At 61.8% G+C, this 57,671-nt stretch carries 43 protein-coding genes (1 of these 43 running past the window's edge); 17 read left to right on the top strand and 26 right to left on the bottom strand.

Translation table 11 applies throughout. From position 1 onward, the window contains the following. The first annotated feature begins 500 nt into the window (after positions 1-500). The gene (locus H043_RS29985; RefSeq protein ID WP_081730276.1) at positions 501-668 is read left to right on the top strand and encodes a metallothionein; all 168 of its coding nucleotides are present in this window, start codon (positions 501-503) and stop codon (positions 666-668) included. A 22-nt stretch (positions 669-690) separates the two neighbouring features. Here the strand turns inward: H043_RS29985 and H043_RS0123020 are convergent, their stop codons facing one another. Together H043_RS0123020 and H043_RS0123025 are read right to left on the bottom strand one after the other, a co-directional pair. Then, positions 691-963: a hypothetical protein gene (locus H043_RS0123020; RefSeq protein ID WP_027613848.1), complete on the bottom strand. Its 273-nt coding sequence runs from the start codon at positions 961-963 to the stop codon at positions 691-693. 40 nt (positions 964-1,003) lie between these two features. Beyond that, positions 1,004-1,231, bottom strand: coding sequence for a DUF6555 family protein (locus H043_RS0123025; protein ID WP_027613849.1), 228 nt, complete (start codon positions 1,229-1,231; stop codon positions 1,004-1,006). A 145-nt stretch (positions 1,232-1,376) separates the two neighbouring features. On the opposite strand from H043_RS0123025, the gene H043_RS0123030 reads away from it, so the two are divergent. From H043_RS0123030 to H043_RS0123045, 3 genes are all read left to right on the top strand, one after another. After that, a complete protein-coding gene (locus H043_RS0123030; protein WP_027613850.1) occupies positions 1,377-2,144 on the top strand; it encodes a helix-turn-helix domain-containing protein in 768 nt (255 codons plus the stop codon). Positions 2,145-2,805: 661 nt separating this feature from the next. After that, complete coding sequence (locus H043_RS29990; protein WP_007969534.1) at positions 2,806-2,979, top strand: DUF1427 family protein; 174 nt, start codon at positions 2,806-2,808, stop codon at positions 2,977-2,979. A gap of 28 nt (positions 2,980-3,007) precedes the next feature. Next, a complete protein-coding gene (locus tag H043_RS0123045; protein WP_027613851.1) occupies positions 3,008-3,964 on the top strand; it encodes a zinc-binding alcohol dehydrogenase family protein in 957 nt (318 codons plus the stop codon). A 127-nt stretch (positions 3,965-4,091) separates the two neighbouring features. Here the strand turns inward: H043_RS0123045 and H043_RS0123050 are convergent, their stop codons facing one another. Next, positions 4,092-5,114: a purine nucleoside permease gene (locus tag H043_RS0123050; protein ID WP_027613852.1), complete on the bottom strand. Its 1,023-nt coding sequence runs from the start codon at positions 5,112-5,114 to the stop codon at positions 4,092-4,094. Between the two features lie 15 nt (positions 5,115-5,129). Beyond that, a complete protein-coding gene (locus H043_RS0123055; RefSeq protein ID WP_027613853.1) occupies positions 5,130-6,089 on the bottom strand; it encodes a nucleoside-specific channel-forming protein Tsx in 960 nt (319 codons plus the stop codon). A 454-nt stretch (positions 6,090-6,543) separates the two neighbouring features. Between H043_RS0123055 and H043_RS0123060 the strand changes: the two genes are divergently transcribed. The 3 genes from H043_RS0123060 to mnmH all read left to right on the top strand — a co-directional run bounded on the left by H043_RS0123060 (position 6,544) and on the right by mnmH (position 19,767). Next, complete coding sequence (locus H043_RS0123060) at positions 6,544-17,064, top strand: autotransporter-associated beta strand repeat-containing protein (RefSeq protein ID WP_027613854.1); 10,521 nt, start codon at positions 6,544-6,546, stop codon at positions 17,062-17,064. A 565-nt stretch (positions 17,065-17,629) separates the two neighbouring features. After that, positions 17,630-18,664 (top strand): selenide, water dikinase SelD, encoded by a 1,035-nt coding sequence (gene selD, locus H043_RS0123070; RefSeq protein WP_027613856.1) that lies wholly within the window; start codon positions 17,630-17,632, stop codon positions 18,662-18,664. Next, positions 18,664-19,767, top strand: coding sequence for a tRNA 2-selenouridine(34) synthase MnmH (mnmH, locus tag H043_RS0123075; RefSeq protein WP_027613857.1), 1,104 nt, complete (start codon positions 18,664-18,666; stop codon positions 19,765-19,767). The genes selD and mnmH overlap by 1 nt, the downstream gene beginning before the upstream one ends. Before the next feature lie 136 nt (positions 19,768-19,903). Here mnmH and H043_RS0123080 read toward each other — a convergent pair whose 3' ends face one another. Next, positions 19,904-20,578 (bottom strand): hypothetical protein, encoded by a 675-nt coding sequence (locus tag H043_RS0123080; RefSeq protein WP_027613858.1) that lies wholly within the window; start codon positions 20,576-20,578, stop codon positions 19,904-19,906. Between the two features lie 296 nt (positions 20,579-20,874). Here H043_RS0123080 and H043_RS0123085 point away from each other — a divergent pair, with 296 nt between their 5' ends. After that, entirely contained in the window at positions 20,875-21,573 is a 699-nt protein-coding gene (locus tag H043_RS0123085) for a glutathione binding-like protein (protein WP_027613859.1), read from the top strand. A 242-nt stretch (positions 21,574-21,815) separates the two neighbouring features. Further along, positions 21,816-22,790 carry a porphobilinogen synthase gene (gene hemB, locus H043_RS0123090; protein WP_027613860.1) on the top strand — a complete coding sequence of 325 codons (975 nt, stop codon included), beginning with the start codon at positions 21,816-21,818 and terminating at the stop codon, positions 22,788-22,790. 124 nt (positions 22,791-22,914) lie between these two features. Here the strand turns inward: hemB and H043_RS0123095 are convergent, their stop codons facing one another. Both H043_RS0123095 and H043_RS0123100 read right to left on the bottom strand, forming a co-directional pair. Then, positions 22,915-24,450 carry an FAD-dependent oxidoreductase gene (locus tag H043_RS0123095; RefSeq protein ID WP_027613861.1) on the bottom strand — a complete coding sequence of 512 codons (1,536 nt, stop codon included), beginning with the start codon at positions 24,448-24,450 and terminating at the stop codon, positions 22,915-22,917. 209 nt (positions 24,451-24,659) lie between these two features. Next, entirely contained in the window at positions 24,660-26,864 is a 2,205-nt protein-coding gene (locus tag H043_RS0123100; RefSeq protein ID WP_027613862.1) for a TonB-dependent siderophore receptor, read from the bottom strand. Positions 26,865-27,187: 323 nt separating this feature from the next. Here H043_RS0123100 and H043_RS0123105 point away from each other — a divergent pair, with 323 nt between their 5' ends. Beyond that, positions 27,188-28,279, top strand: a complete 1,092-nt coding sequence (locus H043_RS0123105) for a DUF1615 domain-containing protein (RefSeq protein WP_027613863.1) — start codon at positions 27,188-27,190, stop codon at positions 28,277-28,279. Positions 28,280-28,286: 7 nt separating this feature from the next. Here the strand turns inward: H043_RS0123105 and H043_RS0123110 are convergent, their stop codons facing one another. From H043_RS0123110 to H043_RS0123160, 11 genes are all read right to left on the bottom strand, one after another. Next, positions 28,287-28,979, bottom strand: coding sequence for an anti-sigma factor (locus H043_RS0123110; protein ID WP_027613864.1), 693 nt, complete (start codon positions 28,977-28,979; stop codon positions 28,287-28,289). Continuing rightward, the gene (locus tag H043_RS0123115) at positions 28,976-29,509 is read right to left on the bottom strand and encodes a sigma-70 family RNA polymerase sigma factor (protein ID WP_027613865.1); all 534 of its coding nucleotides are present in this window, start codon (positions 29,507-29,509) and stop codon (positions 28,976-28,978) included. Before H043_RS0123115 ends, H043_RS0123110 begins: the two co-directional genes overlap by 4 nt. Before the next feature lie 179 nt (positions 29,510-29,688). Beyond that, positions 29,689-30,210, bottom strand: a complete 522-nt coding sequence (locus tag H043_RS0123120) for a DUF3455 domain-containing protein (protein WP_027613866.1) — start codon at positions 30,208-30,210, stop codon at positions 29,689-29,691. Positions 30,211-30,378: 168 nt separating this feature from the next. Then, on the bottom strand, positions 30,379-32,013 hold the full coding sequence (locus tag H043_RS0123125) for an ABC transporter ATP-binding protein (RefSeq protein ID WP_027613867.1): 1,635 nt from the start codon (positions 32,011-32,013) through the stop codon (positions 30,379-30,381). Between the two features lie 14 nt (positions 32,014-32,027). Beyond that, entirely contained in the window at positions 32,028-33,050 is a 1,023-nt protein-coding gene (locus H043_RS0123130; protein ID WP_027613868.1) for an ABC transporter permease, read from the bottom strand. Next, positions 33,050-34,114, bottom strand: coding sequence for a microcin C ABC transporter permease YejB (locus H043_RS0123135; RefSeq protein WP_027613869.1), 1,065 nt, complete (start codon positions 34,112-34,114; stop codon positions 33,050-33,052). Before H043_RS0123135 ends, H043_RS0123130 begins: the two co-directional genes overlap by 1 nt. Before the next feature lies 1 nt (position 34,115). Continuing rightward, positions 34,116-35,981, bottom strand: coding sequence for an extracellular solute-binding protein (locus H043_RS0123140; protein ID WP_027613870.1), 1,866 nt, complete (start codon positions 35,979-35,981; stop codon positions 34,116-34,118). Between the two features lie 149 nt (positions 35,982-36,130). Further along, complete coding sequence (locus H043_RS0123145; protein WP_027613871.1) at positions 36,131-38,842, bottom strand: TonB-dependent receptor; 2,712 nt, start codon at positions 38,840-38,842, stop codon at positions 36,131-36,133. A gap of 206 nt (positions 38,843-39,048) precedes the next feature. Continuing rightward, positions 39,049-39,450, bottom strand: coding sequence for a biopolymer transporter ExbD (locus H043_RS0123150; protein ID WP_003223575.1), 402 nt, complete (start codon positions 39,448-39,450; stop codon positions 39,049-39,051). Then, on the bottom strand, positions 39,450-40,157 hold the full coding sequence (locus H043_RS0123155; RefSeq protein WP_027613872.1) for a MotA/TolQ/ExbB proton channel family protein: 708 nt from the start codon (positions 40,155-40,157) through the stop codon (positions 39,450-39,452). The genes H043_RS0123150 and H043_RS0123155 overlap by 1 nt, the downstream gene beginning before the upstream one ends. Before the next feature lie 51 nt (positions 40,158-40,208). Further along, positions 40,209-41,033, bottom strand: a complete 825-nt coding sequence (locus H043_RS0123160) for an energy transducer TonB (RefSeq protein ID WP_027613873.1) — start codon at positions 41,031-41,033, stop codon at positions 40,209-40,211. Between the two features lie 1,093 nt (positions 41,034-42,126). Between H043_RS0123160 and H043_RS0123165 the strand changes: the two genes are divergently transcribed. Then, positions 42,127-42,750, top strand: coding sequence for a glutathione S-transferase N-terminal domain-containing protein (locus H043_RS0123165; protein ID WP_027613874.1), 624 nt, complete (start codon positions 42,127-42,129; stop codon positions 42,748-42,750). A gap of 155 nt (positions 42,751-42,905) precedes the next feature. Here the strand turns inward: H043_RS0123165 and H043_RS0123170 are convergent, their stop codons facing one another. After that, the gene (locus tag H043_RS0123170; protein WP_027613875.1) at positions 42,906-43,346 is read right to left on the bottom strand and encodes a CBS domain-containing protein; all 441 of its coding nucleotides are present in this window, start codon (positions 43,344-43,346) and stop codon (positions 42,906-42,908) included. A gap of 329 nt (positions 43,347-43,675) precedes the next feature. Here H043_RS0123170 and H043_RS0123175 point away from each other — a divergent pair, with 329 nt between their 5' ends. Next, positions 43,676-46,036: a DNA polymerase II gene (locus H043_RS0123175; protein WP_177325659.1), complete on the top strand. Its 2,361-nt coding sequence runs from the start codon at positions 43,676-43,678 to the stop codon at positions 46,034-46,036. Here the strand turns inward: H043_RS0123175 and H043_RS0123180 are convergent. From H043_RS0123180 to H043_RS0123190, 3 genes are all read right to left on the bottom strand, one after another. Further along, positions 46,001-46,471, bottom strand: a complete 471-nt coding sequence (locus tag H043_RS0123180) for a DUF1810 domain-containing protein (protein ID WP_027613877.1) — start codon at positions 46,469-46,471, stop codon at positions 46,001-46,003. The two genes, H043_RS0123175 and H043_RS0123180, sit on opposite strands and share 36 nt — an antisense overlap. A 28-nt stretch (positions 46,472-46,499) precedes the next feature. Further along, entirely contained in the window at positions 46,500-47,321 is an 822-nt protein-coding gene (locus tag H043_RS0123185; RefSeq protein WP_027613878.1) for an aldo/keto reductase, read from the bottom strand. A gap of 178 nt (positions 47,322-47,499) precedes the next feature. Continuing rightward, complete coding sequence (locus tag H043_RS0123190; RefSeq protein WP_027613879.1) at positions 47,500-48,648, bottom strand: aldose epimerase family protein; 1,149 nt, start codon at positions 48,646-48,648, stop codon at positions 47,500-47,502. A gap of 234 nt (positions 48,649-48,882) precedes the next feature. Between H043_RS0123190 and H043_RS0123195 the strand changes: the two genes are divergently transcribed. The 3 genes from H043_RS0123195 (at position 48,883) to H043_RS0123205 (ending at position 52,039) form a co-directional block, all read left to right on the top strand. Further along, positions 48,883-49,632, top strand: a complete 750-nt coding sequence (locus tag H043_RS0123195; RefSeq protein WP_027613880.1) for a hypothetical protein — start codon at positions 48,883-48,885, stop codon at positions 49,630-49,632. 176 nt (positions 49,633-49,808) lie between these two features. Further along, positions 49,809-51,023, top strand: a complete 1,215-nt coding sequence (locus H043_RS0123200) for an MFS transporter (protein WP_027613881.1) — start codon at positions 49,809-49,811, stop codon at positions 51,021-51,023. Positions 51,024-51,253: 230 nt separating this feature from the next. After that, the gene (locus tag H043_RS0123205) at positions 51,254-52,039 is read left to right on the top strand and encodes a sulfite exporter TauE/SafE family protein (RefSeq protein WP_027613882.1); all 786 of its coding nucleotides are present in this window, start codon (positions 51,254-51,256) and stop codon (positions 52,037-52,039) included. Positions 52,040-52,119: 80 nt separating this feature from the next. Here the strand turns inward: H043_RS0123205 and H043_RS0123210 are convergent, their stop codons facing one another. After that, on the bottom strand, positions 52,120-52,593 hold the full coding sequence (locus H043_RS0123210) for a GNAT family N-acetyltransferase (protein ID WP_027613883.1): 474 nt from the start codon (positions 52,591-52,593) through the stop codon (positions 52,120-52,122). A 209-nt stretch (positions 52,594-52,802) separates the two neighbouring features. Between H043_RS0123210 and H043_RS0123215 the strand changes: the two genes are divergently transcribed. Next, complete coding sequence (locus H043_RS0123215; protein ID WP_027613884.1) at positions 52,803-53,375, top strand: DUF4174 domain-containing protein; 573 nt, start codon at positions 52,803-52,805, stop codon at positions 53,373-53,375. Positions 53,376-53,512: 137 nt separating this feature from the next. Here the strand turns inward: H043_RS0123215 and ampC are convergent, their stop codons facing one another. After that, positions 53,513-54,679, bottom strand: a complete 1,167-nt coding sequence (gene ampC / locus H043_RS0123220; protein WP_027613885.1) for a class C beta-lactamase — start codon at positions 54,677-54,679, stop codon at positions 53,513-53,515. Positions 54,680-54,839: 160 nt separating this feature from the next. Here ampC and H043_RS0123225 point away from each other — a divergent pair, with 160 nt between their 5' ends. Further along, the gene (locus H043_RS0123225) at positions 54,840-55,712 is read left to right on the top strand and encodes a LysR family transcriptional regulator (protein ID WP_027613886.1); all 873 of its coding nucleotides are present in this window, start codon (positions 54,840-54,842) and stop codon (positions 55,710-55,712) included. Positions 55,713-55,845: 133 nt separating this feature from the next. On the opposite strand, the gene gudD is transcribed toward H043_RS0123225, so the two are convergent. Next, complete coding sequence (gudD, locus tag H043_RS0123230; protein WP_027613887.1) at positions 55,846-57,189, bottom strand: glucarate dehydratase; 1,344 nt, start codon at positions 57,187-57,189, stop codon at positions 55,846-55,848. A 36-nt stretch (positions 57,190-57,225) separates the two neighbouring features. Continuing rightward, a protein-coding gene (locus tag H043_RS0123235; protein WP_027613888.1) for an MFS transporter crosses the window boundary here: on the bottom strand, positions 57,226-57,671 show its 3' portion. 901 nt of this gene lie beyond the right edge of the window; 446 of the gene's 1,347 nt are visible here — the last part of the coding sequence; its start codon lies beyond the right edge, outside the window; the stop codon is at positions 57,226-57,228.

A 57,671-nucleotide genomic window follows, 5' to 3' on the forward strand; every position in this document is an offset into this window, starting at 1 on the left:
CTCCAACTGAATACACCCAATCCCATGTAGGAACTGCCGAAGGCTGTGATCTTTTGATCTGCTTTGGCTCTGGCTCTGGCTTTTGATGTGGCTTTTGATCTTCTGCCCCTTCGGCAGGCCGAGCGTAGGTGTTCATCAGGGGGTAGGCGCGCAGCGCCATGCGGCGAAGCCGCATCCATCGAGAGGAGGTGCAGCGAAGCAAACCGGAGGCGATGCCCCCGGATGGACACCGTAGCGAGGGAACACTGAGCCTAAGCGAAGTGCCGTACGCCGGGGCAAAGCCTTTTGGGTTACCTTTTCGGCGTTTGGAAAAGGTGACTCGCTGTAAGAGCGAAACCATAGGAGGCCGTTACCGCAGCAACGGATATACACCCAATCCCCCCAAAAAACCCAGATCAAAAGATCGTCCGAACGCGGCCCGAGCCTTCATCAGCTCCTACACTGGTATTTACGGCTTATCCCAAAAGCCCAGACAACCACCAAAAAAGGAGTCTGCCCCCATGCCCGATAGAAAATGCGACTGCCCCAACTGCAAATGCACCATCAAGGAAGGCGACCACGCCTACGCCGTGCACGGTAAACACTATTGCTGTGAAGCCTGCGCCCACCACCACAAGGGCGGTGAAGAGTGCTCAAGCAAAGGCTGCCATTGCGCCCACCCCAAATAACCGCGCGCAAAAAAAGTGGAGCCTAATCAGGCTCCACTTGCAGTTTCAGGCTTTCATCATCCAGCCGTTCGGTACGGCGAACCGTGCCTTGCAGCCGTCGACCGTCAACCCTGACTACCACGGTTTTCGCCTGGTCGAGGTCTTCCGGTAACGGCGCCGGTATGCGCAGGGCGAAGCTATAGGGATCGTCTTCGACAGCCTCAAGACCCACCTGACAGTCCACGCTTTTGGTGATACGTCCGAACAGGGTGTCCAGTCCGTAATCCAGATGCGCCGGGCTGAAGATGCTGGTCATTGTGTACGCCCCCAAAGAGTCCCCATCGCCTGACGAGAGTCTAGCTCGCCGGTCGCCATGTGACGTTTTCCACGCCGAATTTCTCCGCCATCGGTTTGCTGGTCTTTTGCACTTTTTCCCGGCCGAAACGCGGGATGCGACCCACACCGGCGTCGCAGCTTGCCCAGTGCCACGCTTCGGCGTTGTCCATTCTGTCCGAGCGGATAATGAACGACTTAGGCGTGCCGTGAAGGGTGTAATCGATGACAAACAGTTTTGCGTTGTTCATAAAGCCCGTAATCCTCCCTGTGGTATTAGAAGGATCGCGGCGCGTCGGGAAAATTCACTCGGATTGTCCGACGGTATCTATCGTTGTCGACGCTGTGACCGACTGGTTACCATGCGCCTTCCGCCAACCCCAATGAATGTTCGCCATGGCCCTCGCCGCACCCCCCGATCTCACGGATACCGATGTGCCGGTGCAACCGCTGGCGCGTACCTATCCGCGTGGTTTGTTCATCGAGCCGCACGAGCATGTCTGGGGGCAGTTGCTGTATGCAATGAGCGGGGTGATGTGGGTTGAAACCCCGCATGAGGCACTGGTGGTGCCGCCGCAGCGCGCGGTGTGGTTGCCACCCGGGGTGCCGCATGGAATTCGTGTGGTGTCGGACTTGCAGATGCGCAATATCTACCTGCGCCCGGTACTGGCGGCAACGCTGGATCCGACAGTGCAGGTGATTGAAGTCGGAGGGCTGTTGCGCGAGTTGATCGTCGGGCTGGTGGAGCAGGGCTATAGCGGTGAGCCGGCCTATTACGACGCGTTGGTCGGGCTGGCGTTGCTGGAGCTCAAGCGTGCCCGGCGCTCGCAATTGAAGATCCCGCTGCCGGACGATTCCGACCGGCGCCTGATGAATCTGTGCCAGGCGGTGATGGCGTCACCGTCGCTGGACATTCCGTTCGAACAGCACGCGGAAAACGCCGGGGCGAGTGTGCGCACGCTGGCGCGGCTGTTCAAGGACAGCCTGGGCATGGGCTTCGCCGAATGGCGGCGGCAGGTGCAACTGGCGACGGCGGTGGCCGAGTTGATTCAGGGCGTGCCGGTGAGCGCGATCGCTCGCGAGCTGGGGTATTCGCCGAGCAGTTTCAGTGACATGTTCCGGCGCGAACTGGGCGTGGCGCCTTCGCAATTTACGATCACCTGAACGCAATCCCTGTGGGAGCGGGCTTGCTCTCGAAAGCGGTTTGTCTGTGAAGCATAAAGTGACTGACCCGCCGCCTTCGCGAGCAAGCCCGCTCCCACATTTTTACCGTGTTGTACTCAGGATTGCGGGACGCCGTTTTCCCACGCCGACCAATTTTTCAGATTGTCCTGCACCAGCGGATTGCCGGCGCGGAAGAGGTTTTCCAGCGCCGGCTCCCCTGACACCGCAAAACACCTGTGGGAGCGGGCTTGCTCGCGAAAGCGGTGTGTCTGTGAAGCATAAGGTGACTGACCCGCCGCCTTCGCGAGCAAGCCTGCTCCCACATTTTTTACCGTGTTGTACTCAGGATCACGGGACACCGTTTTCCCACGCCGACCAGTGTTTCAGGATGTCTGCACCAGCGGACTGCCTGTGCGATAGAGGTTCTCCAGCTACGGCTCCCCTGACACCGCAAAACAACTGTGGGAGCGGGCTTGCTCGCGAAAACGGTGGGTCTGTGAAGCATAAAGTGACTGACCCGCCGCCTTCGCGAGCAAGCCCGCTTCCACAGGGGACGGCAGAGAACGCGGGAATTGGCCGAAATTCAGAAGTCCTTGGCCGACACCTCTGCCGATCCTTCCCTAGACTTTGCCCATTCCTTTCACGCGGCGGAGTTTCCTCCATGAACTACCTTATTTCGCTGGCCATCGGTCTCGGTGTCGGCCTGCTCTATGGCGCGCTGGATTTTCGTTCCCCGGCACCTCCGGCCATCGCGCTGGTGGGGCTGCTGGGCATGCTCGCGGGTGAGCAGCTGTGGCCGATGGGCCGGCAACTGGTCGCCGGTTGGCTGTCCTGAATTCCTTTTCCCTTTGATGGATGTCCTCATGAAAGCACTGCAATTCGATAAAACCGGCGATCTGTCTTCCCTGCATTTCGTCGACGTACCGACCCCGGTGCCCGGCGCTGATGAAGTGCTGGTCGAGATCAAGGCGGCCGGTCTGAACCCCAGCGATGTGAAGAACGTGCTCGGGCGTTTTCCGTACACCACGTTGCCACGGATTCCCGGGCGTGATTTTGCCGGTGTCGTGGTCGAAGGCCCGCAGGCGTTGCTCGGTCAGGAAGTCTGGGGCACCGGGCGTGAGCTGGGCTTTTTCGCCGATGGCTCGCACGCGCAGTTCGTCAAACTGCCGGCTAATGGCGTGGCGCACAAACCGTCGCACTTGAGTTTCGCCCAGGCGGCCAGCCTCGGCGTGCCGTACACCACGGCGTGGGATGCGCTGGAGCGTAGCTTGGTGACGGCTGAAACCCGTTTGCTGGTGATCGGTGGCGGCGCGGTGGCCACGGCGGCATTGGCGTTGGCCAAGGTGCGCGGTGCGCAGATACTGGCAGCGGCGCGGCGGCCGGAGCAGGTCAAGGAGTTGCAGGCGCAGGGCTTCCAGACGATTCAGCTGGATAAACCCGAAGACCTCGGCGCGCAGGTCAACGCGGTGTACCGCGGCGGCGCTGACGTGATCTTCGACACCACCGGCTTCTGGCTGCCGGCCTCGGTGGCGGCACTAGCAGCGTTCGGCCGCATCGCGATCATCGCCGCGCCGGTCGACGGCCACGTGCAATTGCCGGCGCTGGCGTTGTACCGCAAGGGCGGTTCGGTGGTCGGGATCAACTCGCTGTTGTACGGCGTGCAAGCCTGTGCGGCGATGCTCGAGCAGTTTGGGCGGTTCTTTGATGAGGATCTGTTGCCGTTGCCGCAGGGGTTGGTGCAGGTGCCATTGGCGGAGGGGGTGGAAAGCTACGCGCAGGTGAATCAGGGCAGTGGCGACAAGGTCATCCTGATTCCCTGATCTTCCAGACACCGTATAGCCTGTGGGAGCTGGCTTGCCAGCGATAGCGGTAGAACAGTCGATGGAGATGTTGACTGAACTGATGCCATCGCTGGCAAGCCAGCTCCCACAGGGTTATTTGTTGGGCTCAGGATTGCGGGACGCCGTTTTCCCACGCCGACCAGTTTTTCAGAATGTCCTGCACCAGCGGGTTGCCGGCACGATAGAGGTTTTCCAGCGCCGGCACGAACCCGCCCTGATCGGCGTATTTCAGCAGATTGTCCACTTCACTGCCGCCCGGTGCCGGCCGATCAAAGTCAGAGCCGGCACGCACCACGGCCAGACGCTGCACATCCACCAGACCTTCGCGACTGGCACGCAGCAGCGCTTCATAGGTGGAGTTGTCTTCCTGTTGTGTGGTGCAGTATTCACCCTTGTTATCGGTCAGCAGTTTGGTCCAGACCTCGGCGCGTTCGCTCAGGCGTGTACCCGAGAACCAGGTGTTGCCCGCCAACGTGTCGCAGCGCGTGACCACCGGCGGCTGGTTGGCCGGGGCCGACGGGTATTTCCGGCGCCACGCCGCCGACTCCTTGCTCTCGCTCAGTTCGACCTTGTGGCTCAGGGCGAAGGCTTTGGCCTGCAGTGTCGGGTTGAGTTCGAAGACTTCGGTCTTGTAGTCCAGCGGCGGTTTTTCATTCGGACCCTTGGTGTTGATGCCCAGGTAGCCGGTCGGCCAGCTCGCCGGCACATCGCGCGAATCCAGCTCCCATTGCGTACCGAATTCCACCAGGTAATGCGCCCACGCAGCGGTGCCGATGGTCCCGTGTTTCGGGCTGATCCCGGCGATCCCGGCGATCAGGAAGTAGCTTTTGCGCAGATCGAATTTCGGCGACAGGGCCAAGGCCAAGGTTGAAGCGGCGGCGTTGGTCTGGCCCATGCCGGTGGTCAGCAGGCACACCTGTTGCGTGTTGCAGCGGATGGTCGGGTACTCGGCGGACAGGCCCGGTACGCGGATTTCCTGCTTGAGATCGAGGCGCTCGATCCAGTTCTGCGCCTCGGGGGCGAACATGGTGATCAGCACGACTTTCGGCTGGATCGGCGCTTCAGCCGCCCAGGTGGTGGAAGAGAGCAGGGCCGCAGCGGCCATGGTCAGACGCGTCATTGCTTGCATGAGAATCTCCTGATTTCAGAACTGGTAGCCGATGCCGGCGTAGTAACCCCAACCGTTGGAGCGCGCGCGGAAATTGCCGTCGCCGAAGTTCAGCTCGCTGCCGTCCTCCCAGTTGCCGCCGTTGTGGAAGTAACGGCCGACCAGGGTGAAGCGCAGGTGGGTGAACGAGTACAGCAACACGTTGGTCGCCACCGTGGCATTGGCGGTGCGTGCCGGGTTGTCCTTGTGGATGTCCGAACCGAAGTCGAAGTTGGTGAAACCGATGTAGGTCAGCGACGCGCCGTTGCTGAATTTGTCGATGGGCACGATGTACTTGAGCTGCGCGCGGTAGCCGTCCCATGAATACTCATTGCTCGCGCCGTAGTTTTCCCACTGGTAGCGCCCGTACAGGTTGGCCGACAGGTTGACCCGCGAATGGGTGTCGATGTCGGTGCCGAAGCCGCTGTACAGGGTGTTGGCGCGGTTCTCTTTACGGCTGCCGTGATCGTAGATCCAGTCGAACGCCACGTACCATTCCTTGAACGGGCCGATGGCCAGGCTGCGGCCGGCGAGGTAGTCGATGGAGATGCGCGGCTCGTGTTCCATGAACACCGGTGAGCCGTGATCCCACACGCCTTTGTCGTGGCTGTTGCCGATGTTGAAGATCTTCGGAATGTCGACGTAGCCGTACAGCTCGAACGGACCCTTGCGCCCGAAGTACTCGTATTCCAGATAAATGTCGTCGGCCGGTTGCGGCCCGAAGCTGATGTCCTTGCTGCCGATCAGCGTCAGGTCCTGGTTGTACCAGTCCGACAGATACGCGCCTTTTTTCGGCGGGGCAGCTTCCGGGCTGAGGGCTTCGCCCTGAGCGGATTCGTCGGGCAGGGCCGGTTGCGCCAACGCGCTGTGGCTGAGAACTCCGGTAACGCCGGTCAGTAGCAGGGAAACAGCAAACGTGCGCGCAAACGGGGCGCGAAGAAGGGAAGCAGCGTGCATTCAAAGTCCTTTTTTTGCGGATCGAGGCCCGGGTTCTGCGGGTCTGTACGGTTTTGTTACGAAAAAGCCGTTATAGGCAGGTAGCAAACGTTTGCACAAGGCGTACCAGTTTCTTTTAAACGCTGAAATTCTCCTGTGGGAGCGGGCTTGCTCGCGAAGGCGTCGGGTCAGCTGACACATCCTTCATAGATACACCGCTTTCGCGAGCAAGCCCGCTCCCACAGGGTTAGTCAGGTGTCGCCAAACCCAGTGTTTACTGGCCGAAACCCGCGTTCTAGACGGTTCTAGTATTAAAGTATTAACACCATTTAATCAGTGCCCCATCGCGGGGCGTCTACTAGCTTGTCAGCCAAGACGCGGTTTTGTGATGACCGTCGCAGTCTTGATTCGCGTGTGGAATAAGCACGTTTCCCACGCCTTCAAGGAAGAATTTGGCCACGACAAGGAGTAGCCCGTGGAAGCAAGGTTTGGTGTCGCCCTCGTTTCGCGTTTTTCCCCTCTTTCCCTTGCTGTGCACCTGAGCGTTGCCGGGCTGTTGTTCGGTGGGGTCAGCGAGCAGGCGCTCGCGACCTGCTCGGCGGCAGGTTCGACGATTACCTGTTCGGGCGTCCCGACGCTGCCGCTGTTTCTCAATGACTACAGCAGTGCCACCAGCGGCCTGACGGTCAACGTCACCAACGGGGCGCAGATGAACGCCACCCTGGGCGGCAAGGTGCTCAACCTGACCGGGGCCAACATCAACCTGAACAACTCCGGCACCCTCGACCCGGCCTTGCTGGGCCTGGTGTCGATCCTCAGTGGCGGTGCGTTCATCGGTACCGGCGCGACCAGCACGGTGAGCATCGTCAACAACGCAACCGGGCTGATTCGCGGCACCGGCATGTTGCTCGGGCTCAACCTGACCAGCATCGACGGGCTGGGGATTGCCGTGAACAACTCGGTGTCGGGCACCACGACCATCACCAACGACGGCACCATCACCTCCACCGGGCTGTCGGTCGGCGGCATCACCCTGGCCGATACCCCGGTGGTCGGGGTGTATGGCGGTTCGCAAGTCAACATGACCAACAGTGCCAGCGGCACCATCAATGGCCGGATTGCGTTCGAAACGTCAGTGGCGGGCAACACCTTCACCAACGCCGGCAACATCACCGGCGGTGTGTCGATGGGGGCGGGCAGCACCAACACCTTCTACGCGATCACCGGTTCCAGCGTTAACGTCGGCGACGGTGTGCAAGTCTCCGTCGGCCTCGGTGGCCTGATCGGCATCAACCTGACCTTCGCCCCGACCGGAACGGTCGATGGCGGCGCGGCGGGTACCAACACGCTGATTCTGCAAAACCCGATCGGCCTTGGCGGCGGCACCACCGGGACGGGCACGGCGTCCAGCGCCACCTACGTCAACTTCAACAACCTGACCCTCAACAGCGGCACCTGGACTTTGCAGGGGCCGTTGGTCAGCGGTGCGACCACCCTCAATGGCGGTGTCGCGCAGTTCAATGACAACGCGGCGTTCGGCAGCGGCGTGCTGACGTCCAACGGCGGGATCCTCCAGGCCAGCAATGCCGGTTTGACGCTGGCCAACCAGATCAACCTGGGCGCGAGCGGCCTGACCCTGCAGGGCATCAACGGCATGACCCTCAACGGGGTGATTTCCGGCACGGGCGGCCTGACCAAGATCGGCAGCGGCCAGATCAACCTCAACGGCATCAACACCTACACCGGCAACACCGTGCTCAACGGCGGTGTGGTGCTGGTGGGCAACAACCAGGCGTTCAGCACTGGGGGCATCACCGTTGGCGGCTCTTCGAGCATCTCGGCGACGGCGCCGATTTCGCTGGCGAACGCGATCACGCTCAACAGCACCCTGACCGCGACCGGCGCCGGTGCGTTGACCCTGGGCGGGGTGATCAGCGGTGCCGCCAACCTGACCAAAACCGGCAGCGGCAGCCTGACCCTCAACGGCATCAACACCTACACCGGGATCACCAGCCTCAGCGCCGGGACCTTGCGTGTCGGCAACAACAACGCCCTGGGCACCGGTGTCCTCAACACCAGCAACGGCACCAGCCTCGACAGTACCGGCAACGTGACCTTGGCCAACAACGTCGGCATCACCGGTGCGTTGAACGTGCTCGGCAGCAATGCGCTGACCTTGGGCGGCATCGTCTCCGGCACTGGCGCGATCACCAAAAGCGGCAGCGCCAGCCTGACCCTGACTGGCAACAACACCAACAGCGGCACCACCGCACTCAATGGCGGCAGCTTGCTCGTTGGCAGCAACACCGCCCTCGGCACGGGCGCATTGAACGCGGCGGCCGGCACTACACTGGATGCGACCACGGCGGTGACGCTGGCCAACGCTGTGGCGCTGGCGGGCGGGCTGACCATCGGTGGCACTCAGGCGTTGGGCCTGAGTGGCGTCATCAGCGGCGCCGGCAACCTGATCAAGGGCGGCACCGCGAACCTGACCCTCAGCGGCAACAACACCTTCTCCGGTGGCACCGCGCTGAATAACGGGACGCTGATCATCGGCTCCAACACCGCACTGGGCACCGGCGCACTGACCACGGCGGCGGGCACCACCCTCGACGCCAGCACCACCGTGGCGCTGAGCAACGCGGTCGCCCTCGGCGGCAACCTGAACATCGCCGGCAATGCCAATCTAACCCTCGGCGGCATAGTCAGCGGCAGTGGCGGGCTGACCAAGAACGGCGCGGCCAACCTGATTCTCAACGGCGCCAACACCTTCAGTGGCGGAACCACGCTGAATGCCGGCACCCTGACCGTTGGCAACGCCGCCGCATTGGGCAGCGGCGACCTGACCGTCGCGAATGCCGCGACCCTCGACAGCAACACCTCGGTCATCCTCAACAACAACGTCGCCCTCAACGGCAACCTGGCCATCGGCGGCAGCAACGGCATGATCCTCGGCGGCGTGCTAAGCGGCGCCAGCCAGTTGATCAAGAACGGCACGGCCAACCTGACCCTCAACGGCGCCAACACCTTCACCGGTGGCACCGCGCTCAACGCCGGCAGCCTGACCGTCGGCAACGGCGCGGCACTCGGCACCGGCACGTTGACCGTGGGCGGTGCGGGCGCAACGCTTAACAGCAGCGCCAACGTGACGCTGAACAACGCGATTGCACTCAATTCCAACCTGACTGCCGGCGGCGCCAACCCGCTGACCCTCGGTGGCGTGATCAGCGGCGGCAGCAACCTGATCAAGACTGGCGCTTCGACCCTGACCCTCACCGGCGCCAATACCTACACCGGCTCTACGTCGCTGAACGCCGGGACACTGATCGTCGGCTCCAACACCGCGCTCGGCACCGGCGTGCTCAACGCTGGCAACAACACCACGCTGGACGCCAGCACCGCGACCAGCCTGGCGAACAACGTCAACCTCGGCGGCAACGTGACAATCGGCGGCAGCAACGCGCTGACCCTCGCAGGCGTGGTCTCCGGGGTCGGTGGTGTGACCAAAAGCGGCCCGGCCGACCTGATCCTCAACGGCGCCAACACCTACTTCGGCAACACCGCGCTGAACGTCGGCAAGCTGATTGTCGGCAGCAATACCGCGCTGGGCAGCGGTGCGCTCAACGCGGCAGCCGGCACCACGCTGGACACCAACACTGCCGTCACGCTGGGCAATCAGGTCAACCTGGCCGGTGCGATGAACATCGGTGGCAGCGCCGATCTTACCCTCACCGGAACCGTCGCCGGTGCCGGCAGCCTGGTGAAAAACGGCGCGGCCAATCTGAACCTCAACGGCACCAACACCTACGCCGGCGGCACCACGCTGAACGCCGGTACGGTGACCGCCGGCAACAGTTCGGCGCTCGGCACCGGTGCGTTGACGGTCGGTGGTGCGGCAACGCTCGACAGCAGTTCGCCGCTGGTCAGCCTGGCCAACGCGGTCGTGCTGAACGCGGCGCTGAGCGTCGGCGGCACCCAGGACCTGACCCTCGGCGGCGTGATCAGCGGTGCCGGCCAACTGGTCAAGAACGGCAGCGCCAACCTGACCGTCAACGGCACCAACACCTTCAGCGGCGGCAGCACGCTCAACGCGGGTACGCTGACACTGGGCTCGGCCGCTGCCTTGGGCAGTGGTGGCCTGACCGTCGGTGGCGCTTCGACGCTGGATACCAGCACCGGCATGAGCGTCGGCAACAACATCACCCTCAACGCCGGCCTGACCCTGGCCGGCAGCAACACCCTGAACCTGAGCGGCGTGATCGATGGCGCCGGCAGCCTGACCAAGGACGGCTTTGGTGATCTGACGCTCAGCGGCAACAACACCTTCACCGGTGCGCTGAACATCGCCTCCGGCAGCGTCACCACCGTGAGCAGCGGGGCGCTGGGCAACACCTCCGGCGCCAACATCAGCGCCGGTGCCAATCTCTATCTCAACAGCAACGCCAGCCTCAACGGCCTGAGCGGCAGCGGCAGCGTGCAGATCGGCGGCGGCAACACATTGACCGTGGGCGGTGTCAGCAGCACCAGCACCTTCGACGGCGACCTCGGCGGTAACGGCGGCTTGACCAAGGTCGGCACCGGGACGTTGAATCTCACCGGCATAAACGGCATCACCGGCAACACCAACGTCAACGGCGGTACGCTGAACCTTACCGGTTCGCTGGCCAGTTCCCAGCTCAACGTCAACAACGGTGCGACCCTCACGGGTACCGGTTCGGCGCTTGGCGTGATCACCATCAACAACGGCGGTCATCTGGCGTTGTCCTCGGGCAACACCTTGTCTGCCGGGTCACTGGTGCTGGCCGCCAACAGCAATGTCGACGCGAGCCTCGCCACGCCATCGACCACCTCGCTGATGAACATCGGCGGCAACCTGACCCTCGACGGCAACCTCAACGTCACCGATGCCGGCGGCTTCGGCGTGGGTGTCTATCGCCTGTTCAACTACACCGGCGCACTGACCGACAACGGCCTGACCGTGGCCGGTGTACCGGTGGGTTATGGCCTCGGCGACATCCTCGTGCAGAGCCTTGGCAATCAAGTGAACCTGGTGGTGTCGGCACCGAACACCAACCTGCGTTTCTGGGACGGCAGCCAGACCATCCCGAACGGTAATGTGGACGGCGGCACCGGTACATGGACTGCCGGCGGCACCAACTGGACCAATTCCAACGGCACGCTGAACCAGACCTGGGCCGGCGATTTTGCGGTGTTCCAGGGTACGGCCGGTACAGTGTCGGTCAACGGCACCCAACTGTTCACCGGGATGCAATTTCTCACCGATGGCTACAACGTGGTTAACGGCACGTCGGGGCTACTGACCGCCGTCAACGGCACCGGCGGCACCACGGCGATGCGGGTCGATCCGGGCGTGACCGCCACGGTCGGCGTGGACATCAACGGCAGCGGCATCCTCAACAAACTCGATGCCGGCACCCTGGTACTCAACGGTGCCAACAGCTACACCGGCGGCACGCAACTGGACGGCGGTACCCTGGTGGTCGGCAGCAACACCGCACTGGGCACCGGCGCATTGATTGCCAACGCTGGCACGCAACTGGACAGCAACACGGCCGTGACCCTGGGCAATGCCGCCACGCTTAACGGCAATCTGACCCTGCTGGGCAGTAATGCGCTGACTCTAAACGGTGTCATTTCCGGCACCGGCGGCTTGATCAAGAACGGTTCGGCCAGCCTGACCCTCGGCGGCAACAACGCTTTCCTCGGGCCGGTGGCGCTGAATGCGGGCGGCTTGATTCTGGCGTCGAACAGCGCGCTGGGCTCGGCCACTCTGAACGCGGCGAGCGGCACCACACTGGATGCCAGCGGCGCCTTTACGGCGGGTAACGCGATCAATCTGGCGGGCAACCTTGATGTCGTCGGCAGCAACGATCTGACACTGAGCGGCGCGATCAATGGCGCCGGCAGCCTGACCAAGAACGGCGCGGCCAACCTGATCCTGAGCGGGGCCAACAATTTCCTCGGCGGCGTCACCCTCAACGCCGGCACACTGACCGCCGGCAGCAACGGCGCACTCGGTCTGGGCAACCTGACCGTGGCCGGTGCCTCGGCGCTGGACAGCAACACCGCGGTGTCGCTGGGCAACAACGTGGTGCTCAACGCCAATCTGACCAATACCGGCAGCAGCGACGTCGCGCTCAGCGGCGTGGTCAGCGGCACCGGCGGTCTGATCAAGAACGGCGCGTCCAACCTGACCCTCAACGGCATTAACACTTACAGCGGCGGCACCACACTGAACGCCGGCACCGTGACCCTTGGCACCTCGGCGGGCCTGGGCTCCGGCGCGGTAACCGTGGCGGGTGCGTCGACCCTCGACACCACCGCGCCGCTGGTGCTGGCCAACAACGTCAACGTCAATGCCAACCTGAGCGTGGCTGGCAACAACAACCTGACGCTCGGTGGCGTGATCGCCGGCGCGGGCACCCTGACCAAGAATGGTCTGGCCGACCTGACGCTGTCCGGCAACAACACCTTCAGCGGCACCTTTGATGTGCAATCGGGCAGCCTCACGACACTGGGCAACTCGGCACTGGGCAGCAATGCCGGGGTCAACCTCGGCGCTGCGTCAACTCTCAATCTCGGCGGCTCCGGCAGCCTCGCCAGTCTGACCGGTAGCGGCACCGCACTGATCGGTGGCGGCAACATCCTGAGCATCGGCGGCAACAACGCCAGCAGCCTTTTCGCCGGTGTCCTCACCGGAACCGGCGAATTGAGCAAGCTCGGCACCGGAACGCTGACCCTGACCGGCCTCAACAGCCTGACCGGCAACACCACGGTCAACGCCGGCACCTTGAACGTCAGCGGCTCGCTGGACAGCGCCAGCGTACTGGTCAACAGCGGCGGCACCCTGACCGGCGGCGGCTCGCTCGGCGGTGCGGTGACCGTGGCCGACGGCGGTCATCTGGCCGGCGCCACCGGCAGCACCCTGTCGGTGAACTCGCTGGTGTTCAACGCCAACTCCAATTTCGATGTCGGACTGGGCACGCCGGTTTCCGGTGGCGGCAATGCGCTGGTGAATGTCGGCGGCAACCTGACCCTCGACGGCACCCTCAACGTCAGCGACATCGGCGGTTTCGGCAGTGGTGTGTACCGGTTGATCAACTATACCGGCGGCCTGACCGACAACGGCATGCTGATCGGCACGGTGCCGGGCAGCGTCACCCCGGGCGATCTGACTCTGCAAACCGCGCTGGCCAACCAGATCAATTTGCTGGTCACTGCACCGGGCGTCACCGTGCAGTTCTGGGACGGCAACCAACTCGTCGCCAACGGTTCGGTGGATGGCGGCAGCGGTACCTGGGGCGCCGGCACCACCAACTGGACCGACGTCAACGGCACCACCAATCAGGCCTGGACCAACAACTTCGCGGTGTTCCAGGGCACGGCGGGCACGGTCACCGTGAACGGCGCACAAACCATCACCGGCATGCAGTTCGTCACCGATGGCTACAGCCTGCAGGACGGCACCGCGGGTTCGCTGAATCTGGTCAACGGTTCGTTGGGTAACGCCACGGTTCGAGTCGATCCGAACGCCACCGCGACCGTTGGCGTGGCACTCAACGGCAGCGGCACCCTCGGCAAATACGACACCGGCACGCTGGTGCTCAACGCCGCCAACGGCTACACCGGCGGCACCGCGCTCAATGGCGGCAAGATCGTCGTGGGCAACAACGCAGCGCTCGGCAGCGGTGTGTTGACCGCTGCGGACGGCACCGCGCTGGACAGCAACGCGGCCGTCACGCTGGGCAACGATGTGGTGGTGAACGGTGGCCTGACTGTCGCTGGCAGTAACGCCTTGACCCTCGACGGCGTAGTCAGTGGGGCGGGCAACCTGATCAAGTCTGGCGCTTCGAGCCTGACCCTCAACGGCAGCAACACCTACAGCGGTGGTACTCAGCTCGCTGGCGGTACGCTGGTGCTGGGCAACAACAGCGCAATCAGCAGCGGTGCACTGAGCGTGACCGGCAACGGCAGCCTCGACAGCACCTCGGCGCTGCAACTGGCCAACGCGATCAATCTGGGGTCGCAACTGACCCTGGCCGGCAACCAGAACACCACGCTGCTCGGCACCATCACCGGCACCGGCAGTCTGGTGAAAAACGGCAGCGCTGACCTCGTGCTGAGTGGTGCCAATACCTACAGCGGCGGCACTACGCTGAACGCTGGCACTACCACTGGCGACACCAGCAGCCTGCAAGGCGCCATCGTCAACAACGCGGCGCTGACCTTCGCGCAGAACGCCGACGGCAGCTACACCGGTAACCTGACGGGCGCCGGCACGCTGAACAAAACCGGCACCGGCCAATTGCTCCTGACCGGCAACAACACCTTCACCGGTGACACTTCGGTGCAGGCCGGTAACCTGATCGTCAACGGCGTGCTCAACAGCGCCAACGTCAACGTCGCCAGTGGTGCGAAAGTCGGTGGCAGCGGACAACTGGGCGGCAACGTGCAACTGGCCAGCGGTGCGACGCTGACCGGTGGCGGCACGGCTACACCGTTGTCGGTCGGCTCGCTGGCGCTGTCCTCGGGCACCAACCTGGACTTCAGCCTCGGCTCGGCCGCCAGCTCCACCACGGTGGTCAACGTCGCCGGTAACCTGACCCTCGACGGCACGCTGAATATCAGCAACGCCGGCGGTTTCGGCACCGGGGTCTATCAACTGTTCCGCTACGGTGGCAGCCTGACCGACAATGGTCTGGTCTACGGCAGCCTGCCGGTGTCGGCGGCCAACCTGACCCTGCAAACCGCGATCGCCAATCAGATCAACCTGTTGGTACAAGGCACGCCGGGTGAGGTGCAGTTCTGGAACGGCGGCACTACCAACCCTGATGGCAGCATTGGTGGCGGTAGTGGCGTGTGGGGCCCGGGCACCAACTGGACCGATCCGAGCGGCACTCAGGCGCTGGCGTCCAATGGTCAATTCGCAGTGTTTGGTGGCCAGGCGGGTACCGTCACTGTGCAGGGCAATCAGAACTTCACCGGTCTGCAGTTCCTCACCGGCGGCTACAACCTGGTGCCGGGCGCTAGCGGTACGCTGACACCAGTCAACGGTGCCGACGGCAGTCTGGCGCCAGTGCGGGTCAATGCCGGGGCCAGTGCTGAAATCGACGTGCCGCTGATCGGCACCGGCGGTATCGAGAAACTCGATTCCGGCACCCTCATGCTGACTGGCGCCAATACCTACAGCGGTGGCACCACCGTCAGTGGCGGTACGCTGATCGGTAACACCACGAGTCTGCAAGGTAACATCACCGACAACGCCACGCTGGTGTTCCAGCAAAACACCGATGGCCAGTTCAATGGTGTGCTCAACGGCACCGGCGCGCTGTTCAAACGCGGCGTGAGTCGCCTGTTGATGGTCGGCAATCAACCGTTCAGCGGTACGGTTTCCGTCGATCAAGGCCTGCTGCAAGTCGGCAGTCGTGCGGCCCGGGCTTCGCTGGGCGCACTAGTCACGGTCGCCAACGGCGCAGGCCTGAGCGGTAACGGCAGCGTCGGTTCGGTGGTCAACCACGGTGTGGTGGCTTCCGGTGGCGCTGACGGCACCTTGAGCGTGGCCGGCAACCTGACCAACAGCAGCGATGGTGTACTGGCGCTGACCGTCAGCTCGCCAACCGCCACGCCACTGGCGGTGGGTGGTACGGCGGCATTGGGCGGCGGTCTGGTGGTCAACAGCCTGGCGCCGTTCACCGGCAATACCACTTACTCGCTGATCACCGCGGGCGGTGGTGTGACTGGCACCTTCAGTGCCGCCGATCTGCCGCAGTACGCGTTCCTCGACAGCTCGCTGGTCTACGGTGCCGATTCGGTGACCCTGGCCGTGAGCCGCAACGGCAACTCGTTCGCCGACGTCGCTGCCACGGGCAACCAGCGCGGCACCGCCACGGCACTGTCCAATAACGGTGCGGCCGGTGCGGCGTTGCAGAACCAGATCGTCAACCTCAGCGTGGCCGGTGCACGCAATGCGTTCGACAGCCTCTCCGGGGAAATCCACGCCAGCACCGCCAGCGCCATGCTGGAAGACTCGCGCTTCATCCGTGAGGCGGTCAATGACCGCATGCGCCAGCCGTCGTGCAGCGCTGCGGATGATCCACGCAAAACCCTGGCACCGAGCGACACGCAACTGAGCAGCAACGGCTGCCACGGAGAAATGGTCGGCTGGATCCGGGCCATTGGTGCCTGGGGCGACATGGGCGGCGACAGCAACACGGCGAAAGTCGATCGCAACCTCGGCGGTTTCATGCTCGGCACCGACAAGGCGCTGGATGACACCTGGCGTGCCGGGATGGCGGCCGGCTACACCCGCAGCAACCTCAACGCGCATGATCGCAACTCCGATGCCAAGGTCGACAGCTACCACCTCGCCGGGTATCTGAACTCGCAATTCGATGCACTGGCGGTGCGCCTCGGCGCGGCTTATAGCTGGCACAGCATCGAGACCAAACGCGATGTCAGCGTCGGTACTTACAACGATCGCCTGAAGGCCGATTACGACGCGCGCAGTGCGCAGGTGTTCGGTGAAGTGGGTTACGCGATCAACGCGGCAGGCGTTGCCATCGAACCGTTCGCCGGCCTGGCCTACGTCAACTACGACAGCGACACCGGTAAGGAGAAAGGTGGGGTGGGGCGCTTGAAGGCCGACGCCGATCAGGACATCACCTACTCGACCCTCGGTGTGCGTGTCGGCAAATTGGTGACCCTGGCCAACGGCAGCCAACTGACGCCACGCGCGGCCATCGGCTGGCGGCATGCCTACGGCGACACCAAACCTGACGCCGACCTGACCTTCATCGACGGCGGCGCCTCGTTCAGCACCCAGGGCGTACCCATCGCCAAGGACAGCGCATTGCTCGAAGCCGGCATCGACTTCCAGGTCACCCCGACCGGCAAGCTGGGCATCGGCTACTCAGGCCAGGTGTCGAGCGACAACAACGACAGCGCGTTCAACATCAGCTTCAGTCAAAGCTTCTGAATCATGGTCGAAGTACTTTAGCCGCCCGAAAGGGCGGTTTTTTTTCATCCGCTGGCTAGTTCTGGGATCGGAAGGCGAAGCAATTGTCTCTAAGGTGCCTTGGACTAAGGGCTATTCGAATTTGATCTTAAAAACTGTCATGTTTGACAGTGTCTGTTCCCTTGGTCAAAGCAGATTATCAATTCTCCTCAATTGGAGTGTGTGCAAATGAATAAGGACGAAATCAAGAGCGCGGTGTCTGCTATGCAACGAGGCGCTTCAGTGAAACTAATTACAACTTCGGCGCAAAGCGGGACTTTTAAACTTATAGGGCTTTCGACGAGGGACGATAATGATGTGGTCAGGGTGCAATGTACAGACGGGACTTATAGAGATATCTATCTGACCGATATCACCTCGGTTTCAGAGGCTTAGATCTCTCAACCAAGTCTCCATTTGTTTTTCTTTGTTTTACAGGCGCCCGATGAGATACATCGGGCGTTTTTCATTCCATGCCTTATATCCACGCCAGAAGCTGTGAGCTGCTCTGCTAGAATCCGCCCCATCAACTGCCAGAGACTCTCCCATGAGCGAGCCGATTCGCCTGACCCAATACAGCCACGGTGCCGGTTGTGGCTGCAAGATTTCCCCGCAGGTGCTGGAAGTGATTCTGGCCGGCAGCGGTGCGCAGAACCTTGACCCGAAACTGTGGGTCGGCAATGCCTCGCGTGATGATGCGGCGGTGTACGAGATCGACGCCGAGCGTGGTGTGGTGTCGACCACCGACTTCTTCATGCCGATTGTCGACGATCCGTTCGACTTCGGCCGGATCGCTGCGACCAATGCGATCAGCGACATCTATGCGATGGGTGGCGATCCGCTGATGGCGATTGCGATCCTCGGCTGGCCGGTGAATGTGCTGGCGCCGGAAGTGGCGCGGGAAGTGATTCGCGGCGGGCGCGCGGTGTGTGACGCGGCGGGTATTCCGCTGGCCGGCGGGCATTCGATCGATGCGCCGGAGCCGATCTTCGGCCTGGCCGTGACCGGTCTGGTGGAAAAACGCCACATGAAGCGCAACGACACCGCCACCGCCGGTTGCCTGCTGTACCTGACCAAGCCGTTGGGCATCGGCATCCTCACCACCGCCGAGAAAAAGGGCAAATTGCGCCCCGGCGACATTGGCGTGGCCCGCGACTGGATGTGCACCCTGAACAAACCCGGCAGCCGTTTCGGCAAACTGGCCGGCGTCACCGCGATGACCGACGTTACCGGTTTCGGCCTGCTCGGGCATCTGGTGGAAATGGCCGACGGCAGCCACCTGACCGCACGCATCGGCTACAACCACGTGCCGCGTCTGGACAGCGTCGAGTACTACCTCGAACAGGGCTGTGTGCCCGGTGGCACCTTGCGTAACTTTGACAGCTATTCGAGCAAGCTCGGCCGTCTGCAGGAGTTGCACAAGCGCGTGCTGTGCGACCCGCAGACCAGCGGCGGTCTGTTGATTGCAGTTACACCGGAAGGCAACGCCGAATTCCTCGCCGTGGCTGCCGAACTGGGCCTGAACCTGGCGCCGATCGGCGAGCTGGTCGAGCGACAGACCCACGCAGTCGAGGTGAACTGATGTCACGCGACTGCACCGATTACCGCGATATTTTCCTCAACGACCGGCCGATGATGGATGCCCGTGCGCCGATCGAGTTTGCCCACGGCGCGTTTCCGGGCGTGGTCAACCTGCCGCTGATGAACGATCGCGAGCGCGAGCAGGTGGGGACTTGCTACAAGCAGCATGGACAACAAGCCGCCATCGCCCTGGGTGAGCGGCTGGTGTCTGCCGAAGTGCGGGAGCAGCGCATTCAAGGCTGGGTCGAGTTTGCCCGGGCACACCCCGACGGCTATCTGTATTGCTTTCGCGGCGGCCTGCGTTCGCAGATCGTCCAGCAATGGATCAAGGAAGAGGGCGGGATCGATTACCCGCGTGTCGGCGGTGGCTATAAGGCGATGCGTACGTTCCTGCTGGAGACGATCGATCAGGCCGTGGCCGAGTGCGATATGGTGCTGCTGGGCGGCATGACCGGCACCGGCAAGACCGAACTGCTGGTGCAATTGCGCAACGGTCTGGATCTGGAAGGTCACGCGAATCATCGGGGCTCGAGTTTCGGCAAGCGCGCCACCGGCCAACCGACCAACATCGATTTTGAAAACCGTCTGGCCGTTGATGTGCTGAAAAAACGCGCCGGCGGGATCCAGCAGTTTGTGCTGGAAGACGAGAGCCGGGTAGTCGGCAGTTGTGCCTTGCCATTGCCGCTGTACCGAGGCATGCAAGTGGCGCCGATGGTCTGGCTCGAAGACAGCCTGGAGCAGCGGGTCGAGCGGATTCTGCAGGATTACGTGATCAACCTGCACGCTGAGTTTGTCGCGGTGCATGGCGAGCAGGGCTTTGCGCTGTATGCCGAGCGGCTGATTGCGAGTTTGAACAATATCCAGCGCCGGCTGGGGGGCGAACGCCATCAGCGGATGTTCCTGCAGATGGAAGAGGCCTTGGCGGAGCAGGCGCGCAGCGGTTCGGTCGAGCAGTTCCGTAACTGGATCAGCGTGTTGCTGCGCGAATATTACGACCCGATGTATGCGTTCCAGCGTGAGAAGAAGGGCGGGCGGATTGAATTTGCCGGGGAGCGCGGGGCGGTGCTGGAGTATCTGCGTGAGCGGCTGAATCAGCGGGTTTGAGGGTGCTCTTGCGGGCCTCTTCGCGAGCAAGCCCGCTCCCACATTGGGTCTCCACTGGGCAGAAATTTCTGCCTGACGCAGATCCCCTGTGGGAGCGGGCTTGCTCGCGAAAGGGCCGGTACAGGCAGCGCAAAACTCAAGTCGGACAGGTCGCCTTGCCGTTATCCAGCCCCTGCTTGTAGCTGTGGCTCTGCAAACTGGCCTTGCCGTTGTGCCAGGTCAGGGTCAGCACGTACAGCGAATCGAAATCGCCCGACGCCCAGTCATCGGTGATGGTCTGCTTCTCGCCGACGGCCTTGCCGGCAACCTTGTTGATCAGCTCCGGCAAATAGCCGTGCGACCAGGCAGTGTAGATCGTCGCGTTGTGGTACTTGTCCTCGATCAGCTCGCGCGCCAGATCACTGGTGTCGTTGGCGGAGAACTCGATGTTCACCGGCAGGCCGAGCTTGATCGCGGCGGGGCTGATGGTCATCAACGGACGGATGTAGCTGTAGGAGTTGTCCAGTTCGCCTTCCTCGACATTGCGTGTCGGGTTGGCGGCGAACACGTAATCGGCCTTGCCGAATTTTTCCGGCAGCAGGGTCGACAGCTCGATCGCCCGGTTCAGACCCTGACAGTTGAGCTGGCCGAGACCGCCCTCGGGTTTTTCCGCGTGGCGCAGGAAGATCAGCGTCTGCGTACCGTCCACCGGTTGCGCGCGAATCTGGCTCGATTCGAGCGACAAGGTCAGCGCACTGACTGCCAGCAGGGAGGGCAGGGCCACATAGGCGCGATGTTTGAAGCGTTTGGCGAAACTCATGAGGTTCGTCATTGAATATAGGATTCTTCAGCAAATTCGGTTGGGGCTGACCAACCCTTACACCGCGGGCTCCCAGCACCGGGTGTTGTCCATGTCGTGTGTCGCGCTTCCTTTACGAAAGGCATAGCTCAGAGTCCTCTGAGGCCGGTTTGGTTCATGCACATTACCCGCAGGATGTTACGGTTCATGTAGGAGCTGCCGCAGGCTGCGATCTTTTGATTTGGTTTGTTAAAGCTGAATCAAAAGATCGCAGCCTGCGGCAGCTCCTACATTATGATCAGTGCTTTCCTTGTGACTGGATGTTTCCCATGACCGATCTGTCCGCGTTCCCCATCACCCAGAAATGGCCGGCGCAGTACCCCGACTGGATTCAACTCTATTCCCTGCCGACCCCCAACGGCGTCAAGGTCTCGATCATGCTCGAAGAGATCGGCCTGCCCTACGAGGCGCACCGTGTGGGTTTCGACACGCAAGATCAGATGTCCCCGGAATTTTTGTCGCTGAACCCCAACAACAAGATCCCGGCGATCCTCGACCCCCACGGCCCGCAAGACCAGCCGCTGCCGCTGTTCGAATCCGGCGCAATCCTGATCTACCTCGCCGACAAGAGCGGCCAGTTGCTCGCCCAGGAAGGCGCGCTGCGTTACGAGACGATTCAGTGGCTGATGTTCCAGATGGGCGGTATCGGCCCGATGTTCGGCCAGCTCGGCTTCTTCAACAAATTCGCCGGCAAGGACTACGAGGACAAGCGTCCGCGTGACCGCTATGTCGAGGAGAGCAGACGCCTGCTCAGCGTGCTCGACAAACGTCTGGAAGGTCGCGACTGGATCATGGGCGAGCGCTACACCATCGCCGACATCGCCACGTTTCCGTGGGTGCGTAACCTGATCGGCTTCTATGAGGCGGGGGATCTGGTCGGAATCAATAATTTCCCGAACGTGACCCGGGTGCTGGAGCGCTTTCTGGCTCGCCCGGCTGTGGTGCGCGGGTTGACCATTCCTTCCTGACCTTCACCCGACCCTGTGGGAGCTGGCTTGCCAGCGATGAAGCCGGCACAGTCAATATCTATGTTGCCTGACCCACCGCTATCGCTGGCAAGCCAGCTCCCACAGGTAATCGGATTGTTCCGAGGATTATTGCACCCCCGGTAATGCTGTCTTGATTGATCCAGGTTTGTACCTGCGCCCACCGAAGGCATAAGCTTCGCCCCCTACGACTTTCGTCTCATCTGCCGTTTTCAGGAAGCGCCATGTCCAGCCAGTTCCCCGAAGCACGTCCCCGCCGTCTGCGCCGCAATGCGAGCCTGCGCAGCCTGTTCCAGGAAACCGAGTTCAGCCTGAATGATCTGGTGCTGCCGATTTTCGTCGAAGAAGAGATCGACGACTTCGTGCCGATCAAGAGCATGCCCGGGGTGATGCGCATTCCCGAGCGCAAGCTGGCCAGTGAAATCGAGCGTTATGCCCGTGCCGGGATCAAGTCGGTAATGACCTTTGGCGTGTCCCATCACCTGGACGCCAACGGCAGCGACACCTGGCGCGAAGAGGGACTGGTCTCGCGCATGTCGCGGATTGCCAAGGACGCCGTGCCGGAAATGATCGTGATGTCCGACACCTGCTTCTGCGAATACACCGATCACGGCCACTGCGGCGTGATGCACAACCACGAAGTCGACAACGACCAGACCCTGATCAACCTCGGCAAGCAAGCTGTGGCGGCGGCGCGTGCCGGTGCTGACGTGATCGCCCCGTCGGCGGCGATGGACGGCCAGGTGCGGGCGATTCGCCAGGCGCTGGACGCCGCCGGTTTCACCCAGATTCCGATCATGGCCTACTCGACCAAATTCGCCTCGGCGCTGTACGGCCCGTTCCGCGAAGCCGGTGGCAGCGCGCTGAAGGGCGACCGCAAAAGTTATCAGATGAACCCGATGAACCGCCGCGAAGCCCTGCGCGAATCGCTGCTCGACGAGCAGGAAGGCGCCGATGCGCTGATGGTCAAACCGGCCGGTGCGTACCTGGACATCATCCGCGACATTCGTGAAGCCTCGAACCTGCCGCTGTCGGCGTATCAGGTCAGCGGCGAGTACGCGATGATCAAGTTCGGCGCGCAGGCCGGTGCAATCGACGAGGATCGCGTGGTGCGCGAAAGCCTGGGCGCGATCAAGCGCGCGGGGGCGGATCTGATCTTCACCTACTTTGCGATGGATCTGGCGCTGGCCGGGATCTGACAGACACCGCAGAACTCCCTGTGGGAGCGGGCTTGCTCGCGAATGCGGTGTATCAGCAACGAATAGGTTGACTGACACGACGCCTTCGCGAGCAAGCCCGCTCCCACATTGGGACTGTGTAGGGTCACGGAAAGTTGAAGTAGGGCCGGATACCGTGATCCCGGAAGTACCGCTCGATCACCTTCGGATCCGCACTGTTATCGGCAATCGCCACATACGTATCCGGGCGCAACAGGTAAAAACCATTACGCCCCAACCCCGCCGTTTCAAACGCCGGCCGCCAGTCGAACACGTGCAGCGGCAGATGGTGTTCATTGCACCAGGCGATCATCTCGTCGCTGGTGTCGCCGTACACGTGCACCTGCCAGCAAGGCTGCCTTAGCGGTTCGTAGTTATCCCCCTCACCATCATGCGCCCACGGCAAGCGGTCGCCGCCGTGGACGTGGCCGGCCGTGCCTTGGCTCAGCGGCATGCCGCGATAGTTGAGGGTGACTTGCGAAACCGTGCGAAAGAGGAACTCGCGGCTGGCCTCGAACGTGGCCATTTTCGGGATCAGAAACGGTGCCAGACGCGTGCGCAGCAAATCGGCGATGCGCCCCTCGGCGGTGACGAAACTGAACACCTTGTCGGTGGTCGACACCAGCCGCCGGGCGAAGGCGATGCGCTCGGTTTCGTAAGTGTCGAGCAGCTTCGCCGTGGCGCTGCCGTTGAGCACGGCGGCGAGTTTCCAGGCCAGGTTGATCGCATCGCCGATGCCGGTGTTCATGCCCTGGCCGCCGGCGGGGCTGTGCACGTGCGCGGCGTCGCCGAGGAGAAACGCCCGACCGCTGCGAAAATGCTCGGCCACGCGGTGATGCACGCGGTAGGTGGAGAACCAGTTGACCTCGTCGATGTGCACTTTCAGGTGCTCGATGGCGCGGCTGCTGACGTCGGCAAATTGCAGGGTTTCGGCGCGGTCGGCACGTTCGTCACGCACGGTGCCGATCAGTCGGGCGCGGCCTTCGCCGGCCAGTGGAAACACCGCAAGGAAGTCCGCTTCATCCAGATCCAGGTGCAGCTCACCGTTCATCGCCGGGCCGCTGGCCTTGACGTCGGCGACGTAGAAAATCTGCTGATAGGTGCCGCCGGGAAAACCGGTGTCGAGGGTTTTGCGCACCACTGAGCGGGCGCCATCACATCCCGCCAGATAGCAGGCCTGGCAGATTTCCTGTTCGCCATCGGGCAGGCGCAAGTGCGCGGTGAGGCCGTCGCCGGTTTCTTCGAAACTCTCAAGCTCGGTGTTGCGCTCAACCGTCACGTCATAGTCTTCGAGGCGTTCGAGCAGCAGCCGTTCGTGCTGATCCTGGGGAAAGATTTCGATGAACGAGTAGGGCGTCAGGCCTTCGCCGATGCGCTGCAACGGCAACTGCGCGACCGGTTTGCCCTTGACCCAGAAATTCGCCGCCGCGACCTTGTGGCCGTTGCGCACCACGGTGTCGGCCAGGTCCAGCTGGCGATACAACTCCAGGGTGCGCGCCTGCACCGCCAGTGCTCGTGAGGTGGTGCCGGGCGCGGAGGTCTTGTCGATGATGCGCACGCGCACGCCCAGTTTGCTCAGCCACAGGGCCAGCACCAGACCGGTCGGGCCGGCACCGATGATCAGTACGTCGCTGCGGTTCATGGGCCTGTCCTCCGTTGGCTGTGGAGCAAGTATGGATCAGATGGAAAGGGTAGCCAGTGCCGGCCCCTTCGCGAGCAAGCCCGCTCCCACAGTCGAACGCATTCCAAGGTGGGAGCGGGCTTGCTCGCGAAAAGGCCTTTTCAGGCACCCAAAAACCAAAAAGGCCCCACAGCGGTAAAGCTGCGGGGCCTTTTCATTTTGGCAGAGGGTTAGAAATCGATGGTGCCCGACAACTTCGCCACCCGTGGCTCACCCTGGGTCAGATAGCCGCCTTGCGCCGATTCCCAATACTTCTTGTTCGCCAGGTTTTCGACGCCCAGGCGCAGGGTCACGTCTTTCTGCGAGACCTTGAACGCATAACGCGCACCCGCGTCAAAGCGGTTCCAGCTCGGCAGGCTGAGGTTGTTGGCAGCGTCGGCATATTGGCCACCGGTGCGCAGCATCCGCGCATTCAGCGCCACGCCTTGCAGGCCCGGCACGTCCCAGTCGGCGCCAGCGTTGAACTGGAAGCTCGGCACGCCGATCGCACGGTTGCCGTCGTTGGCGCCGTTCTGGGTGTTGCGCAGCTCGGTGTCCATCAGCGTCAGGCCGCTGATCAGGCGCAGGCCATTGATCGGCTCGCCGAACACGTTCATCTCTACCCCTTTGTTGATCTGCTCGCCTTCACGCACGTAGGTGCAGGTGGTGGCGCTGTTGATTTCGCAGTAACCGTCGCTCGGCTGTTCGATGCGATAGACGCCCAGGCTCGCGCCGTAAGTGCCCATGTCGACCTTGACCCCGGCCTCGGTCTGCTTGGAGCGGGCCGGCGCGTAGACTTCGTTGCCGTTGGTCACGCGCAAGCCGCCGGCGCTGGTAGGCGAGGTCGGGCCTTGTGCCAGGCCTTCGATGTGGTTGGCGTAGAACGACACGTGCTCCCACGGCTTGAACACGATGCCGTAGACCGGCGTGGTGATCGATTCGTCGTAGCTCGACTTGCGGCTGCCGCTGCCGTAACTGGCGTAGTTGTAGCCTTGCACCACCAGTTGCTGACGACGCAGGCCGGCGGTGATCAGCAGGCGGTCGTCGAAGAATCCGAGGGTGTCGGAGAGCGCGAGGCTGCGGTTGAAGGTCTTGCCGACGATGCCCGGATCGCTGACGTCGCCGCCGGCAAAATTGCCGACCGGCGACGGCGTTTCCACCGGGTGGTAGATGTTGTTGGCGTACTTGGTCAGGTCGAAATCATAGGCGCTGCGTTGTTCGGCCCACAGACCGCTGAGGCCGAAGTTGAGTTTGTGGCTGACCGCGCCGGTGTTGAACTTGCCGTTCAGGCCGGCCATCAGGCTGGTGTTGTCCTCATCGTGGGGGATGAACGAGCCGGTGGTGTAGGAGGCGCCGTTGTTGCCCACCAGGGTTGTCGAGTTGTAGCGGCCGACTTCGCGGGTGTGCTTGGCGCCGCCGGCGACGTACGCGGTCCAGTTGTCGTTCAGGTCGTATTCGGCGCGGAGCATGCCGAAGGTGTCTTCGATGTCTGTGTAGCCCCACTTCGGCGCGTAGTTGGTGTCGGCCGACGGCGCGTCCGGAATGTGCGTGGCGGTGCCGAGGTTGACCGAGTTGCGGCCGCCGTTGACGCGTTCTTTCTGATAGGCGAAGTCGCCGGAAATACGCAGCGCGTCACCACGATAGTCGAGGCCGATGCTGAACAGTTTCGAGCGCTGGTTTTCGTGATCGATGCCGGTGTCGCCTTCGCGCTGGGACAGGTTGATCCGCGCGCCGAAGCGGTTGTCTTCGCCGAATCGCTGGCCGATATCAAAGTGCTGACCGATGCGACCTTCGCTGTTGATATCGGTGGTGTAGCGGCGCAGCGGCTCGTCGCCGGCACGCTTGGGCTGCAGGTTGACGCCGCCACCGATGCCGGAACCGGTCGGGGTCACGCCGTTGATGAAAGCGTTGGGGCCTTTGAACACTTCCACGCGCTCCAGGGCGTCGGTGGAAATGATCTGCCGCGGCAGCACGCCGTACAGGCCGTTATAGGAAATGTCGTCGCCGTTGAGCGGCAAGCCGCGAATCATGAACACCTGCGCCTGGTTGGAGAAGCCCGAGGCCTGACGCACCGACGAATCATTGAGCAACACGTCGGCAACGTTTTCCGCTTGCTGGTCCTGAATCAGCTGTTCGGTGTACGACGCGGCGCTGAACGGCACGTCCATCATGTCCTGATTGCCGAGCACGCCGAGCTGACCGCCACGGGCGACCTGACCACCGGCGTAGACCGGGGGCAGGGCGTTGGACGTTGGCGCTTGGGCGTTGATGTTGACGTTGTCGAGCACCAGCTCCTTGCCGTTTTCATCGGCAGCGTGAGCGGTGACAGTCAGGGAGCACAGCAGGGCGAGAAGCGTCGGGCGAAACGGGACGGCGAGTCGAGCTGAAACGGGCATGTCGATACCTGGAGGCGTACGGCCGGTGAGAAAATTAGAACGGCGCGGGGAACTCCTTGCGCAAATACGACTCCAGGTGCAAATGATAGGAGTTCGCAGTAACGTTTTGCAATCAGTTTATCTTGGTGAATTTCCCGATCTGAAAGGAAACCTGTAGTGAGGGGATTTATCCCCGATGGCGCGCGGAGCGGGCCGCTTTGATATTGGAGGGCTGCTGCGCAGTTCATCGGGGATAAATCCCCTCACCACAAGGTCACAGTCCTAGCCTGCGTGACGCCTTTGATCGTATGGTGAACCTGCCTCAATGCACGCCAAGGAGCGCCATGCACACCCCTCGATTACTCATTACCCTCGCCGCGCTGCTGGCGCTCGCCGGTTGCGCCGGCCAGCGCAGCCAGGAGCCGGCACCGCGTGCGCCGGCTGAAGTGAAAGCCGAAATAGTGCGGCTGATGCCGGCGAAAGTGCCCGACCGTCAAGGCTGGGCCACCGACATCTACGCCGCGTTCGCCGCACAGAACATCAGCCCGACCACGCAAAACCTTTGTTCGGTGCTGGCCGTGGCCGAGCAGGAATCCACCTTCCAGGTAGACCCCACGGTGCCGGGCCTGGGCAAGATCGCCCGCGACGAAATCGACCGTCGTGCCGCCAAAGTGCATATTCCCAGTCTGTTGGTCAGTGGCGCTCTGCAAGTGCGCTCCACCAACGGCAAGACCTACAGCGAACGCCTGAACGCGGCACGCAGTGAAAAAGAACTCAGCGCCATTTTTGACGACTTCATCGGCAGAGTGCCGATGGGCCGCACCTTGTTCGGCGGCTTCAACCCGGTACACACCGCCGGACCGATGCAGGTCAGCATCGAATTCGCCGAGCAGCACGCCAAGGAGTATCCGTACCCGGTAGACGGCACGATCCGCCACGAAGTGTTCACCCGCCGTGGCGGCATGTACTTCGGCATCGCCCATTTACTTGGCTACCCGGTGAGTTACCGCGAGCCGCTGTACCGCTTCGCCGACTTCAATGCCGGTTGGTACGCCAGCCGCAATGCCGCGTTCCAGAACGCGGTCAGCCGAGCTTCGGGCATCCCGCTGGCGCTGGATGGCGACTTGATTCGCTACGACTCGATTATGCCTGGCAGCACCGAACTGGCGGTGCGCACCCTCGGCAAGTCGCTGGGCATGCGTAACCCGACCATTCGCGATCAACTGGAGAAGGGCAAAACCCTGGAGTTCGAAGAGACCAGACTCTATCAGCGGGTGTTCGAACTGGCGGAGCAAGCGGAGGGAAAAAAACTGCCGCGTGCAGTGTTGCCGGGGATCGTTTTGCAGAGCCCGAAAATCACCCGCAAGCTGACCACGGCGTGGTTCGCCAAACGCGTGGATGAGCGCTACAAGCGCTGCATGGCCAAGGCCGGTTGACGCCGGTTCAAAGCACTTTGACGGCTCGGCCAATGGCTTGAATCGGCCCGGTCGGTTTCCCGAGGGGGGAGCCATTGGCGCCTTCCAGCGTCAGCTCGAACAGTTGATTCGGTTGCAGCGGCGGCAATTTATCCAGCGGCACCGAGAGCGTCTGCCCCGGTTTGACCAGCCCCAGCGACACCGGCCCTTGCCAGCCGTCAGCTTTGGTCCAGAACTCCAGCGCCTTGTCCGCCGGCACTTCGACCACGCCCAGCGGGATTAACTGAATTTCCCGTGGATTACTGGCCTGAATCACCCAGCCTGGCGCCTTGTCCTGCGGCGCGACCAGCACCACCAGATAATTCGGTTTAGGCGGGGTCTGGGTCAGCAGAATTGAACCCAGGACCATCGTCGCAGCCAGTCCGGCAGCGCTCAGCCCGCGCCACAGCGGCAGCAGATTCCACCACGAGGTGGTGGACGTTTCAGGCGTCAGTCGCTCGACGCTGCGCTCGATTCGCGGCCACAGGAACGCCGACGGTTGCTGCGCTTCGGCATAGTCCGTCAGCTCCAGCAGCCGCCGTTCCCAGGCGTCCACCGCCGCGCGCAGAGCCGGTTCATGCGGCAGGCGTTTCTGCACCTCTATCCGCTGTTCAGCAGAGAGTGTGCCGAGCACGTATTCGCCGGCCAGTTCATCACGTTCCTGCGCCGATTCAGTGGTCATCCCATGCACTCCCGCAAAGCGTTGAGGCTGCGTTTGATCCAGGCTTTGACCGTGCCCAGCGGCGTGCCCAACCGTTGAGAAATCTGCGCGTGGCTGTAGCCGTCGACATAAGCGTGGAGGATGCAGCTTCGCCGCTGCGGGTCGAGTTGTTCCAGACAACGATGGATCCGCGCCGAATGGCCCTGCACATCGAAGGCGTCCTCGTCAGGCTCGGCATCGTGTTCTTCGTTGAACGGCGTCTCCCGGCTTTGATCACGCAGCTGGTTCAACGCCAGATGCCGGGTCACGCTGAACATCCAGCCGCGCGCTGAACCGCGCGCCGGATCAAATTGCGCTGCAGCGTTCCAGATCTTGATGAACGCCTCATGCACGATGTCTTCGGCCAGCGCCGTGTCACGCACCAGCCGTTTGGCCACGCCGAGCAGGCGCGCGCCTTCCTGCACGTACAAATCGCGCAGGGCCGACTGCTCGCCGCGGGCACAGGCAGCGAGACGGGCTTCGTAATCGAATTCAGATTCGGGTAAGGACATGTCGTGCAATCTAGCTCACATTCCGCAAACATCCAGACAACCCGGGGCCCGCTGTGGACTCCTCTGTGGGAGGGGGCTTGCTCCCGAAGGCGCTGTGTCATTGAAACAGATGCTGGCTGACACGCCGCCTTCGGGAGCAAGCCCCCTCCCACAAGTAAAGATTTGAGTGGGCCAGAAACTCAGTTCGCCGCCCAGAAAATGTAGTCGGCCTGATACTTCACCACTTCCTGCTTGCCCTTGTTCGCTGCTGTGCATTCACTGCCCGGTGCCACGCCGCCCTTGAGCGCGACCCGCTGGATATAACTCACGCCGCTCATCGCGCCTTTGCCTTCAGCCGGGTTGGCCTTGACCAGTTGATAGGGCAGGTTGCCCGGGCTCGACGGAGCGACGGCCAATTGCGTGCCGGTGACTTTCGAACCGTCCTTGGCCTGCCAGGTGGCGGGCGGGCCGAAGTAGGTGCCGACCTGCTTGCCGCTGCGATCATTGAGCACCGCTTTCGGGCCGACGAAGGTCCATTCGGTCTGCCCGGCGGCGTTGGGCTTGTCGCGGCATTCGTAAGTGATCTCGCCGACCCCGGTGGTTTCCATCGCGATCTTGTGGCCTTCCGGGACTTTGATCGCATCGGGGTAGCTGCTTTGGGCGAAGGTTGTCGAGGACAGGGCGAGCAAACCGGTGAGGCCAATCAGTTGAGTGATGTTCATCAGTGTTATCTCCGAAAGGGGTAGACCGCTGACAGCCGAAGAGGGCTGTTACAGGGACTACCCGTGGCGGAGGCGTTTGGATGCAGTGCCCGACAAATATTTTCCACCTCCACCGATCTCCCCCTGTGGGAGCGGGCTTGCTCGCGAAGGCGTCCTGTCAGTCGATATTCATGTCACAGGTATATCGCATTCGCGAGCAAGCCCGCTCCCACAGGGATTTGCGTCGGGCTTGAGGCCGGAGGCTTTCAGCAGTTCCTGGGTGTAGGGGTGGGTTGGCGCAGCAAAAATCTCCCGCGACGAACCCTGTTCCACCACCTTGCCATCCTTGATCACCAGCAAGTCATGGGCCAGCGCATGCACCACCGCCAGGTCATGGCTGATGAACAGATAGGTCAGCCCATGCTTGATCTGCAGTTGCCGTAACAGATCCACCACTTGTTTCTGCACCGTGCGATCCAGCGCCGAGGTCGGTTCGTCGAGCAGGATCAGCGCCGGCTCCAGCACCAGCGCGCGGGCGATGGAGATGCGCTGACGCTGGCCGCCGGAAAACTCGTGGGGGTAGCGATGACGGCTCTTGGGGTCAAGGCCGACTTCTTCGAGTACGCGAATCACTGCTGCTTCGCGCTCGGCCTCGGTGCCGATGCCGTGGGTCAGCAAGCCTTCGGCAATGATCTGCTGCACCGACATGCGTGGGCTCAGGCTGCCGAACGGGTCCTGGAACACCACCTGAATCTGCCGCCGCAAGGGGCGCATCAAGCGTTGATTGAGCAGGCTCAGCTGCTTGTTGCCGAAGCGGATATCGCCCTCGGATTCCACCAGCCGCAGGATTGCCTGGCCCAGCGTCGATTTGCCCGAACCGGATTCGCCGACAATCCCCAACGTTTTGCCGCGTTGCAGGCGGAAACTGACTCCGTCCACCGCTTTGATGTACGCCTGCGAACGACTGAACAAGCCCTTGGGCAGTGGAAACCAGACCTTCAGATCATCGACTTCCAGCAGGTTGTGCTGGTACGGGCTCGACACCGGCGCACCGCTCGGTTCAGCTTCGATCAACAAGCGGCTGTAAGGATGCTGCGGTGCGCGAAACAGGGTCTCGCAGTCAGCCTGTTCGACGATTTCGCCGTGGCGCATCACGCACACCCGTTGCGCGATGCGCCGCACCAGATTCAGATCGTGACTGATCAGCAGCATCGACATGCCGAGCCGCTGCTGCAACTCGATCAGCAGCTCGAGAATTTTCTGCTGCACGGTCACGTCCAGCGCCGTGGTCGGCTCATCGGCGATCAGCAGTTCCGGCTCATTGGCCAGCGCCATTGCAATCATCACCCGTTGCCGCTGACCGCCGGAGAGCTGATGCGGATAGGCTTTCAAACGCTGCAACGGCTGGCGAATGCCCACCAGTTCCAGCAGCTCCAACGTGCGCTCACGAGCGGCGCGTCCCTTGAGGCCCTTGTGAATCTCCAGCACTTCGCCGACCTGTCGTTCCACGCTGTGCAGTGGATTAAGCGAGGTCATCGGCTCCTGGAAAATCATCGCAATCCGGTTGCCGCGCAAACCGCGCATCTGCTGCTCGCTGGCGTGCAGCAAGTTCACCCCGTTATAAGCGATCGAACCGTTGCTGCTGACGGTTTTGCCCGGCAACAGGCGCAAAATCGAATGCGCCGTCACCGACTTGCCCGAGCCGGACTCACCGACCAGCGCCAGACACTCGCCACGACGAATATCGAGGTTCAGACCGTGCACCACTTCCTGCCCGGCGAAGGCGACACGCAGGTCGCGGATTTCAATCAGGTTGTCGCTCATGTCAGCTCCTCGGATCAAGATCGTGGATCAAATGCATCACGGCAAGCCTCACCGATGAACACCAGCAACGACAGAATCAGCGCCAAGGCAAAAAATGCCGTCAGCCCCAGCCATGGCGCTTGCAGATTGCGCTTGGCCTGGCCGATCAGTTCGCCCAGCGAAGCGGTCCCGGCGGGCATGCCGAAACCGAGGAAATCCAGCGCGGTGAGGGTGGCGATGGCGCCGGTCAGAATGAACGGCAAGTAGGTCAGGGTGGAGGTCATCGCGTTGGGCAGGATGTGCCGCAGCATCAGTTCGCTGTCGGTCAGCCCCAGCGCCCGCGCGGCTTTGACGTATTCCAGATTGCGTCCACGCAGAAACTCGGCGCGCACCACATCCACCAATGCCAGCCAGGAAAACAGCGCCATGATCCCCAGCAACCACCAGAAACTCGGCGAGACGAACCCGGACAAAATGATCAGCAGATACAGCACCGGCAGCCCCGACCAGATCTCCAGCACCCGTTGCCCAAGCAAATCGACCCAGCCGCCGTAATAACCCTGCAGCGCCCCGGCAACGATGCCGACCAGCGCACTGATGCCGGTGAGGATCAGCGCAAACAGAATCGAAATTCGTGTGCCGAAAATCACCCGCGCCAATACGTCCCGCGCCTGATCGTCGGTGCCCAGCCAATTGCTGGAAGAGGGTGGGCTGGGTGCCGGTTCAGTCAGGTCGTAATTGACCGTGTCGTAGCTGAACGGGATCGGCGGAAACAGCATCCAGCCGCCCTGATCCTCGATCAGCGAGTGCACGTAAGCGCTGGCGTAATCCGGCTGGAACGGCAGTTCACCGCCGAAATCGGTTTCCAGGTATTCGCTGAGGATCGGGAAGTAGTAGGCGCCGTGGTAGCGGATCACCAACGGTTTGTCGTTGGCAATCAGTTCGCCGCCGACGCAGATCAGGCACAGGCCAATGAACAGCCACAGTGACCAGCGTCCACGGCGGTTGGCCTTGAACTGCGCGACCCGGCGCTGACCCAAAGGAGAGAGTGTGAACATCAGGCAGTCCTCGCCGAGAAGTCGATGCGCGGGTCGAGCAGGGTGTAGCAGAGATCACCGATCAGCTTGATCAGCAGGCCAAACAGGGTGAACAGAAACAGCGCGCCGAACACCACCGGGTAGTCACGCGACACCGCCGCCTCGTAACTCATGCGCCCGAGGCCGTCGAGGTTGAAGATGGTTTCGATCAGCAAGGAACCGGCGAAAAACACCTCGATCAGCGCCGAGGGCACCCCGGCCACCACCAGCAGCATCGCGTTGCGAAACACGTGGCCGTAAAGCACGCGGCGTTCGGTCAGACCCTTGGCCCGCGCGGTGATCACGTACTGGCGGCTGATCTCGTTGAGGAAGCTGTTTTTGGTGAGGATGGTCAGGGTGGCGAAACCGCCGATCACCAGTGCTGTAACCGGCAACACCAGGTGCCAGAGGTAGTCGCCGACCTTGCCCAAGGTGCTGAGGCTGTCGAAGTTATCCGACACCAGCCCCTGCACCGGAAACCAGTTGACGTAGCTGCCGCCGGCGAACACCACGATCAGCAGCATCGCAAACAGAAACGCCGGCATCGCGTAGCCAATGATGATCGCGGTGCTGCTCCAGACATCGAACGCACTGCCGTTGCTGATCGCTTTGCGGATGCCCAGCGGGATTGAAATCAGGTAGGTGATCAGCGTTGCCCACAGGCCGAGCGACAGCGACACCGGCAGTTTCTGCAGGATCAGATCGGTGACCTTGGCGCCGCGAAAGAAACTGCTGCCCAGATCCAGCTGGGCGTAGTTTTTCAGCATCAGCCACAAGCGTTCGTGCATCGGCTTGTCGAAGCCGTAGTGGTGTTTGATTTCCTCGATCAGCGCCGGGTCCAGCCCGCGACTGCTGCGCCCGGCACCACCCGTCGCGGCGACTTCGCCACCACCGCCCATGCCGTGCCCGCCGAAACCTTGCAGGCGCGCAATGGCTTGCTCCACCGGGCCGCCCGGTGCGGCCTGCACAATCACGAAGTTGACCACCAGAATGCACAGCAGCGTGGGGATGATCAGCAGCAAACGTCGACTCAGATAACGCAGCATGTCACTGGCCCCCCGCGAGCTGGGTGTGCATCTGTTGCGTGGTCAGCGGCTTGGCCGAGACCTCCCACCAGGTGTTGAGGCCTTCGTCGTACGCCGGTTGCACCGGCGGCATGCCGAAGCGGTTCTGATACACCGTCGGCGTGCCCTTGGAGTAGTAGTTGGGAATCATGTAGTAACCCCATTGCAGCACCCGGTCGAGGGCGCGGGCGTAATGCACCATGGCGTCGCGGGTGTCAGCCTTGACCAGCCCGTCGATCAGTTGATCGACCGCCGGGTTGGCCAGCACCATCGAGTTCGAACTGCCGACTTGCGTGGCACTTTGCGAGGCATACAGGCTGTACAACTCGCGGCCGGGGGAGACGATCGGATCGCCACTGCGCGGGAAACTGGTGACGATCATGTCGTAGTCCCGGGCGTTGAGCCGATTGACGTATTGCGCCGAGTCGATCCGCCGTAGATTGAGGGTGATGCCGATCTGCGCGAGGGTGCGTTTGAACGGCAGCAGCATGCGATCAAAACCGCCCTGACCGTCGAGGAAGGTGAACTCCAGAGGCTCACCGGCGGCGTTGACCAGTCGGCTGTGTTGCGGCGTCCAGCCGGCCTCGGCGAGCAGCTTCAGAGCTTGCAGCTGCTTGTCGCGGATGTAGCCGCTGCCATCGGTTTTCGGCGCCTGATACACCGTGGTGAACACCTCGTCGGGAATCTGCCCGCGCAACGGTTCGAGGATCTTCAATTCCTCGGCGTCGGGCAGGGCGGTCGCGGCCATTTCACTCTTCGGCCAGAAGCTGTTCTGGCGCACGTAGAAGCCGCGCATCATCTGCTTGTTGGTCCATTCGAAATCCCACAGCAGGCTGATCGCCTGACGCACGCGGCGATCCTGAAAGATCGGGTTTTGCAGGTTGAACACGAAGCCTTGAGCCGCGGTGGGTTTTTGCGGGGCGAGGATCGCCTGTTGCAAGCGACCGTCACGCAGTGCCGGGCTGTCGTAGCCGACCACGTAGCCGGACGAGGAAAACTCGCGGTTGTAGTCGAACGCCCCGGCCTGCAACAGTTGCCGGGCGACGTCGGTGTCGCCGTAGAAATTCACCGTGAGCGTGTCGAAGTTGTACATCCCGCGACTGACCGGCAGGTCTTTGCCCCACCAGTCCGGGTCGCGCTGGAAACTGATGCTGCGTCCGGCATCGACTTTGCTCACGCGGTACGGGCCGCTGCCCAGCGGCGGTTCGAAGCCGCCGCCGTTGGCGAAATCGCGCGTCTTCCACCAGTGTTCGGGCACCACGCGCAGTGTCGCCAGATCCAGCGCCAGGGTGCGGTTGAGGTTGTTCTTGAAGGTGAAACGAATCTGCTGCGGATTCTCGATCAGCACGTCCTGCACGTCGGCGTATTGCTGGCGATAACTGAGGCTGCCCTTGGTCATCAGCAGGTTGAAGGTGTAGCGCACGTCTTCGGCGGTGATCGGCGTGCCATCGGCGAAGCGGGCGTTGGGGTTGAGGGTGAAGCGTACCCAGAGGCCTTCGGGATCGCGTTCCATCTGTTGCGCGACCAGACCGTAAACGGTGTAGGGCTCGTCGAGCGAACGGAACGCCAGTGGCGCATACACCCAGTCGTTGACCTGCACCACGGAAATGCCTTGATCGGCATACGGGGTGATGTAGTTGTACTGGCCGATTTCCATCGACGCACGACTGAGTGAACCGCCCTTGGGCGCGTCGGGATTGACGAAATCGAAATGCTCGAAACCCGCCGGATACTTCGGCGCCTCGCCGTACACCGTCAGTGCGTAGCTGCCGGCGGCCAGCGCCGAGGGGCCGTTGCACAGCAGTGCACTGCCGAGCAGCAGGCTAGCCATGTTGCGCAAAAAACTCATGAGATCACCCTGAAAATCCCTGAAGAAACCCGGTTCCCATGTGGGAGCTGGCTTGCCAGCGATAGCGGTATGTCAGTGAAGTAAATGTCGACTGATACGACGCTATCGCTGGCAAGCCAGCTCCCACAGGGTTTTTTGGCGCTCGTTCTTTAGAAGTGATACGTCATGCGCGCAAACAGCGTGCGGCCCAGCGGGTCGGTGTAACGCGGGTCATAGCCGCTCTGGAAGTTGTAGGCCTGGTTGGAGAACGGCGGGTTGCGGTCGAACATGTTCTTCATCCCGGCATCGACGTCCAGCACCTTGTTGAAGGTGTAGCCGGCCGACAGGTCCCACACCGAATACGACGCCACGCGCGCATGGGTATCGCGGTCGTAGTCGTTGTAACCGGTGGTGAAGCGGTTGGTCAGCGACGCGCGAGCCGCGCCGAAGGTCCAGCTGCCGGTGAGGTTGTGCTTCCAGCGCGCGATCACGCCGTCACCTTCGAAGTCGCCGACCTTGTCGGTGAACGGGCCTTTGATGGTGCTCTGGAAGTCGTACTCGTCCACGTAGGTGCCTTGCAGGCCCAGACCGAACTGGCCGTAAGGCGTGTTCGGGAAGCGGTAGTCCAGCGACACATCGACACCGTTGGTTTCGACGATGCCGAGGTTGGCGTTGCCGGTGACGATGTAGTTGAGCGTACCGTCGGCGTTGCGCACGAAGCGATCCGGGTAGCTGCCGGCCTGATCGAACACGGTGGATTCAGGGAACGGCTGGATCTGGTTGGAAATGTGAATCCACCAGAAATCCAGACCCACCGACAGGTTGCTGACCGGCTGATAGACGAAGCCCAGCGTCACGTTGCGCGCCTTCTCCGGAGCCAGATCTTCATTGCCGCCGATCTGATTGAGGAACTGCTGGCCGCAATCGCGCCCGCCGTTGCCGCCCGGTTGCACCACGCCACCGGTACACAGCACCGGGTCGTTGTAGTAGCCCTGGGTGTAGGTGATGCTGCGCGGCGAATACAGCTCGTAGAGCGATGGCGCACGGAAGCCTTCGCTGTACGCGCCACGCACTACCAGCTCTTTGAGCGGCTGATAACGGAACGAGTATTTCGGGTTGGTGGTGCTGCCGAAGTCGCTGTATTTGTCGTGACGCACAGCGGCGGACAGTTCGAGGCTGTCGAGCACCGGCACGTTGATTTCGGCGTACGCGGCTTTCACGCTGCGGTCGCCCTCGACGCTGCCGGCCGGGTCGATACCGAGGCTCTGAATGTCACCGGCAAACTGTTCGAAGTCCTGGTGGAATTTCTCTTTGCGGTACTCGCCGCCCAATGCCAGACCCGACGGTCCCGCACCGAACCAGTCACCGATCTCGCGGCTGATCCGCCCGTCGAAACCGGCCACGCGGCCGACGGCGGTGGAATAGGCGCCGTGATACATGGCCTGGTCGATGTACTGCTGACCGGCGGCCGATTGCGGGCCAAACGGGTTGAGCAGACCGCTGGCCAGACCGTTGATCATCGCCTGATCGCTGACATATCCGCTGGTGACGCTGGAGACGATTTTGTTCTGGTTGTACGAGGCGCCGACGTTGTAATCCCAGCCGCCGACCAGACCATCGAAGCTCAGCAGAAAGCGCTGACTGGTGTTCTGGTCTTTCGATTCACGCGGGCCGGCAGCAGTCTCGCGCCAGTTGACATCGACCGGTTGCGTCGGGTCGAGGGCGAAACCAGTCGGGACGGGCGTGATGCCGTTGCCGGGGTAGTAGGGCGACGACGAGTCCAGGCTCAAACCGGTGAGCGGGGCCGGGCCGACAGCGGTGGCGTTGTTGTTGCGCGACCAGAAGTATTCGAGGTTGACGTTGTGGTCATCCGCCAGCTTGCCGGTGGTCTTGCCGAAGAACGACGTTTTTTCGGTTTGCGGAATCAGGTCGATGTATTCGCGGGTGCTGAAGCGGCACAAGCCGTCACGCGCCACCAGGTTCGGCCCGTTGCAATTGCTGTTGGCCAACGGGTTGGTGGCGTTGCCGTTCTGGCTGTAGTTGCCGGGGAACGCGGTGCCGGAGGTCTGGTCCAGGCCACGGCCGGGCACATAGTCGCGGGCGAAGGAGCGGTCGTTGGCGTCGAGGTTCTGCTGCTTGTTGTAGTTGAACACGCCGAGGACGTTGAAGCGGTCTTGCTCCAGATCGCCGTAGCCCCAACTGGCGCTCATGTCTTTGGTGGCACCGCCGCCGCTGTGGGTCGGGGTTTCGCCACCGAGGGTGAGCTGGCCGTCGGTCATGGATTTCTTGGTGATGAAGTTGATCACGCCGCCGATGGCGTCGGTGCCGTACAGGGCTGATGCGCCGTCGCGCAGAACCTCCACGCGCTCGATCGCGGCAAACGGGATCATGTTCAGATCCACCGCGCCGCCGGCCGAGTTGGTGCCGGACAAGGCGTTGTTCGCCAGGCGTCGGCCGTTGAGCAGCACCAGCGTCTTGTTCGCGCCGATGCCGCGCATGTCGGCAAACGAAGCGCCACCGGTGGCGGCGCCGACCGAGCCGGCGCTGTTGTTGATCGACTGGCTGCCGGTGATCCGCTGCACCAGTTCGGCGGTGGTGGTCACGCCCTGTTTGCGCAACTCATCGGCCTTGAGAATGGTGATCGGCACGGCCGTTTCCGCATCGACCCGGCGAATCGCCGAACCGGTCACTTCCACCCGTTGCAGTTGCGTGGTCGGCGCCACCACCGTTGCCGCAGCGGGCACGGTGGCGTTGTCATCCTCGGCGGCTTGCACAGTCCCGGCGCCCATCCCCATGGCCACCAGATACAACGGAACAAAACGGTGGCGAGAGATCGTTGCCACCAAAGGTTTGAGCGTGAAGCGTGGAGTGTTCATCAGCATGGTTATTTCCGACTTTTTAGACGTTATCGAATTGGCCTTGTGAGCCCCTCATTGCTCCGCTTTCGGTGATACCGCGTGCGGAAAACCACTTTCTTCAAGCAAGCCGATCCCCTCCGAAGACGCCTGGCGTTTTTTCGGTCGGCTGATTGCGACGGGATTCTTCAGCGGTGCCGGGCGCGACTCTCAACGCGCGCCCCGCACCGCACTCAGTGGGTGGTCATCACCGAAATCTTGCTGATGCCCGAGCGTTCGATGGACGCCATGGCCTTGGCCACCTGGCCGTAGTTGACGTTGGCGTCGGCCTGCAGCTGCACGCGCACCTCGGCGTCCTTGGCCTTGACCTCCTTGAGGCTGGCCTCCAAAGACTCCGGCGCCAGTTCGGTTTTCGCCAGATAGAACTTGCCGTCCTGATCGACGCTGACCACCACTGGGTCTTTCTTTTCGGCGGGGGCGACGGCGTCGGTTTTCGGCAGGTTGACCTTGATCGCGTTGGTCATCAGCGGCGCGGTGACGATGAACACCACCAGCAGCACGAGCATCACATCCACCAGCGGCGTGACGTTCATTTCGCTGAGCACTTCATCGCTGTCTTGGGTAGAAAAGGACATTAGCTGGCCTCCCGCACGGCGGCTGTGGTTTTGCTGGCGATGGCCTGGCGGCTGATGGAGAACGCGCTGCGTGAGGCGAGGGCGTCGAAGTCGTGGGCGAAGTCATCCATGTCCGCCGAGGCGAGTTTCAGGCGGCGCAGGAAGAAGTTGTAAATCAGCACTGCCGGAACCGCGACAGCGATCCCCACGCCAGTGGCGACCAGTGCATGACCGATCGGGCCGGCGACCGCTTCAAGGCTGGCCGAACCGGTTTCGCCAATGCTTTGCAGGGCTTCCATGATTCCCCACACGGTACCGAACAGACCAATGAACGGCGCGGTGCTGCCGATACTGGCGAGGATCGCCTGACCGTTTTCCAGCGAGCGGCGTTCCTTCTGGATCTGCTGACGCAGGTTGCGCTCCAGGCGATCGGAACGGTTGATGGTGTGCGCCAGTTGTTGCGTGGTACGCGGCGACTCTTCCACCAGCAAGGCTTCGAAACCGCTGCTGGCGATGCGCGCCAGCGAGCCCGGGTACTGACTGGCGTGTTCGGCGGCAGTAAGCAGATCCGGTGCGCCCCAGAAGGCTTTGCTGAACTGTTTGTTCTGGGCTTTCTGGCGCAGGTATTGCGCCGACTTGACCAGCAGGATCGCCCAGCTGACCACGGAAAACAGCACCAGGCCCCAGAGCACACCGGGGACAATCATCGAAGACAGTGAATTGTTCATCGCTACACCTCGCTTGCATTAAGTCGGTTGTGAGTTCGTTGGGTTGTGCCGTTATTGCGGCAATTTGAAATCGATGGTCTGGGTGGCGAAGCCGTCAATCGGCGTGTCACCGCGTTTGGCCGGAATGAACTTCCAGTTCTTTACCGCCGCGACGGCGGCGTCATCCAGTTGCGGCTTGCCGCTGGACTTGGTCACTGTCACCGAGCCGGCGCGACCGTTGGCCAGCACCTGAATGCGCAGCACCACGCTGCCTTCCCAATTGCGCCGCAGCGCCAGCGACGGGTATTCCGGCGGCGGGTTGCCAAGGCTGGCGAGACCGGAAATCGCTGCCGATTCCTTGACCGGGGCAGGCGCTGCGGCCGGGGCCGGTGGCGCGCTCGGTGTCGCCGGCGCAGCGGGAGCGGCCGGTTGTGCCGGGGCGGGCGGAGCTTTCGGCGGCTCGACTTTCTTCACCGGTTTGGGCTTCTCGACCGGTTTCGGTTTTTCGATCGGCTTGGGTTTCTCTACCGGTTTTGGCGGTGGCTTGACCGCGTCTTCGTCTTCCACCGGTTGTTCAGGTTCCGGAGGGGGCGGCGGTGGCGGTGGGGGCGGCGGTTCCGGTGTGGGCGGTGCCGGCGGCGTGGGGCTGCTCAGCTCGACGGTCATTTCCGGAATCTGCGGCGGAGTCGGCAGTGGCTCGGGCCGGGTCTGCTGGAAAAACCACCAGGCGCCGCCGTGTATCAGCGCCGATACCGCCACCAGCAACAGCATTTGCTGTTTGTTCAACCCGCCGGGTTGCGAGGTATTGGCCGTGAAGGCTGGCCTGTCCGGTGACAGCGGGATTGGCGCTTCCCGTAACGACCCCGGCAGGGTTCTGTGCTTTACCGCATCGTTCATTAAAGCTCCCTCGGGTTGATGAAGGGCAATAAGGTGCCGTCCGAACATTGGGGTGATGTTCGAGTGGGTGGGTGTAACTTTTTTCAAGGTGTACGCAGGCCGATAGTTGAACTATCTATAGAACAGGGCTTGCTTACAGTTACTGGCTTAGAGCCATCGACTTCGAGTGTTCATTAGCCATTCCCTGGTTGTTCTTCTATCGCTTGAGATCAGTGTTGGTGTCTCATGCTTGTGCTTTTTGCATGTAGCAACCGCTGTGCCAGATGTTGCCGAAATGTATAGATCTTATTTCATCAGTGTTACCCATGTCGCATTTATATAAGTTTTGCCTTGGTCGTGTATTTCTCCGGCCAACAGTTTCCCGAAACTCCATTGAGTGGAGTTTTTTCAGAGGCGAGTCAGGCTCTACGCGGTATCACGCTGATCGGCGGGATAGAGCGGCGGCTTGGCTAACGGCCCGGGCACTTGCTGGTGCGCGGCGGACTGATTTGGTGCGGGTCTGTGTTTTAGCGGGTCACGGCGTATGTTCCTTGTTCTTGTTTAAATGAAATCACTGTTTCCAGTGCTGAATAATTCAACTCACTGGAGCCGTTTTGGTGCACTTGCAAAGTCGCTGAAAGTTATTGTCCGACAATCTCGCCTGCGTTCATTTAATACGGCGCTGGTGCAGGGATTTTTGCAGTTGTATTTAAAAAATAAATATCACGCCGTTGTCGGCGAAGCGTCATCGCCAATCAGAGTGTGTGGTCATGGAGTCAGGTAATAAAGTAGAGGCACTGGCCGCCGGGACTGTTCGAATGAACTCGGCGTTGTTGATAAACAAGCAAGCAGAGGCTGATGCGGCAGAGCGTTTGAAGATTCACGCGGTGAACTCCTTGTTGCCAGCTCGGATACGCGAACTTTTGGTTCGGTATCGCACCTTACAAGAACGCGGATAGCGTTCGATGATTGCTCTTGGTGCGGGATGGGCACCGCCAGCGCTGTTTTGCGAGGTTTGAATTCGCAAGTCGCGATTGCATGGGAAAAACGTGCCAAAGCGGATACACCCGCTATAAATAGGGCTACACAGATCTGTCGAGATCGAGGAGGGGGCATGTATCAACTGTACGGACATCGCAATTCAGGTGCCGCAGCCATCGAGGCAGCGCTGGAGTTATGCCAGATCGCCTATCGCTTTATCGATATCGAAGCCTCGAGCGAAGCCGCCGAGGCACTGGCGCGCCTCAATCCACTGAAGCAGGTGCCGACCCTGCAATTGCCCGATGGCAGTGCGATCACCGAGAGTGTGGCGATTCTGATTCATCTGGGCCTGAGTTTTCCCGAGTCCGGTCTGTTGCCGGCCAAGGCTGCCGATCGCGATCAGGCGATTCGCGGCATGGTCTACATCGCCAGCAATTGCTACGCGGCCATCGGTGTCATCGATTATCCCGAGCGCTGGTTGGTGATGCCGGACGAAGCCTCACGGCAGAACCTGATGGCCGGCGCACGTGAGCGCCTGCACTGGAGCTGGGAAGTGTTTGCCGACCAGTTTTCCGCCGAGTTGTACTTGGACGACGAAACGCCCGGCGCGCTGGACGTGCTGGCGGCCGTGGTGACACGTTGGGCGGGCAGCCGCGAACACCTGCGCCAGAGCCGTCCAGGGTTTTATGCGTGGTTGCAGCGTATTGACAGGCATCCGGTGCTGGCGCCTGTCTTCGCCCGGCATTGGCCGTCCTGATCACCCGATAAACCAAAATGTAGGAGTGAACTCTGTGGTGAGGGGATTTATCCCCGATGGACTGCGAAGCGGTCCCGGCTTTTCTGGGGGGGCTTCGCGCCCCATCGGGGATAAATCCCCTCGCCACAGGGCTCACTCCTGTAAGTGGGAAGGGTCTATTCCCCGCGAATGTACTGCTCCAACTGCTTGATCAGTTCCGCCTGCTCGGCAATCGCCTCTTTTACCAGGTCACCGATCGACAGCAGGCCGATCAGTTTGCCGTTCTCCACCACCGGCAAGTGGCGCAGGCGTTTGTCGGACATGATGCCCAGGCAGGTGTCGACGGTCTGGTGGGTGTCCACGGTGATGACGTCCTTGACCATGATGTCGCGCACCGGTGTGCCCACTGACGAGCGCCCGTGCAACACCAGTTTGCGCGCGTAATCACGCTCACTGATGATGCCGACCACTTTGTCATCTTCCATCACCACCAAGGCCCCGACGTTTTTCTCGGCCATTTTCATCAGCGCTTCGAGCACCATGTGACCGGGATCGATATGGTGCACTTCCTGATTTTTCTGATCTTTGAGCTTGAGCAGTTGGGCGACGGTCTTCATGGCGGTTACTCAGGTGTTGTCGTTGTTATTCAAGCATCGTAGACGCTGGCGCGCAGAGCAAGGTGGCAAAGCGGCAGATAGCACGCAAAAAACGTCATTTGCCGGTTTTTCCGGCTCACCTCTAACCCTGTGGCGAGGGAGCTTGCTCCCGCTGGACTGCGTAGCAGGCCCAAACCCTGAGAATTCGGTTTGCCTGATACACCGAATTGCCTGGCTTTGCGACTGCTGCGCAGCCGAGCGGGAGCAAGCTCCCTCGCCACAGGGGATGGGGTTATCTCGGACGATGCCGCGTAGAATGCCTCTCTGATTCAATTCCTGAGGTTGCAGTGGTGGATTTACAGCAGGGCTTCGTCCTGACCCGGCATTGGCGCGATACCCCGGCCGGCACCGAAGTCGAGTTCTGGCTGGCGACCGACGCCGGGCCGCGTCGTGTGCGCCTGGCGTCGCAGACGTCGGTGGCGTTTATCCCTGCCGCACAACGCGAGGCGGCCGAACGCCTGCTGCACGACGAAAAGAACGTCGAACTGCGCCCGCTGGCCCTGCAGGACTTCGAACATCGCCCGGTGCTGGGCCTGTATTGCCAGCAACACGGCCAGTTGATGCGCCTGGAAACCGCGCTGTCCCGCGCCGGTGTCGATGTCTTCGAAGCCGACGTGCGCCCGCCGGAACGCTACCTGATGGAGCGCTTCATCACCGCGCCGGTGCTGTTCAGCGGCACTGCCGATGACAACGGCGTCTTGCTCAATGCCCAACTGAAACCCGACCCCAACTACCGACCGCAACTACGGCTGGTCTCGCTGGATATCGAAACCACCGAAACCGGCGAGCTGTATTCCATTGCCCTCGAAGGCTGCGGCCAGCGTCAGGTGTACATGCTCGGCGCGCCCAACGGTGACGCGAGCATCATCGACTTCGACCTCGAATACTGCGACTCACGCACGCTGATCCTGAAAAAGCTCAACGACTGGTTCGCCCTCCACGACCCCGACGCGATCATCGGCTGGAACGTCGTGCAGTTCGACCTGCGCATCCTTCACGAACACGCGCGACGCCTCGGTGTGCCGTTGAAAATCGGCCGTGGCGGTGAAGAGATGCAGTGGCGCGAACACGGCAGCCGCACGCACTACTTTGCTTCGGCAGCGGGGCGCTTGATCATCGACGGCATCGAATCGCTGCGCTCGGCGACCTGGAGTTTCCCCTCGTTCAGCCTGGAAAACGTCGCGCAGACCCTGCTCGGCGAGGGCAAGGCGATCGATAACCCGTACCAGCGCATGGACGAGATCAACCGCATGTTCGCCGAGGACAAACCGGCGCTGGCCAAGTACAACCTCAAGGACTGCGAGCTGGTGACGCGGATCTTCGCCAAGACCGAACTGCTGACGTTTCTCCTTGAACGCGCCAGCGTCACCGGGCTGCCGGCGGATCGCAGCGGCGGCTCGGTAGCGGCGTTCACCCATTTGTACATGCCGCTGATGCACCGTCAGGGTTTCGTTGCGCCGAACCTGGGCACCAATCCGCCACAGGCCAGCCCCGGCGGCTTCGTCATGGACTCACAGCCGGGGCTGTACGAGTCGGTGCTGGTGCTCGATTACAAGAGCCTGTATCCGTCGATCATCCGCACTTTTCTGATTGACCCGGTGGGACTGATCGAAGGCCTGCAACACCCGGACGATGCCGATTCGGTGCCGGGTTTTCGCGGCGCACGGTTTTCGCGCACCCGGCATTGCCTGCCGTCGATTGTCGCGCGGGTCGCCGAGGGCCGCGAGACCGCCAAGCGCGAGCACAACGCGCCGTTGTCGCAAGCGCTGAAGATCATCATGAACGCCTTCTACGGCGTGCTCGGCTCCAGTGGTTGCCGATTTTTCGATACGCGCCTGGCATCGTCGATCACTCTGCGCGGCCACGAGATCATGTTGCGCACCCGCCAGCTCATCGAAGCGCAGGGCCACGCGGTGATCTATGGCGACACCGACTCGACTTTCGTCTGGCTGCGTCGTGCGCACGGGCAGGAGGAAGCGGCGCAGATCGGTCAGGCGCTGGTCAAGCACGTCAACGACTGGTGGCGCGAGCATGTGCGTGAGGAATACGGCCTGCAAAGTGCTCTCGAATTGCAGTACGAAACCCACTACAAACGTTTTCTGATGCCGACCATTCGCGGCGCCGAGGAGGGCAGCAAAAAGCGCTACGCCGGACTGGTGACGCGCGCCGATGGCAGTGACGAAATGGTCTACAAGGGCCTGGAAACCGTGCGCACCGACTGGTCGCTGCTGGCTCGGCAGTTCCAGCAGGAACTCTACGAGCGGATCTTCCAGCGCAAGCCGTATCAGGATTACGTGCGCGATTACGTACGCAAGACCCTGGCCGGCGAATTCGATGAACGACTGGTCTACCGCAAACGCCTGCGCCGCACCCTCGACGACTACGAACGCAACGTGCCGCCGCATGTGCGTGCGGCGCGGCTGGCCGACGATTACAACGCGCAGCAGGGTCGCCCGCGGCAGTACCAGAACGGCGGCTGGATCAGTTACGTGATCACCTTGGCCGGGCCGGAACCGCTGGAAGTGCGCCGCGCGGCGATCGACTACGACCACTACATCAGCCGCCAGCTGCAGCCGGTAGCCGATGCGATTCTGCCGTTCGTCGACGACGATTTCTCAACCTTGATCGGGGGGCAACTGGGCCTGTTTTGAGTCCAGCAGCTGCAGGGTCCATTCATCGAGGATGCCGTGGAAGTAGCGCTCCAGTGCCTGAGCGAACGGGCAATCTTCGGTGCTGAACTGCGCAAACAGGGTCATCGAGGAGTGGAATTTTAGGTCATTCGGGTGGCCAAAAATCTCGGCAATCGAGCGCTGGCGGATGTTCAGTACCAGCTGCGTGCAGGTGCGCAGCCGCGCACCGAGCAGGTCGTGGGTCAGATAGGCCCGCGCTTCTTCGGCGGATTGAATGGCGTAACGCCGGGACATCTCGCTGCCACCCAGCCCGGCGAACTGCGGAAACACAAACCACATCCAGTGGCTGCGCTTGCGACCCTCACCGAGTTCACGCTGAACCCGTTCGAACACCGGGTCCTGCGCCTGGACGAAACGCTGCAGATTGAACGGGTCATGCTGATCAGTGCTTCTCATGACGAAGCCCTCGCCAGCGCCCAGCGACTCAGACCATCGCCAGCCGCTGCTTGCGTTGTGGCGCTTTGAATACCTGGTCCAGCGCCGCCAGATCCCCGGCATCCAGTTGCAACTGCGCCGCTTGTGCATTGAGTTGCACGTGTTCTGGTCGCACAGCCTTGGGAATCGCAATCACACCATCCTGACGCAGAATCCACGCCAGTGAAACCTGTGCCGGGGTCACGTTGTGACGAGCGGCAATCTTGTTCAGTACCGGTTCAGCCAGCATCGCGCCGCCCTGGCCGATCGGGCAGTACGCCATCAACGGCATACGCTCTTGTTGGCACCATGGCAGCAAGTCGAATTCGACGCCGCGTTCTTCCAGGTTGTACAGCACCTGATTGGTGGCGCAGGCCGGATTGGACAGTTCTTCGAGGTCATCGACGTCGAAATTCGACACGCCCCAACGGCCGATCTTGCCGTCCTCGCGCAGGCGTTCGAAGGCTTCGACGGTTTCTTCCAGCGGATACTGGCCGCGCCAATGCAGCAGATAGAGGTCGATGTAATCGGTATCGAGCCGGCGCAGGCTGCGATCGCAGGCTTGCGGGATGCCTGTGCGGCTGGCGTTGTGCGGGTAGACCTTGCTCACCAGAAATACCTGATCACGCAGACCGGCAATGGCTTCGCCGACCACGCTTTCGGCACCGCCCTCGGCGTACATTTCCGCCGTGTCGATCAGAGTCATGCCGAGTTCGATGCCTTGGCGCAGCGCGGACACTTCACGCGGGTGCGCCGAGCGATCTTCGCCCATGCGCCAGGTGCCCTGGCCGATCACTGGAACCTGCACGCCTGCCAGTTCAAGGGTACGCATTCAAACCTCCTGTGCTGATGGTCATACCTTAGTGGGCAGCAGGATAGCGCAGGGGTTCCAATGGAGGTCGATGAACCTGTGGCGAGGGGATTTATCCCCGATGGGCGCGTAGCGCCCCCAAGAAGTAGGGTTGCTGCGCAATCCATCGGGGATAAATCCCCTCACCACAAGACCGGTGTTACTTAGCGGAGAACTTCAGGACTACGCTGTGGTTGTAAGTCTGCCCCGGATCCAGCCGCGTGCTCGGGAAGTCCGGCTGATTCGGCGCATCCGGATAGTGCTGGGTCTCCAGGGTAAACGCACCCCAGTGCGGATAAACCTTGCCACCCTTACCCTTGACCGTGCCGTCGAGGAAGTTACTGGTATAGAACTGCACACCAGGCTCGCTGGTGAACAACTGCAAATGCCGCCCTGACTGCGGATCGCTGACCTCGGCGGCGACTTTGCTCACATCGCCTTTTGTATCCAGCACCCAGTTGAAATCGAAGCCACCCTGTTTCGGCTCGGCGAATTTCAGCTGCGGGTGATCGGCCTTGATGTGCGTACCAATGGCGGTGGGTTTGGTGAAGTCCATTGGTGTGCCGGCCACTGGCGCCAGTTCGCCGGTCGGGATCAGTTTGCCGGTGACCGGGGTGTAATGGCTGGCGTGCAAGGTGGCCACCTGCTTGAGGATGTCGCCATTGCCGGCACCGGCGAGGTTGAAGTAGCTGTGGTTGGTCAGGTTGAGCACGGTCGGTTTATCGGTGCTGGCCTTATAGTCGATGCGCAACTCGTTGCTGTCGGTCAGGCGATAGGTCACCTGCGTTGTGAGATTGCCGGGGAAGCCCATTTCACCGTCTGCCGACAGATAGGTGAGGGTCACGCCGACGGAATCCTTGTCCTTGGTTTCCTGCGCTTTCCAGACCTTCTTGTCGAAACCCTGAGTACCGCCATGCAAGGCGTTGGACTTGTCGTTCTGCGGCACCTGATAGCGCTTGCCGTCGAGTTCGAACGCGCCGTCCGCGAGGCGATTGCCGAAACGGCCGATGGTCGCGCCGAAATACGCCGTGCCTTTCTGGTAACCCTGGACATCGTCGAAACCCAGCACCACATCGGCGGCTTTGCCGTGTTTGTCCGGCACCAGCAGCGATTGCAGGGTGGCACCGTAGGTGATAACGGTCGCCTGCATGCCGTGGCTGTTGCGCAGGATGTATTGCTCGACGGGCGTGCCGTCATTGGTTTTGCCAAAGGCTTTGTGTTCGGCGGTCAGGCCCGCCGCGTTGGCGGAGAGGGTGGCGATCATCAGGGACAGTCCGAGGCCGGAGAGCAGGTGACGTGATTGAAGCATGGTTGACCTTCCTTTTTGTTGTTGTTTTCAAAACAGGGTAATAGTCATGCTAATTGTGAGTTGAGTCAGAATTTATAGCCGGTTAAAGGTTTAGTGCAAATATAAAGTCATACTAAATAGTTGCCGAAGGTCGGGAAATCGTGCCAGCGCTGCACTTTTCCGGATTCGGCGGCTCTATCCATGGCCAGGATGCGGCGACGCCCGCCGCACAGGAATGTGCCCGTTCGAGAATTCATGCCGAGAGTTTTTCACCCGATCGCCCGATTTTTTCGCCGCCCGTGCCTGCTGCTGGCCTGTCTGTCATCGCTGTTTGTCAGCGGTTGCACGCACCAGACCGGCAACGGTTTCATCGCTCAGATGCGTGACGGTCAACCGCAGGAATTCCTGCAGACCAGCGTCGATCGCATGGCCACGTTGGCGATGCGCGACAACCTCAACAGCCTTTATCGCCTGATGGGCAAGCTGTATTTGCGCAACCCGGAAGAACTGCGCAAGTCGGGCTTCCTCGACATCAACACCGCCGTTAAACAGGTGCGCCTGGCCGTCGAACAGCAGCAACCGTTACCGGTGTTGGGCGGGCGCAAAGATCTGGCGGCGCTCAGCTATGCGATGAGTCCGGAGTTTCTCGGGGATCGGGTCGGCGCCTTCATCTATGCCATCGGCAGCATGCTGGTCACCGCCCACGGCAATCGCATCGAGTTCTACATGACCGATGCAATCAACCCGACCTTCGTCCACAACGCCGCGCGCAACATCGAGAAAGCCACGTGGATTCTGGCCCAGCGCCAGAACAAGGAAGGCCAGCCGCTGCTGTTCTCCAATGAAATCTCGGAGGAGGGCAGCAACCTGAGTTTCGCCACCGAGTTCGGCAAGATCGTCGCGCGGCTCGACCTGCTGGCGCAGATGCTTGATGAGCGCTACCGGCGCATCGGCCTGAACTACGCGCAGAGTCTGCTGTTCCTGAATTTCCTTCCGGTACAGTAAGTGCGGAGATCCAATGTGGGAGCGAGCCTGCTCGCGAAAGCGATCTACCAGGCGCTGAATCTCTGATAGATCCACCGCATTCGCGAGCAGGCTCGCTCCCACATTGATCAAATTGTGCGTGGGATTTTTGTATACAATCCATCGCTACTATTGATCCAAAGGGAGCTGCACCTGTCATGACCGACTCCGCAAGCACCGAATTCAACCGTATCGACCGCGCCACCCGCACAGAAAAACTGCCCTATGCCGCGTTGCTGGCCTTCGCCATGACCGGCTTCATCGCCATCCTCACCGAGACCCTGCCGGCCGGGCTGCTGCCGCAGATCGGCGCCGGGCTTGGGGTCAGCGAAGTGCTCGCCGGGCAACTGGTGACGCTGTATGCACTGGGCTCGATTGTCGCGGCGATTCCGCTGACCGTCGCCACCCGGGGCTGGCCACGGCGGCGGGTACTGCTGATGACGGTCGGTGGCTTCCTGGTGTTCAACACCGTGACTACGTTCTCCAGCCATTACGGCTTGACCTTGGCGTCGCGGTTCTTGGCCGGGATGGCGGCAGGGCTGTCGTGGGGAATCATGGCCGGCTACGCCCGTGGCATCGTGCCGGTGCACCAGCAGGGACGGGCGTTGGCAATCGCCATGCTCGGCACCCCGGTGGCGCTGTCGCTGGGCACCCCGGCGGGAACCTGGCTGGGCAACCTGATCGGTTGGCGCGCTTCGTTCGGGATCATGTCGGCGCTGGCGTTGGTGCTGGCGGCGTGGATTGTGCTGGCGGTGCCGGATCGTCCGGGTCAGGCCAGCGCCGAACGTCTGCCGTTGCTGCAATCGCTGCGTCTGCCGGGCGTACGGCCGGTGCTGTTCGTGGTGCTGACCTGGATGCTTGGGCACAACATTCTCTACACCTACATCGCGCCATTCCTGATGCAGGCCGGGCTGGCCGAGCGCGTCGATCTGGTGCTGCTGGTGTTCGGCCTGTGTTCGCTGATCGGGATCTGGATCATCGGCCTGCTGGTGGACCGCTGGTTGCGCTGGCTGACGCTGATCAGCCTCGTGCTGTTTGCCGTGACCGCACTGGTGCTGGCGCTGATATCCCCGTCGCCGTGGCTGATCTACACCTGCATGGCCGTGTGGGGCCTGTCGTTCGGCGGTTCGGCGACGCTGCTGCTGACAGCCGCGGCGGATTCGGCCGGCGAGCACGTGGACGTGGTGCAAGCGATGCTCACCACCTCCTGGAACGTGGCGATTGCCGGCGGCGGCCTGTTTGGCGGGTTGTTGCTGGATCGGGCGGGCGTGATGTCGTTTCCATGGGCATTGTTGATCCTGTCGCTGATCGCGCTGGCGACGGTGTGGATCAACCGGCATCACAGTTTCAAACCGGGCCGGCGCGTGCATTGATCTACCTGGCACCATAGAACCCCTGTGGGAGCGGGTTTGCTCGCGAAAAGGGCGTGTCAGTCGATATCTACGTGAATGACACACCGCCTTCGCGAGCAAGCCCGCTCCCACTCAGATAAAGGCGGTGTGGCTGGAAGGCATAACGATAGACCGCATCGATATATGTGGTTATATGAAAAATCGCTATGCTGCGGGCCAGATTTTTCCTGTCGTTTTTTCTGGACGTCTTAATGGAATTGGCAAATTTCGGCCTGGTGATTGCCGGGCTGGTGGTGGGTTTTATTGTCGGCATGACCGGTGTCGGCGGCGGTTCGTTGATGACGCCGATCCTGCTGTGGTTCGGCATTAACCCGGCAACAGCGGTGGGCACCGACCTGTTGTACGCGGCCATTACCAAATCCAGTGGCGTGCTGGTGCACAAGAAGAACAACAACATCGACTGGGCGATCACCGGCTGGCTGACCCTCGGCAGCGTGCCAGCAGTCGCCATGACCCTGTGGTTTCTCAGCACCCTGCACACCGCGCCCGAGGCGATGAACGCGATCATCAAACAGGCCTTGGGCTTCGTGCTGTTCGCCACGGCGCTGGCGATTCTGTTCAAGAAGCGCCTGCTCGAATTCGCCCACAAACGCGCGGGCGGCAATTACAACCCGAGCGGCACGCGCCTGAATGTGATGACGGTGATCACCGGGCTGATCCTCGGCACCATGGTCGCCCTGACCTCGATCGGCGCCGGCGCCCTCGGCACGGTCGCGTTGTTCATCCTCTATCCGCTGCTGCCGACCCGGCGTCTGGTCGGCACCGAAATCGCCCACGCCGTGCCGCTGACGCTGGTTGCAGGTCTGGGACATGCGAGCATGGGCAATATGGATTGGGGCGTGTTGGGCTTCCTGCTGATGGGTTCGCTGCCGGGCATCTGGCTTGGCAGTCACCTGACCGGGCGCATTTCCGATGAATTGCTGCGCCCGTGCCTGGCGACCATGCTGCTGTTGATCGGCTATAAACTGGCGTTCTGATGTAGGAGCTGCCGAAGGCTGCGATCTTTTGATCTTCGTTTTTACGATCAAGATCAAAAGATCGCAGCCTGCGGCAGCTCCTACGCTGCGGTATGAAGGATGTTGAATTTCATGACGGTCACCGGCAAATCCTCGTAGACCAGATCCTCGACCACCTCCCAACCCAACCCCGCATACAGCGATTGCGCAGCGTCGGTGTACAGATACAACTCAGTCACTCCCAGCGTCGCCGCCTCGGCGACGATCCTGTTGACCAGTTGCGAAGCAATTCCGCGTCCGCGTTCTTCGGCTTTCACGTAGACGCCCGCCAGCCACGGCGTCAGTTGCGGGCGGATCTTCATGTCGCTGTCGATCAGCAGCGCGCCACCGAGCAATCTGCCGTCTTCAATGGCCACCACCACGCTGGGAACCGCACCCTTGCCGCAGGCCGCGCGCATCCGCTCGGTGCGGGCTGCAAGGGTGTCGCCGTCACGGAATTCGCCCCATTCCTTGAAATTGAGTTCGGCGAGTTCCTCAATCAAATGCGGGTGATCGCACAGGTAGTCGATGTGCATGGGTTGAACTCCATTTCGTGGGCAGAACGACCACCCTAATGCGCTCATAAAAGGTAATCAAATCCGCGTCACGATTATGCCGATGCAGTTGCGCAATGACGTGGCTGACCTAAGCTTCTGACAAGGCGAAACATATTTGCCGGGCACGACCCCGGAACAATCGCCGCGATGCGCAATCATTAGAGCGTGGATATCAAAAGGAGATGCGCATGCTCATCAGGTCACTGACCCTGACACTCTTGCTGGCGATTGCCGGCCCCTTGTTCGCCGCTGACAATGACTCGCCCATAGCCGGGGATATGGGACGGGCCCGACCGTTGATCGTGATCGCCCAAAGCACCGTCGACCCGGTGTGGGTGGGGCTGAAAAAGTCGCTGGAAGATCCGGCGAACAAGAAGGGCGTCGCCGACCGCAACATCAAGGTCTACACCATCCTCAATATGGCCGGCCAGCTCGATGGCAAGGATCTCGGCCAGCAAGACACCATGGCTTTGCTGCGGTCGCTGAAACTCGGTGCCGGCGCGTATCCTAAAGTGTTCCTGCTGGGCAAGGACGGCGAGACCAAACTCTCGGCCTCGGGCGATGAGGCGAAATCGGTGGACCTGAAGAAAATCTTCGACACGGTTGACGCGCTGCCGGCCAGCGAAAAGGAAATCAGCGCACCGACGGTCGCTGAAACCAAGGCCACCGCCGCCGAACCGGCCGCCAAGAAAGGCGAGAAGGGCGCCAAGGCGAGTAAACCGGCGAAACCGAGCAAGCCACCGGAAATGCCGGATGACTGATGGCATGGTCTGAATCAAAAAATGGGCGACCTCTGCAGGTCGCCCATTTTTATTGCCCGCCCAAAAAGATCGCAGCCTGCGGCAGCTCCTACATGGGATCGGTGTAGGAGCTGCCGAAGGCCGCGATCTTTTGATGTTCAGTCGGTCAAAACGCTGAGGATCGTGTGAGCAATCTTCACCCGCTCCGGAATCGGAAAGTTCTTGTTCGCCAGAATCACCACGCCGACATCCTTCGACGGCACAAACGCCACGTAGGTCCCAAAGCCACCGGTAGAGCCGGTCTTGTTGATCAGCACATTTTCCGCCTGCGGTTGTGGCGGGTTGAGCCATTGCACCTTGTGCGGCTGCATGGCCATTTCCGTGCTGTTGCCGGCCAGCAAGCGGTCGAGGCTGATCGGGTAACGGTACATTTCCCAACCCAGGCCCTGGGTCATGTCGCCGACGCTGTAATAACCGGTGTGGGTGTTGGCAATGGCTTGTTGCAGCGGCGTTTCAAGGCTTGCCGGTTTCAGGTTGGCCTGCACGTAACGCAGCATGTCGGCGGCGCTGGTTTTCACGCCGTAGGCTTCTGAATCCATGGCGCCCGGGGTGACGCGCACCGGTTGATTGTTCTTGTCGTAGCCCTGCGCGTACAGGCTCATTTGCGCTTTCGGCACCTGCAGGTAAGTGTGTTGCAGGCCGAGTTTCGGCAGCAGGGTTTCGCTCAGCGCCTGATCATAGGGTTGGCCAAGGGTCTTGGCGGCCAGATAACCGAACAGGCCCAGGCTCGGGTTGGAATACAGACGCTGGCTGCCAGCCGGGAAGCCCGGTTTCCACTGTTGGTAGTAGCCGAGCATCTTCTCCGCCGAATCCCACTGGCCAGGGAATTGCAGCGGCAGGCCGCCGGCGCTATAGGTGCCCAGTTGCAGCACGCTGATGCCATCGAAGGCGCTGCCCTTGAGCTCTGGCCAGATCTGGCTGGCCTTGGTCGACAGGTCCAGTTTGCCCGTCGCCTGCGCATAGCCGGCCAGGGTCGCGGCGAAGGTTTTGCTCACCGAGCCGATTTCGAACAGGGTGTTTTCGCTGACTTTCTGCCCCGTGTCCTTGGCGGCGACGCCGTAATTAAAGTAATGCGGTTGGCCGTTGATGGTGATGGCGACGGCGAGGCCGGGGATGTTCTGCTGCTGCATCACCGGGGTGACGGCTTTGTTCACCAGCGCTTGCAGTTGCTCGTCGCCGGGTGTGGCGGCCATGCAAGCGGTGGCGCCGAAAAACAGGCCGAAAGCGCTGCAGGAAATGAATTTGCTCGGGGTGATGAAGGACATGAGTGAACCACTCTCCATGAGTGTTGAGGGTGATATCCCGCTACACTGCGGGCGATTTTGTTGTTGGGCAGCTGATCAGCGCCGACAATTTAGGCAGTCTGGCACTCGTCGACAAACGATGATATTTCGGATGAGCCATTAGAAAAATTTGGGACCAGGCATGATTCGACCTCAACTGCCGCTCAATGCACTGCGCGCGTTCGAAGCCTCGGCGCGGCATCTGAGCTTTACCCGTGCCGCCGTGGAGCTGTGCGTGACTCAGGCGGCGGTGAGCCATCAGGTGAAAAGCCTCGAAGCGCAACTCAACGTCACCCTGTTCAAACGCCTGCCCCGCGGGCTGATGCTGACCAGTGAAGGGGAAACCCTGTTGCCGGTTTTGACCACGTCGTTCGATCATATCGCGCAGATGCTCGAGCGGCTGGCCGGCGGTCAGTATCGGGAAATGTTGACCGTGGGTGCCGTCGGAACCTTTGCGGTCGGTTGGTTGCTGCCACGGCTGGCAGACTTTCAGGCGAAACATCCGCTCATAGATTTGCGACTGTCGACTCACAACAACCGGGTCGACGTCGCCGCCGAGGGGCTGGATTACGCGATTCGTTTTGGCGCCGGGGCGTGGCACGGCATCGAGGCAACGCGTCTGCTGGATGCGCCACTGTCGGTGTTGTGCGTGCCGGAAATTGCCCGGCAGTTGCATACCCCGGGCGATCTGCTGCAACAGCGCTTGCTGCGTTCCTATCGCACCGATGAATGGCCGGAATGGTTTCACGCCGCCGGCCTGGCGACCCACGCGGCGCCGCCGCAAAGCATTGTGTTCGACTCATCGCTGGCGATGATGGAGGCCGCGCTGCAGGGCAGCGGGGTGGCGTTGGCACCGCCGCTGATGTTCGCCCGGCAACTGGCGGCGGACGTGATTCGTCAGCCGTTTGCGATTGAAATCACCACCGGCAGTTATTGGCTGACGCGCTTGCAGTCACGGCCGGAGACGGCGGCGATGACGGCGTTCAAAAACTGGCTGCTGCAAATCTCTGCCTGACACAAATCCCCTCCTGTGGGAGCGGGCTTGCTCGCGAAGGCGGTGTGTCAGTCAACTCAAATATCGACTGACACGCCGCCTTCGCGAGCAAGCCCGCTCCCACAGGGGACAGTGGTGGACTGCAGATCAGAATTCAGCGCACCAGACACGGCCGCTTGTTATCGAACGTCCACCCCGGTATCAAAAACTGCATCGCCACGCTGTCATCCCGCGCGCCGAGGCCCATGCCTTTGTACAGTTCGTGGGCCTTGGCCAATTGATCCATGTCCAGTTCCACCCCCAGCCCAGGTTTGTGCGGCACTTGCACGCAACCGTCGACGATTTGCAGCGGTGCCTTGGTCAGACGCTGGCCGTCCTGCCAGATCCAGTGCGTGTCGATGGCGGTGATGTCGCCCGGTGCCGCTGCCGCGACATGGGTAAACATCGCCAGCGAGATATCGAAGTGGTTGTTGGAGTGTGAGCCCCAGGTCAAGCCCCACTCATGGCACAACTGCGCGACACGTACCGAGCCTTGCATGGTCCAGAAGTGCGGGTCGGCCAACGGAATGTCCACCGACTGCAACTGAATGGCGTGGCCCATCTCGCGCCAGTCGGTGGCGATCATGTTGGTCGCCGTCTTCAGTCCGGTTGCGCGGCGGAACTCGGCCATGACTTCGCGCCCCGAGTAACCGTTTTCCGCACCGCACGGGTCTTCGGCGTAAGCCAGCACCTTATGTTGATCGCGGCACAGGCGGATCGCTTCTTTCAGTGACCAGGCGCCGTTCGGATCAAGCGTAATACGCGCCTCGGGAAAGCGTTCGGCCAGTGCCGTCACGGCTTCGATTTCCGCGTCGCCGCTAAGCACGCCGCCCTTGAGTTTGAAGTCCTGGAAACCGTATTTCGCCTGCGCCGCTTCAGCCAGGCGCACCACCGCTTCGGCGCTCATGGCCTTCTCGTGACGCACGCGGAACCAGTCGTTATCGGTGTCCGGTTCGCTGCGGTAGGCGAGGTTGGTCTCGCGTTGATCGCCGACATAAAACAGATAACCGAGCATCTTCACTTGGTCGCGTTGCTGGCCTTCGCCGAGCAACGCCGCGACCGGCACGTCGAGGTGTTGCCCGAGCAGGTCGAGCAGGGCGGCTTCGAGTCCGGTGACCGCGTGGATGGTGATGCGCAGGTCGAACGTCTGCAGGCCACGGCCGCCGGCGTCACGCTCGGCGAAGGTCTGGCGCACCTGATTGAGGATCTTCTGATAGTTGCCGATTGTGCTGCCGAGCACCAGGCTGCGGGCGTCCTCCAGCGTCTGGCGGATGCGCTCGCCACCGGGCACTTCACCGACGCCAGTGTGGCCGGCGTTGTCCTTGAGGATGACGATATTGCGGGTGAAAAATGGCCCGTGGGCGCCGCTCAAGTTGAGCAGCATGCCGTCGTGGCCGGCCACTGGAATCACCTGCATGTCAGTGATGATTGGCGCTTTGGCAGTGTCGTATGCGGTCATGTTTTTTATCCTTGTCAGCATTCTTCAAAACGAAATTCAGGCGTGCTTCGGCGCGGCTTCGGCCACGGCGATGTCAGCAGCGGGTTTCGGGGTGGTGCGTGCAGCGAAGACGATGACCGCGGCGATGATCGAGGTCGCGGCCAGGCCATAGAGGCCGCCCTGAATCGAGCCGGTGTGTTCTTCGAGCAGGCCGAAGGTGGTCGGCGCGACGAAGCCGCCGAGGTTGCCCACTGAATTGATCAACGCAATTACTGCCGCGGCGATCCGTGCATCCAGATAGGCCTGCGGAATCGGCCAAAACAACGATGAGGCGGACTTGAAGCCCAGCGCGGCAAAACAGATCGCGACAAAGGCGAAGATCGGCCCGCCGGTGGTGGACATGAACATCCCTGCTGCGGCGATCAACAACGCGGTGGCGACCCAGGCTTGCTGGTGCTTCCACTTGGCCGAGAAAGCGGCGAAGGCGTACATGCCGACGATCG

It is taken from the genome of Pseudomonas sp. URIL14HWK12:I6 (assembly GCF_000514195.1).
Lineage (GTDB): Bacteria > Pseudomonadota > Gammaproteobacteria > Pseudomonadales > Pseudomonadaceae > Aquipseudomonas > Aquipseudomonas putida_A.

Bases quoted from the DNA above. Each gene is read 5' to 3' on its own strand.
- H043_RS0123210 (WP_027613883.1), bottom strand. From the start codon at position 52,593: ATGCACATCGACTACCTGTGCGATCACCCGCATTTGATTGAGGAACTC.
- H043_RS0123030 (WP_027613850.1), top strand. From the start codon at position 1,377: ATGGCCCTCGCCGCACCCCCCGATCTCACGGATACCGATGTGCCGGTG.
- H043_RS29990 (WP_007969534.1), top strand. From the start codon at position 2,806: ATGAACTACCTTATTTCGCTGGCCATCGGTCTCGGTGTCGGCCTGCTC.
- selD (WP_027613856.1), top strand. From the start codon at position 17,630: ATGAGCGAGCCGATTCGCCTGACCCAATACAGCCACGGTGCCGGTTGT.
- H043_RS0123155 (WP_027613872.1), bottom strand. From the start codon at position 40,157: ATGAACAATTCACTGTCTTCGATGATTGTCCCCGGTGTGCTCTGGGGC.
- H043_RS0123025 (WP_027613849.1), bottom strand. From the start codon at position 1,231: ATGAACAACGCAAAACTGTTTGTCATCGATTACACCCTTCACGGCACG.
- H043_RS0123170 (WP_027613875.1), bottom strand. From the start codon at position 43,346: ATGAAGACCGTCGCCCAACTGCTCAAGCTCAAAGATCAGAAAAATCAG.
- H043_RS0123215 (WP_027613884.1), top strand. From the start codon at position 52,803: ATGCTCATCAGGTCACTGACCCTGACACTCTTGCTGGCGATTGCCGGC.
- H043_RS0123190 (WP_027613879.1), bottom strand. From the start codon at position 48,648: ATGCTTCAATCACGTCACCTGCTCTCCGGCCTCGGACTGTCCCTGATG.
- H043_RS0123195 (WP_027613880.1), top strand. From the start codon at position 48,883: ATGCCGAGAGTTTTTCACCCGATCGCCCGATTTTTTCGCCGCCCGTGC.
- H043_RS0123105 (WP_027613863.1), top strand. From the start codon at position 27,188: ATGCACACCCCTCGATTACTCATTACCCTCGCCGCGCTGCTGGCGCTC.
- H043_RS0123020 (WP_027613848.1), bottom strand. From the start codon at position 963: ATGACCAGCATCTTCAGCCCGGCGCATCTGGATTACGGACTGGACACC.
- H043_RS0123145 (WP_027613871.1), bottom strand. From the start codon at position 38,842: ATGCTGATGAACACTCCACGCTTCACGCTCAAACCTTTGGTGGCAACG.
- H043_RS0123135 (WP_027613869.1), bottom strand. From the start codon at position 34,114: ATGCTGCGTTATCTGAGTCGACGTTTGCTGCTGATCATCCCCACGCTG.
- H043_RS0123140 (WP_027613870.1), bottom strand. From the start codon at position 35,981: ATGAGTTTTTTGCGCAACATGGCTAGCCTGCTGCTCGGCAGTGCACTG.
- H043_RS0123225 (WP_027613886.1), top strand. From the start codon at position 54,840: ATGATTCGACCTCAACTGCCGCTCAATGCACTGCGCGCGTTCGAAGCC.
- H043_RS0123180 (WP_027613877.1), bottom strand. From the start codon at position 46,471: ATGAGAAGCACTGATCAGCATGACCCGTTCAATCTGCAGCGTTTCGTC.
- H043_RS0123080 (WP_027613858.1), bottom strand. From the start codon at position 20,578: ATGACGAACCTCATGAGTTTCGCCAAACGCTTCAAACATCGCGCCTAT.
- H043_RS0123165 (WP_027613874.1), top strand. From the start codon at position 42,127: ATGTATCAACTGTACGGACATCGCAATTCAGGTGCCGCAGCCATCGAG.
- H043_RS0123085 (WP_027613859.1), top strand. From the start codon at position 20,875: ATGACCGATCTGTCCGCGTTCCCCATCACCCAGAAATGGCCGGCGCAG.
- gudD (WP_027613887.1), bottom strand. From the start codon at position 57,189: ATGACCGCATACGACACTGCCAAAGCGCCAATCATCACTGACATGCAG.
- H043_RS0123120 (WP_027613866.1), bottom strand. From the start codon at position 30,210: ATGAACATCACTCAACTGATTGGCCTCACCGGTTTGCTCGCCCTGTCC.
- H043_RS0123045 (WP_027613851.1), top strand. From the start codon at position 3,008: ATGAAAGCACTGCAATTCGATAAAACCGGCGATCTGTCTTCCCTGCAT.
- H043_RS0123100 (WP_027613862.1), bottom strand. From the start codon at position 26,864: ATGCCCGTTTCAGCTCGACTCGCCGTCCCGTTTCGCCCGACGCTTCTC.
- H043_RS0123050 (WP_027613852.1), bottom strand. From the start codon at position 5,114: ATGCAAGCAATGACGCGTCTGACCATGGCCGCTGCGGCCCTGCTCTCT.
- H043_RS0123110 (WP_027613864.1), bottom strand. From the start codon at position 28,979: ATGACCACTGAATCGGCGCAGGAACGTGATGAACTGGCCGGCGAATAC.
- H043_RS0123205 (WP_027613882.1), top strand. From the start codon at position 51,254: ATGGAATTGGCAAATTTCGGCCTGGTGATTGCCGGGCTGGTGGTGGGT.
- H043_RS0123200 (WP_027613881.1), top strand. From the start codon at position 49,809: ATGACCGACTCCGCAAGCACCGAATTCAACCGTATCGACCGCGCCACC.
- H043_RS0123160 (WP_027613873.1), bottom strand. From the start codon at position 41,033: ATGAACGATGCGGTAAAGCACAGAACCCTGCCGGGGTCGTTACGGGAA.
- hemB (WP_027613860.1), top strand. From the start codon at position 21,816: ATGTCCAGCCAGTTCCCCGAAGCACGTCCCCGCCGTCTGCGCCGCAAT.
- H043_RS0123185 (WP_027613878.1), bottom strand. From the start codon at position 47,321: ATGCGTACCCTTGAACTGGCAGGCGTGCAGGTTCCAGTGATCGGCCAG.
- H043_RS0123095 (WP_027613861.1), bottom strand. From the start codon at position 24,450: ATGAACCGCAGCGACGTACTGATCATCGGTGCCGGCCCGACCGGTCTG.
- H043_RS0123150 (WP_003223575.1), bottom strand. From the start codon at position 39,450: ATGTCCTTTTCTACCCAAGACAGCGATGAAGTGCTCAGCGAAATGAAC.
- ampC (WP_027613885.1), bottom strand. From the start codon at position 54,679: ATGTCCTTCATCACCCCGAGCAAATTCATTTCCTGCAGCGCTTTCGGC.
- H043_RS0123055 (WP_027613853.1), bottom strand. From the start codon at position 6,089: ATGCACGCTGCTTCCCTTCTTCGCGCCCCGTTTGCGCGCACGTTTGCT.
- mnmH (WP_027613857.1), top strand. From the start codon at position 18,664: ATGTCACGCGACTGCACCGATTACCGCGATATTTTCCTCAACGACCGG.
- H043_RS0123115 (WP_027613865.1), bottom strand. From the start codon at position 29,509: ATGTCCTTACCCGAATCTGAATTCGATTACGAAGCCCGTCTCGCTGCC.
- H043_RS0123125 (WP_027613867.1), bottom strand. From the start codon at position 32,013: ATGAGCGACAACCTGATTGAAATCCGCGACCTGCGTGTCGCCTTCGCC.
- H043_RS29985 (WP_081730276.1), top strand. From the start codon at position 501: ATGCCCGATAGAAAATGCGACTGCCCCAACTGCAAATGCACCATCAAG.
- H043_RS0123130 (WP_027613868.1), bottom strand. From the start codon at position 33,050: ATGTTCACACTCTCTCCTTTGGGTCAGCGCCGGGTCGCGCAGTTCAAG.